Raw genomic sequence first — 55,431 nt, 5'->3', positions numbered from 1 at the left:
TCAAGGCCACGGATGTGCAGGTCGACCGGACGCGAACCGATGGCGCAACCGCCAGGCAGCGCCACTTCGGCTTCACCAAAACGGGCAACCATCGGGCCCAGTACCAGGATCGACGCACGCATGGTTTTCACCAATTCGTACGGAGCGATCAGGGTCTTGATAGTGCGCGGGTCGATTTCGACAGACAGCTTCTCGTCGATCACCGGCTCAATGCCCATGCGACCGAACAGTTCGATCATGGTGGTGATGTCGTGCAGGTGCGGCAGGTTGGCCACAGTCACCGGGCCATCGCACAGCAGGGTCGCTGCCAGGATCGGCAAGGCGGAGTTTTTCGCACCGGAAATGCGGATCTCGCCATCAAGGCGGACACCGCCGGTAATAATCAATTTATCCATAAGAATCTCGACGCCTTGGGGGCTCAGGTGCGCTCGGCCCAGGCCGCGCGGCTGAAAAATTTCATAGTGACCGCGTGGATGCTGCCATCGGTGATCCACGGGTTCAAATGGGCATAGATCTGCTGTTGACGCTTGACCGGGCTCAGTGCCGCCAGTTCATCGCTAATCACATTCAGCTGGAAGTTGCAGCCTTCGCCTTCAACTTCAACCTGCACTTGTGAAGGAAGGCTATTCGACAGCTTTTCTTCAAGGAAGCTCTTAACTTCGTAGGCCTGCATGCTCAACCTCTATCGGCGCCAAGTGCGCACGGGTCGCACATCATACAAAAAAGCCCCGCGCCTGCGAACCCCGCATAGCAGGACTCTGACGGGGGGCCTCTTTAATAATGTGTATTAAGGATGCGCCAACAGTTCGGTAATACCGGAAACCTCGGCAATTTCGCGCATGTGCTCGGGCAACGCACGGATGCTGAACGGCTTCTTGACCGCTTCAGCATCGCGCATGAAACACAGCAACAACGACAGACCGACGCTGCTGGACTTGGTCACCGCCGAGCAATCAAGCACCAACGCAGGCGCGTTGCTGCTGTTGATCAGCGCCTGGCCCTGCTTGCGCAGGTCAGGCCCGGAGCGGTAATCGAGCACGCCACTGAGAAACAACTCACCGGCGTCGCCAAGACGAACAGCCGACTCTGTCATTGCGCAGGCTTCCCAGCTTGTTTGTCGGTTTCTTCCTTGGCCTTGGCGACTTCACCGGCCCAACCATTGATGGTTTTGTCCAGGTTGTTGCCATTGCGCTGCATCGCGTCAGCGAACTGATCGCGGAACAGCTTGCCAATGTTGATGCCGTTGATGATCACGTTACGCAGTTTCCACTCGCCGCTGATCTTCTCCAGTGTGTACTGCACAGGATAAACTGCGCCGTTGGTGCCCTTAACGGTCATGTTAACGCTGGTGCGGTCACCCGACTCATCCCCGGCCGGAGCAACGGTAATACCCTGGTTGTTGTACTCCAGCAGGGCGTTGCCATAGAACTGGAACAGGCCCTTCTTGAAGTTTTCCTGGAATGTTTGCATCTGCGCAGGCGTAGCTTTGCGTGAATACTTGACCGTCATGATGCTGCGGGAAATGCCTTCGGCATCGACCACTGGGCCCACAATGGTATTCAGCGCATCGTAGAACTTCGTTGGGTCTTGCTTGTACTGCTCTTTGTTGGCAGTCAGGTCAGCCAACATTTTGTTGGTCGTGTCCTGCACCAGATCGTGCGCAGAACCCGCCGCGTTGGCCATCATCGGCAGTGCTGCAAGCAGCACCAGCAGGCCACGTCGCAAGGTAGAGATCATGAACAGATTCCTCATTTGGCGTCTTTATTGACCGTATTGAGCAGGAATTTACCGATCAAGTCTTCAAGCACCAACGACGACTGTGTGTCGTGGATTGTCGAACCATCCTTGAGCAAGGCTGTTTCCCCGCCCACGCTGATACCGATGTACTTCTCGCCCAGCAAACCAGCAGTGAGGATAGATGCAGTGGAGTCAGTCGGCAGATTATCTACCTTCTTATCGACTTGCATGGTCACTCGGCCGGTGAAGCTGTCGCGATCCAGATCGATTGCCGTGACCTTGCCGACGGTTACACCGGCCATGGTCACTTTGGCTCTGACAGTCAAACCGGCGATATTATCGAAGTACGCGTAAAGTTTATAAGTATCGGCGGTGGGGCTGGCCGACAGGCCGCTGACTCGCAGGGCCAACAACAGTAAAGCCAGGATGCCAGCCAGCAAGAAAAGGCCGACACCGATTTCCACAGTGCGGTTTTGCATCAGAAATCTCCAAACATCAAGGCGGTCAAAATGAAGTCAAGGCCCAGTACCGCCAGCGAGGCGTACACAACGGTCTTGGTGGTGGCGCGACTGATCCCTTCTGAAGTGGGCTCACAGTCATAGCCTTGGAATACGGCGATCCAGGTCACTACAAAGGCGAAGACGATGCTCTTTATGATGCCGTTGAGCACGTCGCCGCTGAAAGTCACGCTGTTTTGCATGTTGCCCCAGTACGAGCCGTCATAGACGCCCAACCAGTCAACCGCCACCCACGAGCCGCCCCAGATACCGACCACGCTGAAGATCATCGCCAGCAGAGGCAGGGAAATGAAGCCGGCCCACAGGCGCGGGGCAACAATGTATTTGAGCGGGTCCACGCCGATCATTTCCAGGCTGGACAACTGCTCGGTGGACTTCATGTTGCCGATCTCGGCGGTCAATGCAGACCCTGCGCGCCCGGCAAACAGCAAGGCGGTGACAACCGGGCCAAGTTCACGCAACAGCGTCAGGGCGACCATCTGCCCCACCGCCTGCTCCGAACCGTAGCTGGAGAGGATATTGAACCCCTGCAAGGCCAGCACCATGCCGATGAAAATCCCGGACACCACGATAATGACCAGGGACATCACGCCGATCGAGTGCAATTGCTTGAGCAGCAGGCCAAAACCGCCGCCGATGCCGCCGCGACCGAGCAGTGCGTGAAACAGAAAAATGGTCGAACGCCCCAGCACTTCGACCAGATCGATGCCGGAGCGACCGAAAAGGCGAACCTTCTCGAGTAAAGATGTCTTGCGCATCAGCGCTTCCCCAGAAGATCTGAGCGGTAGTCCGCTGCCGGAAAATGAAAAGGCACCGGGCCATCGGGATCGCCGGTCATGAATTGGCGAATACGCGGGTTATCAGCGTTCATCAGTTCTTCAGGCGTGCCCTGCCCCAGCACCTGACCATCGCCTACTACATAGAGGTAGTCGGCAATGCTCGCGGTTTCGGCCAGGTCGTGGGACACCACGATACTGGTAATCCCCAACGCGTCGTTGAGCAGGCGGATCAGGCGTACCAGCACGCCCATGGCGATCGGGTCCTGGCCTACAAAAGGCTCGTCATACATGAGGATTTGCGGATCCAGCGCGATGGCACGCGCCAACGCGACACGACGCTTCATGCCGCCGGACAATTCGTCAGGCATCAGGTCGATGGCGCCGCGAAGGCCGACGGCCTGCAGCTTCAGCAACACAATGTCACGAATCATCTCATCGGACAGTTGCGTGTGCACCCGCAGCGGAAACGCCACGTTTTCGAACACATCGAGGTCAGTGAACAGCGCGCCACTCTGGAACAGCACGCCCATATGCTTGCGCGCATCGAACAGATCGCTGCGCGACAGGGTCGGCAGGTTCTGGCCGTTGACCCACACTTCGCCGGCGCTAGGGCGCAATTGCATACCCATCAGGCGCAACAGGGTGGTCTTGCCGCAACCGGAAGGCCCCATGATGCCCGTGACTTTTCCGCGGGGAATGCGAATATCGACGTTATTGAAGATGCTGCGCGTCCCGCGCTTGAAGGTAAGGCCCTTCAGCTCGACCGCGTAGGCGTTATCGGCACTCATCTAATCTCCTTGGGATGCAGCCTTTCACTCAGACACCATGTTTGCGACATTCGTTTGCGACAGATGCGCAATAAATAGTTAGCCACATGGGTTGGGCGGACCGAACTGGCGGCGAACTATATCACTGCTGGTACAGCGCCCCCAAGGCCGGAACAGCGCTCGTTCAGATTCGGGACAGGGAAAAAACGTTGCTGTGCACTAATCTTAGGTACTTGCAGAATAAACCCTGACGAACTTGCGTGAGGGAATTGATCATTACCGCTATAATCGCCGACTTTTCGTCAGGCTATACGATTTCAGACATGAGCCAATCCAGCGACCTTATTCAATCCGCACAACGCACCATCCGCCTCGAGCTTGAAGCCGTAGAAGGTTTGCTGGCCCATATCGACGCGGATTTCGTACGCGCCTGCGAAATGATTCTGGCCAGCAAGGGCCGCGTTGTCGTGGTCGGCATGGGCAAATCAGGCCATGTCGGCAACAAAATCGCCGCCACCTTGGCAAGCACCGGGACCACGGCTTTTTTCGTGCACCCGGCCGAGGCCAGCCACGGCGACATGGGCATGATCACCAAGGATGACATTATCCTGGCGCTGTCGAACTCCGGCAGCACTAATGAAATCGTGACCCTGCTGCCACTGATCAAACGCCTGGGCATCCAGATGATCAGCATTACCGGCAACCCGGACTCGACGCTGGCCAAGGCCGCCGAGGTCAACCTGAATGTTCACGTGGACCACGAAGCCTGCCCGCTGAACCTGGCACCGACCTCCTCCACCACCGCAGCGCTGGTGATGGGCGATGCCTTGGCAGTGGCGCTGCTGGAGTCACGCGGGTTTACCGCCGAGGATTTCGCATTTTCCCACCCGGGTGGCGCCTTGGGCCGCCGCCTGCTGCTGAAAGTCGAAAACGTCATGCACTCCGGTGATGAATTGCCTCACGTCCCGCGCGGTACCCTGCTTAAGGACGCCCTGATGGAAATGACCCTCAAGCGCCTGGGCATGACAGTCATCCTGGAATCCGATGGCCGCCTGGCCGGGGTGTTCACTGACGGCGACTTGCGCCGTACCCTGGACCGTAACCTCGACATTCAAACGGCTACGATCGACGAAGTCATGACCCCACGCGGCAAGACCGCACGCCCTGAAATGCTGGCGGCCGAAGCGCTGAAGATCATGGAAGACCACAAGATTCTTGCGCTGGTGGTCGTCGACGGTGACGATCACGCGGTCGGCGCCCTGAACATGCACGACTTGCTGCGTGCGGGAGTGATGTAAATGTCCAGCGACCTGTTGCAACGCGGTAAAAACATCAAACTGGCGATTTTCGACGTCGACGGCGTACTGACCGATGGCCGCCTGTACTTTCTCGAAGACGGCAGCGAGTTCAAGACGTTCAATACCCTCGATGGCCAAGGCATCAAGATGTTGATGGCTGCGGGCGTGCAAACGGCGATTATCAGCGGTCGAAAAACACCGGTTGTGGAACGCCGCGCACAAAACCTGGGGATTCCTTACCTGTATCAGGGCCGCGAGGATAAACTGGTGGTTCTGGACGAGCTTCTTGGACAGCTCAACCTAAGCTATGAGCAGGTCGCCTACCTGGGCGATGATCTGCCTGACCTGCCGGTCATTCGCCGGGTGGGCCTGGGCATGGCCGTCGCGAACGCCGCGGCATTTGTGCGCGAACACGCCCATGGCATCACTACCGCACGTGGCGGTGAAGGTGCTGCCCGCGAGTTCTGCGAGTTGATCCTGCGTGCCCAGGGCAGTCTTGAAGCGGCCCACGCCGCCTACCTATAGAGCTTTTTATGCTGAGCAAAAAGATTCGCAAATTTCTGTTATTCGGGGTGATCGCCGCGCTGTTCCTGGCGGTGGGCTACTGGAATATCAGCCCGGAGCGCTTTCTCGACAAGCCTGTAGTGGCCGTCGACGAGAGCGCTATCGCCTATTACGCCATCAACGCCCACACCATACAGTTCCTGCCTGACGGCAAGGTTCAGTACGAAATGACCGCCGATAAAGTCGAAAACCTCAAGGCCACGGACGTCAGCCTACTGACCAACCCCGACCTGAACCTCTACCGCGGTACCGAGTTCCCATGGCATGTCACCAGCAAGCGCGGTGAGGTGAACAAGGGTGGCACCCAGGTAGAACTGATCGACTCGGTCCGCGTTGCACGCACCGACGATAAGAACCGCGACACCATCATTACCAGCAGTCGCATGACCGTTTTCCCACAACAGCAATATGCGCAGACCGAGCAAGACGTTAGAATCGACGGCGCTGGCGGTGTATCGACTGGCAAGGGAATGAAAGCGTATTTGAAAGAAAGCAGGATACACCTGCTATCGAACGTAAGAGGACAGTATGAGGCTCGTTAAAACCCTCCCTATTTTGCTCGGTCTGGGCGCAGCACTGGGAAGCGTGAGCGCCTGGGCTCTGCCGAACGATAGCCAGCAACCGATCCACATTCAGGCTGACGATGCGCAGCTGGATGACAAACAAGGTGTGGCCACCTACACCGGCGGCGTGATCATCACCCAAGGCTCGATGAAAATCACCGGCAACACGGTGACGCTCACGCGTACCCCGGCCGGCGATATTGACGTGGTGACGTCGGTGGGCAACCTGGCCTATTTCGAACAGAAGCAGGCGCCCGCCGATACCGCCCCGATGAAGGGCTACGGCAAGACCATCCAGTACCACGCCCAGCAGAACCGCATTGTCCTGATCGATCAGGCCAAAGTGGTCAGCACCGATGGCAACACCACGGAAGGTGAAAAAATCACCTATGACACCGTGAAGCAGATCGCTCAGGCCGGCCGCGCCAATGGCAGCAAGGTCACCGCACCTCGCCCGCGTATCGACATGGTTATCCAGCCGAAGCAGAAAGCTGACGCGAAGAAGGCGAACTAACGAATGGCAACCCTGAAAGCCCAGCATCTGGCCAAGGCCTATAAAAGCCGTCAGGTCGTACGCGACGTGAGCCTTTCGATCGACAGTGGCCAGATCGTCGGCTTGCTTGGCCCGAACGGTGCCGGCAAGACCACATGCTTCTATATGATCGTCGGGCTGGTTCAGGCGGATCAAGGGCGCGTACTGATCGACGACTTGGACGTCAGCCATCAGCCCATGCACGGTCGTGCACGTGCAGGTATCGGCTATCTTCCCCAGGAAGCGTCGATCTTCCGCAAACTGTCAGTGGCCGACAACATCATGGCGATCCTTGAGACCCGCAAGGAACTCGACCGTGATGGCCGCCGCAAGGAGCTGGAAAGCCTGCTGCAGGAGTTCCATATCAACCACATTCGCGACAACCTCGGCATGAGCTTGTCCGGTGGTGAGCGTCGCCGTGTGGAAATCGCCCGCGCCCTGGCCACTGCGCCTAAGTTCATCCTGCTGGACGAACCGTTTGCCGGCGTCGACCCGATCTCGGTCGGCGACATCAAACAGATCATCTATCACCTCAAGGCCAAGGGTATCGGCGTATTGATCACCGACCACAACGTCCGTGAGACCCTCGATATCTGTGAAACAGCTTATATCGTCAACGATGGCCAGCTGATCGCCGAAGGCGATTCAGCCACTATCCTGGCCAACGAACTGGTCAAGGAAGTGTACCTGGGCCATGAGTTCCGCCTGTAAGCACTGTGGTGTCTGGCCATTCGCCAAGGCGCGCGGGAGTCAATAAAAACCTCGTTTTTTTTATTGCTACCGCGCTCTAGGCAAAGCCCCCGATATCAGGCATATAATTTGCTTATGTTTGGCGCTCACGCGCCCTGTCGTGGATGGCGCATTGCGCCGGCGAATAAGGTGTTAAGCCCCTGCCATGAAACCATCGCTAGTCCTGAGAATGGGCCAGCAGCTGACGATGACACCGCAGCTGCAACAGGCCATCCGCCTGCTCCAATTGTCGACCCTGGACCTGCAACAGGAAATCCAGGAGGCCCTGGAGTCCAATCCGATGCTCGAACGCCAGGAAGAAGGCGACGACTTCGATAATGCAGACCCGCTGGCCGACAACATCGAGCAAAAACCCAACGCCGACGTGCAGGAACCCTCTTATCAGGAAACCGCCCCGACGGTGGATAACCTTGAGGAAGGCGAATGGAACGAGCGCATTCCCAACGAGCTTCCCGTGGACACCGCGTGGGAAGACGTCTACCAGACCAGCGCCAGCAGCCTGCCGAGCAATGATGATGACGAGTGGGATTTCACCACCCGTACGTCCGTCGGCGAGAGCCTGCAAAGCCATTTGTTGTGGCAACTGAACCTCGCGCCGATGTCGGACACCGATCGCCTGATCGCCGTCACCCTGATCGACTGCATCAATAACCAGGGCTACCTGGACGAAACCCTTGATGAAATCCTCGAGGCCTTCGACCCGGAACTGGACATTGAACTGGACGAAATCGAAGCCGTCCTGCACCGCATCCAACAATTCGAGCCCGCCGGTATCGGCGCTCGCACGCTCAGCGAGTGCCTGCTGCTGCAACTGCGCCAACTGCCGGCCAAGACCCCTTGGCTCGCTGAGGCCCAGCGCCTGGTCACCGACTACATCGACCTGCTGGGCAGCCGCGACTACAGCCAGCTGATGCGCCGCATGAAGCTCAAGGAAGACGACCTGCGCCAGGTCATTGAGCTGGTACAGAGCCTCAACCCTCGCCCGGGCTCGCAGATCGAGTCCAGCGAAGCCGAATACGTGGTTCCCGACGTGATCGTGCGCAAGGACAACGAGCGCTGGCTGGTGGAATTGAACCAGGAATCGGTGCCGCGCCTGCGCGTCAACCCGCAATACGCAGGCTTTGTGCGCCGCGCCGACACCAGCGCCGACAACACCTTCATGCGCAACCAGTTGCAGGAAGCGCGCTGGTTCATCAAGAGCCTGCAGAGCCGCAACGAAACCCTGATGAAAGTGGCCACCCAGATCGTCGAGCACCAGCGCGGCTTCCTGGAATATGGCGACGAGGCCATGAAACCGCTGGTGCTGCACGACATCGCCGAAGCGGTGGGCATGCACGAATCGACGATTTCCCGGGTGACCACGCAAAAATTCATGCATACCCCACGGGGTATTTATGAGTTGAAATACTTTTTCTCCAGCCACGTCAGCACCTCCGAAGGCGGCGAATGCTCGTCCACGGCGATCCGCGCGATCATCAAAAAACTGGTTGCCGCGGAAAATCAGAAAAAGCCGTTGAGTGACAGCAAGATCGCTGGTTTACTGGAGGCACAAGGCATTCAGGTCGCCCGTCGAACCGTCGCCAAGTACCGCGAGTCCCTCGGGATCGCGCCTTCCAGCGAGCGTAAGCGTTTGATGTGACGGGCGGGCCATAGCGTTCCAGTGGCGGGTATTCCTACCCGCCGCTTTATGCACTGGCAACGAAGGAGAAGCTGTATGCAAGTCAATATCAGTGGACACCAACTGGAAGTGACCGAACCGCTGCGCGCCTACATAGGCGAAAAGCTCAAAAGAATTGAGGGGCATTTCGACAAGATCACCAATGTGCAAGTCATCATGACTGTCGAAAAGCTGAAGCAGAAAATCGAAGCCACCTTGCGTATACCCGGCGGGGAAGTCGTCGCCAATGCTGAGCATTCAGATATGTATGCCGCCATTGACGACCTGACCGACAAGCTGGATCGCCAAATCAAAAAGCATAAGGAAAAGCAGCAGAGCCTTCTTCAGGGCACAGGCCGCTAACACTCCCCACCCATGATCCGACTTGAAACCATCCTGACCCCCGGCCGTTCTCTCGTGAACGTGCCGGGCGGCAGTAAAAAGCGCGCCCTAGAACAAATTGCCAACCTGATCGGCCGCGAAGTGCCCGAACTGGATACGCAAGCTGTGTATGAGGCACTTATCGCCCGTGAAAAACTCGGTTCAACCGGTTTTGGCAACGGTATCGCGATTCCTCACTGCCGCCTGCAAGGCTGTGAAGCCCCAGTGAGCGCCCTGTTGCACCTCGATGCACCAATTGATTTCGACGCCATCGACGGCGCACCGGTCGACCTTCTGTTCGTTCTGCTGGTCCCGCAAGCCGCCACCGATGCACACCTGGAACTGCTCCGGCAGATCGCCAGCATGCTCGACCGCAAGGAAGTACGCGACAAACTGCGCAGTGCCAGCACCAACGAGGCGCTCTATCAGGTTGTCCTGGATGAACAAAGCGGGCAGTAATCATGCGTTTGATCATCGTCAGCGGCCGTTCCGGCTCGGGTAAAAGCACTGCCCTCAACGTTCTTGAGGACAACGGCTTCTATTGCATCGACAACCTGCCTGCGGGCCTGCTGCCTGAACTGGCAGAGCGCGCGCTGATCCACACTGAATTGGCACAACCCCTGGTTGCCGTTTCGATTGACGCCCGCAACCTGCCCAGCCACCTTGAGCGATTCCCGCAATTGCTCGAGGAAGTGCGCGCCAAGCACATTCATTGCGATGTGCTCTACTTGGATGCGGACGAAGAAACGCTGCTCAAGCGCTTTTCCGAGACCCGCCGACGCCACCCCCTCAGCAGCCCGCATCGCTCCCTGGCCGAAGCCATTGAGGACGAGACCACGCTGCTCGGCCCGATCATTGACCTCGCCGACCTCAAGATCAACACCACCAGCCTGAACCTGTATCAATTGCGGGATGCCATCAAGCTGCGCCTGCTGAACCAGCCAGAGCCCGGTACCGCTTTTCTGGTCGAGTCGTTTGGCTTCAAGCGCGGCATGCCGGTGGACGCCGACCTGGTCTTTGATGTGCGTTGCCTGCCTAACCCTTATTGGAAGCCAGAACTGCGCGAACAGTCGGGGCTGGATCAGCCTGTGGCCGAATACCTGGCCGCGCAGCCGGATGTAGAGGAGATGTTCCAAGACATCTCCAGCTACCTGCTCAAATGGTTGCCGCGCTTTGCTGCGAGCAATCGGGCCTATGTCACCATTGCCATTGGCTGTACCGGCGGCCACCATCGCTCCGTCTACCTGACCGAACGCCTGGGCCAGGTGCTGCAGCAAACCCTCAAGAACGTCCAGGTTCGCCACCGCGACCTTAGCTGAAAGGACCACCCCGCGATGCCCGCTCTGGAAATTGAAATCATCAACAAGCTGGGCCTGCACGCTCGCGCTTCCGCTAAATTCGTCGGCGTTGCCGGACAATTTCCTTGCGAGATCTACGCCGGGCGCACGCCGGAGTCCATGGTCAACGGCAAGAGCATCATGTCGATGATGATGCTGGCCGCCGGCAAGGGCACCAAGATTCACCTGAAGACGCAAGGCGAGCAGGAACAGGAAGCGATGGATGCCTTGGTGGCGCTGATCAATAACTACTTCGACGAAGGTGAGTAAACCCACCCTTTGAGAGGGATGTGAGGCTGCAACAGCCTCACCCCAGAGCTGTATCCATCACCATCATTAAACAGAACCCGATGCACAACCCCAAGCTGGCAAGCTTTTCGTGACCATTGCGGCGCGATTCGGGGATCACTTCGTGAGTCACCACCAGCAACATCGCACCAGCCGCAAGCGCGAGGCCCAGCGGCAACAAAACTTCCGCCAGGCTCACCAGCCACGCGCACAACACAGCGAACACCGGCTCTACCAACCCTGACGCGGCGCCGATCAGGAACGCTTTGACCCGCGACATCCCGGCCCCGGCCAAGACCAGCGCAATCACCAAACCTTCCGGCACGTCCTGCAGGGCAATGCCCATGGCCAGGCTATCGGCATCCGGCATGCCGCCACCTGCGGAGACACCCACCGCCATGCCTTCCGGAATGTTGTGGGCAATGATGGCGAACACAAACAGCCAGATGCGGGGTGGGATCACCGGTTTATCCGGCGTGCCCACCAGCATTTCCGGGCTGGCGCCGGAGACCTTGCGGTCGACCAGGTACAGCCCGAACGCTCCCAGCATGATCCCAAAGCTGATCAAGCCGCTGGCGCCCCAGGGCGAAAGCCCCAGGCCTTCAGCGGCAGTGATACCCGGCACGATCAGCGAAAAGGCAGTTGCTGCCAACATCACTCCAGCACCAAAGCCCAACAATGTATCGCTGAGCGCTACCGGCATCCGACGAATCACCAGCACCGGCACCGCGCCCAGCGCCGTGCCGAGCGCGCAGATCGACCCGCCCTGCAAGGCACGCAGGATGCGCGGTTCAAGGTCCAGCCAGGCCAGCCCGTGGGCCACCAGCAATGCAGTACCTGCCAATAGCAGCAGTGAGCCAAACGCATAACGAAACATTCGTCCGCTGCTGATCGCCAGTATTTCAGTGCCCATAGTCGGCCTTAGGTCGTGTTATAGGGTCAATATCAGGCCAAGGCGGCCTGGTAGCGTGCGGCGACTTCCGGCCAATTAATCACGCTGTAGAAGGCGTTGATGTATTCCGGACGACGGTTCTGGTAGAGCAGGTAGTAGGCGTGCTCCCAGACGTCCAGACCGAGGATCGGCGTATTGCCGTTCATCAGCGGGCTGTCCTGGTTGCCGCTGCTTTCGACCACCAGGGTCTTTTGTGGGGTAACGCTCAGCCAGGCCCAACCACTGCCGAAACGCGTCAGGGCAGCCTTGGTGAAGGCTTCCTTGAAACTGTCGAAACCACCCAACTGTTCCTCGATCGCTTTGCCCAGCACGCCCTCAGGTTTACCGCCGCCTTTGGGCGACATCACCGCCCAGAACAGCGAGTGGTTAGCGTGGCCGCCACCTTGGTTGATCACTGCGGCACGCAGTTTTTCCGGCAACTGCTGGGCGCTGGACACCAACTTCTCAACCGGCCAGCCCGCAAACTCAGTGCCCTCAACCGCCGCATTCAGGTTGTTGATGTAGGTCTGGTGATGCTTGGTGTAGTGGATTTCCATGGTTTGCGCATCGATATGCGGCTCCAGGGCATCGTAGGCGTAAGGCAGGGCAGGCAAGGTGTAGGACATATCAATGTGCTCCGTAATAAGGACTGTTGCGGATCGACGCATCCGTTTGCACCGCAGCGCCACCCAACAAGCGATGGGTTCGCGGGTACTCGCCGTGATCGCTGATGAAGTTCAACAGTTCGACGTAGGTCTTGCTGCTCTGGCGCAGCGCCGCCTCGCGCAATTGCCGGCTCAGGCGCGGGTCCTGCAGGGTCTGCAGCAGGCGCTGATGGATAGCACACAGGTACTCCGCGCTTTCCTCAGGCTGGTTCAGGCGCAGGTGCAGGTCCGCCAGGTTGTGATGGGAAATGACGCAAGCCGCCACTGCTTCGTCGGCATCCGCCCAACGCTCGAATAACACTTGAGCCAGGGCCAGGGCTTGCAAATAGGCCTCGCGAGCGTCGACCAGTTCGCCCTGCATAAAGCAGCGATTGGCCCGTTCGATCGTGCGTTTCCAGTGCTCCATGGTGAGCCTCCAAAGCAGAGTCGGTGATTACACGCCGCCCGCCGTAAGCTTTTCCGGATCCAGCAGGATCTCCAGTTGGCTACGTGACAAGTCAGTGTGCTCGAGAGCGACATCAATTACCGGACGGCCTTGCTGATAGGCCTTCTTGGCGATTTCAGCGGCTTTTTGGTAACCAATGATCGGGTTGAGTGCGGTGACCAGGATTGGGTTGCGCGACAGCGCTTCCTTGAGCTTGGCTTCGTTGACCTTGAAGCTGGCGATGGCCTTGTCGGCCAGCAAGCGGCTCGAATTGGCCAGCAGTTCAAGGCTGCTGAGCAGGTTTTGGGCGATGATCGGCAGCATCACGTTCAGCTCGAAGTTGCCGGATTGCCCCGCGACAGTAATCACCGTGTCATTGCCGATCACTTGGGCCGCGACCATGGCAGTGGCTTCCGGGATCACCGGGTTGACCTTGCCCGGCATGATCGAAGAGCCCGGTTGCAGGCCTTCCAGCTCGATTTCACCCAGGCCTGCGAGCGGTCCGGAGTTCATCCAGCGCAGGTCATTGGCGATTTTCATCAGCGAGACGGCGGTGGCTTTCAACTGGCCGGACACGGCAACGGCTGTGTCCTGGGAGCCGATCAATGCGAACAGGTTCCTGCCCGGGATGAATTTCACGCCAGTCAGGTTGCTCAGTTGCTGGCTGAAACGCGCGGCGAATTCCGGGTGTGCGTTGATCCCGGTGCCGACCGCCGTGCCGCCCTGAGCCAGGGCCTGCAAGCTCGGCAGCAAGTCCTGCAAGTGACCGATATTGGCCTTGAGCTGCTGCGCCCAGCCGTTGAGCACCTGGCTCATGCGCACCGGCATGGCGTCCATCAAGTGGGTGCGGCCGGTCTTGATGAACGGATGCACTTGCTCGGCCTTTTGCTCGATCACCTGCACCAAGTGCAACAGCGCCGGCAGCGTTTGCTCATGCAGCACCAAGGCGGCACTGACGTGGATGGTGGTGGGAATGATGTCGTTGCTGCTTTGGCCGCAGTTCACGTGGTCGTTAGGGTTGACCGCCTCGCCCAACAAACGTGTGGCCAGGGTCGCAATCACTTCGTTGGCGTTCATGTTGGAGCTGGTGCCGGAGCCGGTCTGGAAGATATCCACCGGGAAGTGCGGCATGTAATCGCCCTCCAGCAAGCCCTGGGCGGCATCGACAATGGCTTTGCCCTGCCCTTCGCTGATCTGCTTTAGGTCGACGTTGGCCTTGGCCGCAGCGGCTTTGGCCAGGATCAGGGCGCGGATGAATTGCGCCGGCATGCGCTGGTTGCTGATCGGAAAGTTGTTCACCGCGCGCTGGGTTTGTGCGCCATACAAGGCCTCGGCCGGTACTTGCAGTTCGCCCATGCTGTCGCGTTCGATACGGGTGTTACTCATCGGAAGATCCTTGCACCAGGTCAGAAACAGAAATGGAAGGCAGCAATTCGCAGGTCGCCAATTGCCAGGCAAAGGCCTGCCAGCGCTTAAGGCGGCAGGCACAGTGGGAGAGGTTTTCCAGGTCGCGCAGCGGGCGCCACGCCTGGTCCAGGCACATGGAGCGCCAATGCCAGGGCAAGGCGATATCGCGGGCGGTGTCGATCAGCAGGCGCAATGAGGTTTCGGCGATCGTCCACGGATGGGTCGCGGTGCAACACGCCAGGTACCGACCCTCATTGAGGTAATGTTCGATCAGGCGAGGTTCATTGGGATCGAGGCCGCAGCGAATCTGACGACTCATCCAGCGCCAGCTTTCCAGGTACGGATCCTCATGCAGGACAGAACTCATGATCCACACTCATTCGATAATGATATTTATTATTAAATGATATTGAGAATCAAAACAAGTGCAGCACATTAATCCACCTGTGACTCGGCCATAAAAAAAGGCACGCCATCTGTACGATGGCGTGCCTTTTTTTGAGCGCGAGAGTGATTAGCTGCCGGCGACAGTCATCCGCTCGATCAACACCGAACCGGTGCGAATGTTGCTGCGCAGTTCCAGGTCGTTACCCACGGCAACGATCTGCTTGAACATGTCGCGCATGTTGCCGGCGATGGTGACTTCCTGCACGGCGAATTGAATTTCGCCGTTTTCTACCCAGAAACCCGCCGCGCCGCGGGAATAATCACCGGTGACCATATTCAGGCCACTGCCCATCAGTTCGGTCACCAGCAGGCCACGGCCCATACGACGCAGCAACGCCGCCTGGTCTTCGTCGCCATGGGTCACGAACAGGTTGTGCACGCCACCGGCGTTGGCGGTGCTTGGCAGGCCAAGCTTGCGGCCAGCGTAAGTACCGAGAACGTAGGAGACCAACTCGCCCTTTTCGACAAACGGTTTGGCATAAGTGGCCAGGCCATCACCGTCGAACGCCGAACTGCCCATGGCGCGCATCAGGTGCGGGCGCTCATCAATGGTCAGCCACTCAGGAAACAGTTTCTGGCCGATTGCGCCCTCAAGGAACGAAGACTTGCGGTAGAGGTTGCCGCCGGAAATCGCGCCCAGGAAGCTGCCGAACAACCCGCCGGCCAGCTCTGCCGAAAACAGCACCGGCACTTCACAGGTCGGTACCGGGCGCGCGCCCAGGCGGCTCGCCGCACGCTGGGCTGCGCGCTGGCCAATGCTGACCGGGTCAGCCAGCAATTCGCCTTGGCGGCTCACGTCATACCAGTAATCACGCTGCATCTGGCCATCGGCCTCGGCAATCATCACACAGCTCAAGCTATGGCGAGTGGAGGCGTAACCACCGATAAACCCGTGGCTGTTGCCATACACGCGGCAGCCCTGATGGGTACTCAAGGTGGTGCCGTCAGCATTCTTGATGCGAGGATCAGCATCAAACGCTGCCGCTTCGCAGATCAGCGCCTGCTCGATAGCCTGTTCAGGCGTGATGTCCCAAGTGTGAAACAGATCGAAATCCTTCAAGTCCTTGGCCATCAGTGCCTTGTCAGCCAAGCCTGAGCTTTCATCTTCGGAGGTGTGCTTGGCAATCGCCAACGCAGCGGCGACCGTCTCGCGAATCGCTTCGGGCCCGCTGGCCGACGTACTCGCCGAGCCCTTGCGCTGCCCTACATACAAGGTGATACCAAAACCCTGGTCGCGATTGAATTCGACGGTTTCCACTTCCCGCTGGCGCACCGACGTCGACAGCCCCTGCTCCAGCGACACCGCCACTTCACAGGCGCTGGCCCCCTGGCGCTTGGCCTCGGCAAGGATCTGCTCGACTTGTTCCTGCAGTGCCGGTAACGCTTGCGGACCGACGCTTTGGGCTGCACTCATGGTTTTCTCCACTCAAATTCTGCTTTCGGTTAAGGCCATCGAGCGACCGGGCCGGACAAGCGGCCCCCGACTGGTTATCATGGCGGCGTTTCTTTGCGGACTGCCACCATGGTTGATTCTTACGACGACTCCCTCGATGGGGAGAAAAGCAAAACCCAGGTCAAACGCGAGCTGCATGCTCTGGTTGACCTTGGCGAGCGCCTTACAACGCTCAAGCCTGACTTGGTTGCAAAACTGCCACTGACCGACGAAATGCGCCGGGCCCTGGCTGATGCACCTAAGCACACCGCGAATATCGCGCGTAAACGGCACATCATGTTTATCGGCAAACTGATGCGCGATCAGGACACTGACGCCATTCTGACCCTGCTCGATCAACTCGATGCCTCCACTCGCCAATACAACGAACGTTTCCACAACCTGGAACGTTGGCGTGACCGCCTGATTTCGGGCGATGACGCTGTATTGGAGAAGTTCGTGTTGGACTACCCGGACGCGGACCGCCAGCAACTGCGCTCCCTGATCCGTCAGGCCCAGCACGAACTGGCGCAAAACAAGGCTCCGGCCACCAGCCGTAAAATTTTCAAGTACATCCGTGAGCTGGACGAGACTCAACGCGGCCTGCGCTGATCCTCTTCCCCGGGTGGCGTTCTGCGCCACCCGAAGCTCCACCTTTTACGACCCCGTGCCACCCACGGTGATCGCATCAATCTTCAAGGTTGGCTGACCAACGCCGACCGGCACCGACTGCCCATCTTTACCGCACGTGCCCACGCCGCTGTCCAGCGACAGGTCGTTACCGACCATCGACACCTTGCTCATGGCTTCTGGCCCGTTACCAATCAACGTTGCCCCTTTGACCGGCGCGGTAATCTTGCCGTCTTCGATCAGGTACGCCTCGCTGGTGGAGAACACAAATTTGCCGCTGGTGATGTCCACTTGGCCGCCGCCGAGGTTGGCGCAGTAGATCCCGCGTTTTACCGAGGCAATGATTTCCGCCGGGTCGCTTTCGCCACCGAGCATGTAGGTGTTGGTCATACGCGGCATCGGCAGGTGCGCGTAGGACTCGCGGCGGCCGTTACCAGTACGCGCCACGCCCATCAGGCGGGCGTTGAGCTTGTCTTGCATGTAACCCTTGAGCACACCGTTTTCAATCAGCGTGGTGCACTCGGTCGGCGTGCCTTCGTCGTCGATGCTCAGCGAACCACGTCGACCGGCCAGGGTGCCGTCATCGACAATGGTGCACAGCTTGGACGCGACCATCTCGCCCATGCGCCCGCTGTAGGCGGAACTGCCCTTGCGGTTGAAGTCGCCTTCCAGGCCGTGGCCCACCGCTTCGTGCAGCAAAACCCCAGACCAGCCCGAGCCCAGTACCACCGGCAAGGTACCGGCTGGCGCCGGAATGGCTTCAAGGTTGACCAGTGCCTGGCGCAGCGCTTCGCGGGCGTAGCCCATGGCGCGGTCTTCAGTGAGGAAATAACGGTAGTCGGTGCGCCCGCCGCCGCCATGGCCACCGCGCTCGCGGCGACCGTTCTGCTCGACGATCACACTGACATTGAACCGCACCAGCGGCCGTACATCCGCCGCCAACCCGCCGTCGGTGGACGCCACAAGAATGCGCTCCCACACACCGGCCATGCTCACGGTGACTTGCTGGATACGCGGGTCGAGGGCACGGGTGGCCGCATCGATACGCTTGAGCAAGTCGACCTTTTCCGCACGGCTGATCACTTCCAGAGGGTTATCCGGCGCGTACAACTGAGCCACATCCTGGGTGCTGAATGCCTGCACCGTGCCGTTCTGGCCGGCGCGAGAGATTAAGCGTGCCGCACGCGCCGCCAGGCCCAGGGCTTCAAGGGTAATGGCGTTGCTGTAGGCAAACCCGGTCTTCTCACCAGATTGCGCGCGCACGCCCACACCTTGATCAAGGTTGAAGCTGCCTTCCTTGACAATGCCGTCTTCGAGGGCCCAAGACTCGGAAATCTGCCCTTGGAAATACAGGTCGGCCGCGTCGATACCTGGCCCGGCCAGATCGCCGAGCACGGTTTGCAAGCTTTCGATGGTCACGCCACCGGGTGCCAGGAGGTGTTCACTGACTGAGGACAACAACTCGCTCATAGGTTTGGCCTTAAATTCATCGTTCCGAAGCAGGCCGCTGCGCGCCCTGCGAGAAAAAGCGCCGATGGTTGACCACCGGCATGCGCGCCCGTATCGACGCCTGTTCACTGCTATCGCGTTCGGCCAACAACACCGCTTCGCCTTGATCCTGTTGTGTCAGCACGCGCCCCCAAGGGTCGACAATTGCTGCGTGGCCAAAGGTTTCCCGTGGGCCTGGGTGTACGCCGCCTTGGGCGGCTGCCAGCAGGTAGCACTGGGTTTCGATGGCTCGCGCACGAATCAGCACATCCCAATGTGCAGCGCCGGTCACCGCCGTAAAGGCCGAGGGCGCGGTAATCAATTCAGCCCCCGCCGCACGCAATTCGCTGTACAACTCGGGGAACCGCAAGTCGTAGCATACCGTCAGGCCCAAGCGCCCCACCGGCGTGTCCGCCACGACAACATTGCCACCGAAAGCATAGTCGTCGGATTCGCGATAACGACCTCGAGCATCCGCCACGTCGACATCGAACAGGTGCAGTTTGTCGTAACGGGCGACGATTTCACCCCGATCATCGATCAAGAGCGAGCAGGCGTTGGATTTGGCGTTCGGTTGGTCCTTAGGCGGCAACGGCAATGTGCCGGCCACTATCCATAAGGTGAGGTCGCGGGCGGCCTGTTTCAACCACGGCAGGATCGGGCCTTCGCCCAAGGCTTCGGCGCGACCAATGTCGGCGACGTCACGACGGCCCATGGCGGCGAAGTTTTCCGGCAGTACCGCCAGCTTCGCACCGCCCGCCGCCGCTTGCTCCAGCAAGCGCCGGGCCTGAGCCAGGTTGGCCAGGACGTCACTCTGGCTGACCATTTGAATTACCGCAAAGGACATAGGCCAACACTCCGTAAAGGGCATGCGGCCATGCTACTCCACAGGCTCTCAGTTTGGTTTTTCAAATGGCTTGTCGAAGGTGATTTTTGGATCCTTCCATGGACCTTGCACCTTGTATTGCACACTGGCGAAGCGCGACACACGGTCGCCGATCAACTTGTCGATCAGGAACAGCGCGCCACCAATGGCCGGCGCACCGACAATCAATGCGGCAATCGGCAGGTTGTTGGTCACCGGCAATGTGACCAGCAACTTGGCGTCGACCCGGTCGGCCACCAGGTCCAGCGTGCCATTGAGCTCAAGGTTAGTGGATGGCCCGGTCATGGTGATCGGCTCACGGGTCACGAACACGCCATTACTGGCCGCCAGCAAGCCTTTGACCCGGTCATAGCTCAAACCTTTGCCGAGCAAGTCCGAGAAGTCCAGGCGCAAACGGCGACCGATGGAGTTGAAGTTGAGCAAACCAAATACCCGCAGGGCCTGGGCGCCGCCTTCCACTTCAACGAACTGGCCTTTGCGGAATGCAGCGTCCAGGCTACCGGAGAAACGCTTGGGCCCGACCCAGGCTGGCGAACCCGGCCAGCGACCGTCCACGTCCAGATGGAAGTCTTCACTCGTCACGGTCGGCGCAAAGCCCCAGCCCTTGAGCACATCGGCGATGTTCTTGCCATCCAGGCGGCCTTTGTACCAACTGCTGCTGTCACCCGGCGCGCCTTCCCAACCACCGGCACCCTTGAGCTGCATGCCTTTGAGGCCCAGGTCCAGGTTGTTGAAGGCCAGGCCCTTGGCGGTTGGGCGGATCTTCAGCGACCAGGCACCTATCAGATCAGGCCCCTGGAACAATTGATCGATGGCGATATCCAGTGCCGGAATGTCTTTGGGATCAATATCAGCCAACGGGTCCGGCGCGTTCTCATTCGCCTGCACCGTCGGGTCCACCGCCGGCAATTTCACGTACTGCAAGTTGATCGCAATAGGCGCACCCTTGGCATCCGGCAGGTTCACCGCGCCTTTGGCTTGCTGGCTGTCAAACTGCAAACCCCACGCAGCCGGCTTGCGACCCAGTTGCAAGTTGACCCGATCAAACTGGGTACCGAAGCCAGTCAACTTGCCCACCTTGAAATCAGCGCCACTGAGCAGTTGCTTGGCACTGCCGCCCGGATCATTGCCGGCGTAGCGGTTTACCAGTTTTTTCCACGGGTCGATGTCCAGCTCCGACAGCACGCCGCGAATACGTAGGCCTTTGCTAGCTGGCAACAGGGCAGCGCCATCGCCAAGGAACAATTCCCCACGACCGTCATTGAAGTTGTCTGGAGGCGAGGCAAAGGTAAAGCTCGCCAGCTCGCCGTAATCAAACCAGTAGCGCCGCTCGGCGCCCTGCAAGGTCATACGGAACACGCTGTCACGGCCCTGACTGGCAGGCATGCCAAACGGTGCCGGCAGATCCACTGCTACGCCCTTCATGGTGGAGCTGACCATCAGTTGGCTGTCGGCGCCGTCCAGGGTCAGTTGCAATTGGTAAGGGATATCACCGGACACCGGCAGCGGCTGGCTGACTTTTAACCAATCCGTCAGGCGCTTGACCGTGACCTGGCCCTTGGCGCTGACGCGCGTACTGATTTTGCCCGGTTTGCCATCGGCAAAAATCTGCGCAGTGATCGGCCGGTCGAACGCCTGGGCCGAGATGTTCTGGCCACTCAGGCCTTTGGCGCTGTCGAAGCGGAAATTGCCTTTGAGCTGGGTCAGGTCCAGGGTCGGCTCGGCCAATTGCAGGCGGGACTTGTCGGTCTGGAAGTCCACCACGATCTTCGGATCGGCGCCTTTGACCAGCGCAATGTCCAGGTCCAGTTTGCCTTGCAGGTCGCCCTCGCCCTTCCAACCGGCGAAGGTCGAACCGGTGCCTATCGGCGCTTCCTGGAGGATCTTCAAGCCATCGCCCAAGCCGCCAGCAAACCCACCGGTAATCAGCAGGTGGCTGTCTTGGCCGGAAGGCGCATGAGGAATATTGACGTAGATGTCCTTGACCTTGGTGTCGAGTAACTGGCCCTTGCTCGCCAGGATACGCACACCGCTCTCCTCGACAAACACTTCGCCATTGACCTTACTTACGTGCGGCCAACCCGGCTGGAACGCCAGTTCGGCATCATGCACCTTGAAGAACAAGCTGATATTGCGTGCAGCCGGCAGCGCGTCGTGGTTCAGCGAGCCTTGGTACTGGAAGAAACCTTCGTCAACCGCGCCTTTGAGAATCGCCGTGCGCAGCCACTCATCCAAGGACGGGCTTAACACGGCCGGCAAATACTTGGCCGTGAAGCGCCCGTCGCCATCGACCATGCCGACCCGCAGGTCCATGTAGTCTTCCTGGCTGTGGTCGAAATGCAGGCGAATCAGGAAGTCCGCAGCGACCTTGCCCTCTTCGCCCAGCACTTTGATGTACGGTGCGATCAGGGTGAAACCTTCCTTATCCAGCTTCCATGTCAGGCGCGCATTGGCCTGGATGTACTGCCATGGCTTGGCGAAGATCGGGTCCAAGTGCAAGGAAAAGTCCTTGCTGTCCATGCGCAACTCGCCGTGGCCCAGGTCGCCGCTGATGCTGCCGGACACGTTCCGCGCAGCCGGTGCGCCGAAGTAGGCATTAAAGCCGATACGCTCAAGGTTGGCGGCAAAGCTGACCTTTTGGTCAGTGGTGTCCTGGGGACGCAAATCCACCAGCACGTTACGCAGCACGCCAGTGGCCTTCAGGTGTTCAATGGTCTTGGCAACGCCTTCCGGCAAGGGCGCCAAAGCATTCAGCAGCGGCGTGATCGGGGTCAGGTCGAGGCGGTCGGCCTGCAGCTTCCAGACTTCCAGAGCGGTATCGGTGGCCAGGCTCTGTTGCAATTGCAGGCGTGATTCCCAGCGCGTCTCACCGATGTTCATCGCCAGCGAATCAAACAGCACTTTAAGGCCGGTATCACTGCGTTGCAGGTAAGCCGTGAGGGCAAGGTTTTCGATATGCACCGGTTTGCGGTCAGCGTAGCTGCCCTTCACCTGAGGCGAGTTGAGGCGCACCACGGCATTTTGCACGGTACCCTTGGCCCAGTCGAGCCAGAACTCACCGCCCGCCTTGAATTGCGAAAGCTTCCATTGCTGGGTCAGCTTGGCCGGGATCCATTTGGCCCAGTCGCTCTGGGGAAGGCTCAGGTAGGCCTGGACTTGCGCGTCTTTCCATTCGCTCGCGCGGATACGCGTGCGCAGGCTCACGGCCAGTGGCTGGCCGTCCGGCAAGGTCAGGCGGGCGTCGAGGCGTTGGCGCGTGGCGCCGGTGTGCAGGCTAAGGCCCACGTATGTCAGGGTCAGCGGCGCCTGAGCGAACGGTTGCAGCGTGACCTGGCTATCGAGCACCGACACGCGCTTGACCATCTGCATGCGTGTCAGCAACTGCTCCGGGTCCAGCGGCTGATCATCTTGTACCGGCAGGCCTTGCAGCGCCCAGTGGCCGTCCTTGTCTTCCTTGACGCTCAACTGCAACCCGCTGACTTCCAGGTGGGCAATGCGCACCTCGCGCGCCATCAGGCTGGCCCAGATAGCCGGTACCACTTCAACCTGGTCCAGGCGCAAGGCACTGCTGCCCTCGCCGACCATCACATCGTGGGCCAGCAATATCGGTGCGAAACCGCTCCAGCGCCCTTCCAGGCTACCGATGCGCACAGGCATATCCACCGCGGCCTGGGTCTTGGCTTCGATTTCGGCGCGGTATTCGGCCACCAACGGGGTGAGTTCACGACCCAGGCTCACGTACACCGCCGCCAGTACCAGCAACAAGGCGCACAAGCCCAGGCCCCAGCGGGTCAAAGCGGCAAAAAAGCGTTTCAGACGCTCCATGTCAGGCGACCCTCAAGGCAATTAGCGGACGGCAGATCAAGGTCTGCCGGTCTCGAAGAAAGAAAGCGATTGGGGATCAGAGCAGCACCACGTCGTATTGTTCCTGTGAATACATGGTTTCGACCTGGAAGCGAATGGTGCGCCCGATAAAACCTTCCAATTCGGCGACGTTACCAGACTCCTCGTCCAGCAACCGATCGACCACTTTCTGGTTGGCGAGCACTCTATAACCTTCGGCCTGATAGGCACGCGCCTCCCGTAAGATTTCGCGGAAAATCTCGTAGCAAACCGTTTCCGGGGTCTTCAACTTGCCCCGCCCCTGGCAGCTGCTGCAAGGCTCGCAGAGCACTTGTTCGAGGCTTTCGCGGGTACGCTTGCGGGTCATCTGCACCAGGCCAAGCTCGGTGATGCCGATGATATTGGTCTTGGCGTGATCGCGCTCCAGCTGCTTCTCGAGGGTACGCAGCACCTGACGCTGATGCTCTTCGTCTTCCATGTCGATGAAGTCGATGATGATGATGCCGCCCAGGTTGCGCAGGCGCATCTGGCGGGCAATCGCGGTAGCCGCTTCGAGGTTGGTCTTGAAGATGGTCTCTTCAAGGTTGCGATGCCCCACGAACGCACCGGTGTTGACGTCGATGGTGGTCATGGCTTCCGCCGGGTCCACCACCAGATAGCCGCCGGACTTGAGCGGCACCTTGCGTTCCAAGGCTTTCTGGATTTCGTCTTCGACGCCATACAGGTCAAAAATCGGCCGTTCACCAGGGTAATGTTCCAGGCGATCGGCAATTTCAGGCATCAGTTCGGCGACAAACTGCGTGGTGCGCTGGAAGGTTTCCCGCGAGTCGATGCGAATTTTCTCGATCTTCGGGCTGACCAGATCGCGCAGGGTGCGCAGGGCCAGGCCCAAGTCTTCATAGATGACGCTGGGTGCGCCGATGGTTTTGATCTGCGCGCCGATCTGATCCCAGAGGCGTCGCAGGTAACGGATGTCCATAAGGATTTCATCGGCGCCGGCGCCTTCTGCGGCGGTGCGCAGGATGAAGCCACCCGCTTCCTTGATGCCCTCGGCAGCCACGCAGTCGCTGACCACCTTTTTCAGGCGCTCGCGCTCGGCTTCGTCTTCGATCTTCAAGGAAATGCCGACGTGAGCAGTACGCGGCATGTACACCAGGTAACGCGAAGGAATCGACAACTGAGTCGTCAACCGCGCGCCCTTGGAACCGATGGGGTCCTTGGTGACTTGCACCACCAGGCTCTGCCCTTCGTGCACCAACGCACTGATGCTTTCGACCGCAGGGCCTTCGCGCAGGGAGATTTCCGAAGCATGGATGAACGCGGCGCGGTCCAGGCCGATATCGACGAATGCAGCCTGCATCCCCGGCAACACGCGCACCACTTTGCCTTTATAAATATTGCCGACAATGCCGCGCTTCTGCGTGCGCTCGACGTGCACTTCTTGCAGAACACCGTTCTCTACCACCGCCACGCGCGATTCCATCGGCGTGATATTGATCAGAATCTCTTCACTCATGGCTGGGTCTCGTTCAGGCGTTTTCACAATAGTGACCGATCGCTTAAGGCTTGGCGCGCAAGTAAGGCGTTCAGCGCGCGGTAAGGTTTTGCCAACAGGGTATGCCGAATTGCTCGAGCAGTTGCGCGGTTTCGCACACCGGCAGGCCAACCACGGCGGAGTAACTGCCATTGAGCCCGGCGACAAACACCGACCCGAGCCCTTGGATAGCATAGCCGCCAGCTTTGTCCTGAGGTTCGCCACTGTGCCAGTAGGTCGTAGCCTCCTCGACAGAAATCCCGCGAAACAGTACGCGACTGCTTACACATCGGGTTTCGCAGCGCTCGCCGTCGGTGAGCGCAATGGCCGTGAGCACTTCATGTTCACGCCCTGCCAAAGCCATCAACATGGCCAAGGCATCCGCTTGATCCATCGGTTTGCCGAGGATATGACCCTCCACGATCACAGCCGTGTCGGCGCCTAAAACGCAGGCGCCCGCCGTTTTTTCAAGCGCAGCAAAACCCGCCGTGGCCTTGCCGCGCGCAAGGCGCTCGACGTAGGCAACAGCAGATTCGTTTGTAAGAGGCGTTTCATCAATGGCGGCGCTGACCACGGTGAAGGGCACACCGATCTGGGTCAGCAGTTCACGCCGCCTTGGGGAACCCGAGGCCAGATAAAGCAAATTCATTGCAGACTCTCCCTGTAGGGTTCGATAACCAGGCAGAGCCTCGCAATCCATTCAATTGATTTTATAGCGACGAAGTAACCCACGCAGACCAAAACTGACCCATGGCCACAGCAATGCACTGACCAGCGCAGGCAGCACCAACGCCAGGGTTGGCTGGCGGTTACCGGTCAAGGCGCTGAGCCACAGTTGCACCAACTGCGCCAGGCCGAAGATCACCAGGATCACCAGGCACTGCTGCCACATCGGGAACATGCGCAAGCGCTGCTGCAACGACAGCACCAGAAAAGTAATCAGGGTCAGGATCAACGCATTCTGACCGAGCAAAGTGCCATAGAGCACGTCTTCCGCCAAGCCCAGGCACATTGCGGTGACCATTCCGACTTTATGCGGCAAGGTCAGCGACCAGAACGCCAGCAGCAGGGCCAGCCATAAAGGACGCAGGACTTCCATGAATTGCGGTAACGGCGAAACGCTGAGCAGCAGGCCGACGGCGAAGGTCAGCCAGACGATCCAGCCATTGTGCGAATGAGTACCGGCCATTATTCCTCCCTCTGCCGTGTGGTGGCCGGGGCTGCGGCCGCTGGCCGGGCTGCCGGGGTGGTAGCAGCAGGCGGTTTAACCGCCGGAGTTGCAGCAGTTGGCGTCGTCGCGGGTGGCTTGGCCGCAGCCGGTTTGGCCGGGCGAGCGTTGTGGGCCGCAGGTTTGACTGGCGTTGCCACTGGCGCTGCCGGGGCGGCCACAGGGGCTGGTGGCCCCACGAACGCAGGTTTTGGCACCGTGGCAGGAATGGTCGGCGCAGCGCCGTTCTGCTTGTCTTCCGCTTCCTGCGCCTGAGCGGCGTCGTTGGCACGCTCTTCCGGCGTGCGGTTGTCGCTGAAGACCAGCAGCAGGTAACGGCTGCGGTTCAAGGCGGCAGTCGGCACGGCACGTACAATGGCGAAGGGCTGGCCGGAATCGTGGATCACTTCCTTGACCGTCGCCACTGGGTAACCCGCCGGGAAGCGCTGGCCCAAGCCGGAGCTGACCAGCAGGTCGCCTTCCTTGATGTCGGCAGTGTCCGCCACATGACGCAACTCCAGACGCTCCGGGTTACCGGTGCCGCTGGCAATGGCGCGCAAGCCGTTACGGTTCACCTGCACGGGGATGCTGTGAGTCGTGTCCGTCAACAACAATACACGCGAGGTGTAGGGCATCAACTCGACCACCTGCCCCATCAGGCCACGGGCATCAAGCACCGGCTGGCCGAGGACCACACCGTCGCGCTCACCTTTGTTGATGATGATGCGGTGGGTAAACGGGTTAGGGTCCATGCCGATCAACTCGGCCACTTCCACCTTCTCGTTGACCAGTGCGGAGGAATTGAGCAACTCACGCAGCCGAACGTTCTGCTCGGTGAGGGCCGCCAGCTTTTGCATGCGCCCCTGCAACAGCAGGTTTTCAGTCTTGAGTTTTTCGTTCTCGGCGACCAGCTCAGTGCGGCTGCCGAATTGGCTGGCCACGCCCTGGTAGAGACGTTGCGGCAGGTCGGTGATCCAGTAAGTCTGCATCAACACCAGCGACATCTGGCTGCGCACGGGCTTGAGCAGTGCAAAGCGGGCATCGACCACCATCAGCGCGACCGAAAGCACGACCAGCACCAATAAGCGCACGCCCAATGAGGGGCCTTTGGCGAAAAGCGGTTTAATAATCCGCTCCTCCCAGGCAAATGTTCTCTTTATTCATACGGCATCAAACCGGCCTGGATGCAGATTGAAGAAGATAAACGCCAACAGGCAGCACTGCAAAGTGCTGCCTGCGGGCGAAGCATGAACCATCCAAGCGATCTTATTCGCTGGAGAGCAGGTCCATGGTGTGTTTATCCATCATTTCCAGTGCACGGCCACCGCCACGGGCGACGCAGGTCAGCGGGTCTTCGGCGACGATCACCGGCAGACCGGTTTCCTGAGCCAGCAGCTTGTCGAGGTCGCGCAGCAAGGCGCCACCACCGGTCAGCACCAGGCCACGCTCGGCGATATCGGAAGCCAGTTCCGGAGGCGATTGCTCCAGTGCGCTCTTCACGGCCTGAACGATGGTGGCCAGGGACTCTTGCAGAGCTTCCAGCACTTCATTGGAGTTCAGGGTGAAAGCACGTGGAACGCCTTCGGCCAGGTTGCGACCGCGAACATCAACCTCGCGAACTTCGCCGCCCGGGTAAGCGGTGCCGATTTCCTGCTTGATGCGCTCGGCGGTGGATTCGCCGATCAGGCTGCCGTAGTTACGACGTACATAAGTGATGATCGCTTCGTCGAAGCGGTCGCCGCCTACACGCACGGATTCGGCATACACCACACCGTTCAGGGAGATCAGGGCGATTTCAGTGGTACCACCACCGATATCCACCACCATCGAACCGCGCGCTTCTTCAACCGGCAGGCCAGCACCGATCGCAGCAGCCATTGGCTCTTCGATCAGGAACACTTCACGGGCACCGGCGCCAAGGGCCGATTCACGGATGGCACGACGCTCAACCTGGGTGGACTTGCACGGAACGCAGATCAGCACACGAGGGCTGGGCTGCAGAAAGCTGTTTTCGTGAACCTTATTGATGAAGTACTGCAGCATCTTCTCGCAGACGCTGAAGTCGGCGATCACGCCATCTTTCATCGGACGAATGGCAGCAATATTGCCTGGTGTTCGGCCGAGCATACGCTTGGCCTCGGTGCCAACGGCAACGACACTTTTCTGATTACCATGGGTCCGAATGGCCACAACCGATGGCTCATTCAGAACGATACCGCGCTCGCGCACGTAAATAAGGGTGTTGGCAGTGCCCAGGTCAATGGAAAGATCGCTGGAAAACATGCCACGCAGTTTCTTGAACATGGGGAAAGGACCCTAGGCAACGCGTGGGTAAAAAAGTGCGGCAAACTCTAACAACGACAGGGATTTTGGGCAAGGCGCCAATGTGCTAAATTGGCCGACTTTCTGTGCACCAACCCCCACAATCGCGGCCTTATGACCGTAGAAATGCGGTAGTGTTCCGACAATCTAACACACGGACGCCCTCCGTTCTGTTTTCCACTGGAGAATCCCATGGCGCTTGAACGCTCCGACGTGGAAAAAATCGCTCACCTGGCCCACTTGGACCTGGTTGAAGCCGATCTTCCACAGACCACCGCAGCCCTGAACAGCATTCTCGGGCTGGTCGACCAAATGCAGGCCGTCAATACCGACGGCATCGAGCCCCTGGCTCACCCACTGGAAGCCAGCCAGCGCCTGCGCGCAGACGTTGTGACCGAGCGTAATAATCGCGAGGCCTACCAGTCCATCGCGCCAGCGGTCGAAAACGGCCTGTACCTGGTTCCGAAAGTCATCGACTAAAGGGAAAGAGCCTGCAATGCATCACATGACTCTGGCCGAGATCGCCCGCGGTCTCGCCGACAAAAAGTTTTCTTCCGAAGAGCTGACCAAGACCCTGCTTGCGCGCATCGCCGAGCACGATCCCAAGGTCAACAGCTTCATCAGCCTCACCGAAGAACTGGCCCTGAGCCAGGCCAAGGCCGCCGATGTGCGTCGCGCCAATGGTGAGAATGGCGCACTGCTGGGCGCACCGATCGCCCACAAAGACCTGTTCTGCACCCAGGGCATTCGCACCAGCTGCGGCTCGAAGATGCTCGACAACTTTAAAGCGCCCTACGACGCCACCGTGGTGTCCAAGCTGGCTGCCGCCGGGGCCGTGACCCTGGGCAAGACCAACATGGACGAGTTCGCCATGGGTTCGGCCAACGAGTCGAGCTACTACGGCGCGGTGAAAAACCCGTGGAACTTGGAACACGTGCCAGGCGGCTCGTCGGGTGGTTCGGCGGCGGCCGTTGCCGCGCGCTTCCTGCCGGCGGCTACCGCGACCGACACCGGTGGCTCGATCCGCCAGCCCGCCGCGTTCACCAACCTCACTGGTTTGAAGCCGACCTACGGTCGCGTTTCCCGTTGGGGCATGATCGCCTACGCCTCCAGCCTCGATCAGGGCGGCCCATTGGCACGCACTGCCGAAGACTGCGCAATATTGTTACAAGGTATGGCAGGGTTCGATAAACAGGACTCCACCAGCATCGATGAGCCCGTGCCGGACTACAGCGCCAGCCTGAATACGTCGATCAAAGGCCTGCGCATCGGCGTGCCGAAAGAGTATTTCAGCGCCGGCCTCGACCCGCGTATCGCCGAGCTGGTCCACAACAGCGTCAAGGAACTGGAAAAGCTCGGCGCCGTGATCAAGGAAATCAGCCTGCCGAACAACCAGCACGCGATTCCTGCGTACTACGTGATCGCCCCGGCTGAAGCCTCCTCGAACCTGTCGCGTTTCGACGGCGTACGTTTCGGCTATCGCTGCGAAAACCCGAAAGACCTCACCGACCTGTACAAACGCTCGCGTGGCGAAGGCTTCGGCAGCGAAGTACAACGCCGGATCATGGTCGGTGCCTACGCCCTGTCGGCCGGCTACTACGACGCGTACTACCTCAAGGCGCAAAAAATCCGTCGCCTGATCAAGAACGACTTCATGGCGGCCTTTGAAGAAGTCGATGTGATCCTCGGCCCAACCACGCCAAACCCGGCCTGGAAGATCGGCGCCAAGACCGGCGACCCGATCGCCGAGTACCTGGAAGACCTGTACACCATTACCGCCAACCTCGCGGGCTTGCCGGGCTTGTCCATGCCCGCCGGCTTCGTCGATGGCCTGCCGGTCGGCGTGCAATTGCTCGCCCCGTATTTCCAGGAAGGCCGCCTGCTCAATGTGGCGCACCAGTACCAGTTGAACACCGACTGGCACACTCGCACCCCTACCGGCTTCTGAGGAGAACACTATGCAATGGGAAGTTGTGATCGGGCTGGAGATTCATACCCAGCTCGCCACCCAATCGAAGATTTTCTCCGGTAGCGCCACCACGTTCGGTGCAGAACCCAACACCCAGGCCAGCCTGGTTGACCTGGGCATGCCCGGCGTATTGCCGGTGCTGAACCAGGAAGCGGTGCGCATGGCGGTGATGTTCGGCCTGGCGATTGACGCCGAGATCGGCCAGCACAACGTGTTCGCGCGCAAGAACTACTTCTACCCGGACCTGCCCAAGGGCTACCAGATCAGCCAGATGGAGCTGCCGATCGTCGGCAAGGGCTACCTGGACATACCGCTGGAAGACGGCACCATCAAACGTGTCGGCGTGACCCGCGCGCACTTGGAAGAAGACGCCGGCAAGAGCCTGCACGAAGAATTCCCAGGTGCCACCGGTATCGACCTGAACCGCGCCGGCACGCCGTTGCTGGAAATCGTGTCCGAGCCGGACATGCGCAGCACCAAGGAAGCCGTGGCCTACGTCAAGACGATCCACGCGCTGGTGCGCTACCTGGGCATCTGCGATGGCAACATGGCCGAAGGCTCGCTGCGTTGCGACTGCAACGTGTCGATCCGGCCAAAAGGCCAGGTCGAGTTCGGCACCCGCTGCGAGATCAAGAACGTCAACTCGTTCCGCTTCATCGAAAAGGCGATCAACAGCGAAGTGCGTCGCCAGATCGAGCTGATCGAAGACGGCGGCAGGGTGATCCAGCAAACGCGCCTGTACGATCCGAACAAAGACGAAACCCGCGCCATGCGCAGCAAAGAGGAAGCCAACGACTACCGTTACTTCCCCGACCCGGACCTGTTGCCGGTGGTGCTTGAGGACTCGTTCCTCAATGACATCCGCGCCACCCTGCCGGAATTGCCGCAGCAGAAACGCGAGCGCTTCCAGGCGCAGTTCGGCTTGTCGGTCTACGATGCCAGCGTGTTGGCGTCCAGCCGTGAGCAAGCCAACTACTTCGAAAAAGTCGTGAGCATCGCCGGCGACGCCAAACTGGCGGCCAACTGGGTAATGGTTGAGCTGGGCAGCCTGTTGAACAAACAGGGCCTGGAAATCGACGATGCGCCTGTTACCGCCGAGCAACTGGGCGGCATGCTGCTGCGCATCAAGGACAACACCATCTCCGGCAAAATCGCCAAGACCGTGTTTGAAGCGATGGCCAGCGGCGAAGACAGTGCGGACGAAATCATCGAGAAGCGCGGCCTCAAGCAAGTCACCGACAGCGGCGCGATTTCGGCCGTACTCGATGAGATGCTGGCGGCCAACGCCGAACAGGTCGAGCAATACCGTGCGGCAGACGAAGCCAAGCGCGGCAAGATGTTCGGCTTCTTTGTCGGCCAGGCGATGAAAGCCTCCAAAGGCAAGGCCAACCCGCAACAAGTGAACGAACTGCTGAAAAGCAAGCTCGAAGGCTGATCGCGGTGAAATGGTCCGGGTGGGCTTTCATGCCCAACTCGGACCCCTTGTGGGAGCGGGCTTGTGTGGGAGCTGGCTTGCCTGCGATAGCATCGCCTCGGTGCAACTGAAATACCGAGGTGCCTGTATCGCAGGCAAGCCAGCTCCCACATTTAATTGGGGATTTCCTAAAAATGAAGCGTCTACTCGGCCTCCTGGCCCTGTTCTCTCTGTTGGCCGGTTGCGCCAGCGGCCTCATCGACCCCAACGGCTACGACGAAACCGGCACCGCCTCGTATTACGGCGCCAAGCACCATGGCAACAGAACCGCCAGTGGTGAACCCTTCAACCAGAACGCCCTGACCGCCGCCCATCGGCGCCTGCCCTTCGGCACTCAGGTCAAGGTGACCAACCTCGACAACGACAGGTCCGTGGTGCTGCGCATCAACGACCGCGGCCCGCATACCCGTGGGCGCCTGATCGACGTTTCACGCAAGGCTGCCGAACAACTCGGTATGCTGAGCAGCGGCACTGCACGGGTTCGCGTGCAAGCCATGAGCAACTAAATCAAGGGAGCTTTGGCCATTTCCGCATTAACTGCCCTCTCGCCCTGGAGCCTGATCGAACTGATCAGCGGCCTGGTGCTGCTGATCGTCGGCGCCGAAATCCTGGTGCGCGCCGCCGTGCGCCTGGCAGCCAGCCTCAAGGTGCGGCCGTTGATTATCGGCTTGAGCATCGTCGCCTTCGGCAGTAGCGCGCCGCAGATGACCGTGAGCCTGCAAGCCACCTTGGCCGGCAATACCGATATCGCTGTGGGCAGCGTGATCGGCAGCAGTATCTTCAACATCCTCGTCACCCTGGGCCTGGCTGCGTTGATCATTCCGCTGCGGGTCTCGCGGCAACTGGTGCGCCTGGACATCCCCGTAATGATTTTCGCCGGCTTGCTGGTGTTTACCCTGGCGGCCAATGAAACACTGACACCGTTCGACGGCCTGTTGCTGCTGCTTGCTTTGGTTGCCTACCTCGGCGTGCTGCACTACCAGACCCGCCATTCGCGCCGCCCACGCACGCTGGATACGGTGGCCAGGGCGCCCTGGCTGAGCAGCGCGTTGCTGATGCTCGGCGGGCTGTTGATCCTGGTACTGGCCGGGCATTTGCTGCTGGGTGCGGCAGTGGATGTAGCCAGCGATCTGGGCCTGTCGGAGCGCATCATCGGCCTGACGCTGATCGGTGTCGGCACTTCGCTGCCGTGCCTGGCGACCTCGCTGATTGCCGCGCTGCGCGGCGAGCGGGAGATTGCCGTGGGCAACGTGATCGGCAGCAACCTGTTCAATCTGCTTGGAGTGCTTGGGTTTACCGCGCTGGTGGCCCCCTCGCCACTGTCGGTGTCACCCAACGCCCTCGACTTCGACCTGCCGGTGATGCTCGGCGTGATTGTGTTGTGCCTGCCAGTGTTTTATACCGGCTACCGGGTCACCCGTGCCGAAGGCCTGGTGTTCCTGGGCCTGTACCTGGTGTATGGGCTGCATGTGGTGTCGTTCACCTTTGGCATGCCGCTGGCCACCCAGCTTGAACAATTGATGCTGTATTACGTCCTGCCAGCGCTGGTGGCCTTCCTGTTGTTCACCTCGCTGCAAGCCTGGCGCCGCCAACACAAGAGGGAACCGCAATGACCGATCAGAAAAAAACCGGGGTTGAAATGCGCCGCCAGGTCATGGGCGATGTGTTCGTCGACCGCGCCTTGGGCAACGCCACCGCGTTCACCCAGCCGCTGCAGGATTTCGTCAACGACCACGCATGGGGCAGCGTGTGGAACCGCGAAGGCCTGCCGCTGAAGACGCGCAGCCTGATCACGCTCGCCGCCCTTACCGCCCTCAAGTGCCCGCAGGAACTCAAGGGCCACGTGCGTGGCGCGCTGAACAATGGGTGTACGGTGGAGGAGATTCGCGAAGCGCTGCTGCATTGCGCGGTGTACGCGGGCGTGCCGGCGGCGATTGATGCGTTTCGGGCGGCTCAGGAAGTGATTGAGGCGTATCAGGCAGATAAGCAGTGACTGTTAGATAGCTATCGCAGCGGCGCGGCGACCCGACAAGCCAGCTCCCACACTTGACCGAGTTGCAGCATGAGCATGCGGTCGAATGTGGGAGCTGGCTTGCCTGCGATTGGCCTTCAACCCCACCACAACCTTCAGATCCAACCACCCGCCTGCAACACAAAAATCCCGATATTGGTGGTCACCGCCGCCATCAAGGTAGTAATCACAATAATCGCCGCCGCCAGCTCATGATTACCCTCGGCCGCGCGGGCCATGACAAAACTCGCTGCCGCCGTCGGCGCGCCAAAATACAGAAACAAAATCCCCAGTTCCGGCCCCCGAAAGCCCAGCAGCCATGCGCCCAGCGTCGCGAAGAGCGGCAGGCCGATCATCTTCACCAGGCTGGCACTCAACGCCATGCTCCCGCTTTTGCGCAAGGCCGCCAACGACAAAGTGCCGCCGATGCAGATCAACGCCAGCGGCAAGGTCATGTCCGCCAGGTACTGGCCGGACGACTCCAGCCACCCCGGCAGACCGATCTTGAAGATCGCGAACGGTGCGGCGGCAATCACGCTGATGATCAGCGGGTTGGCCACCACACTTTTGAAGATGCTCCACGGGTCGGACTTGATCACCGGGCTGTACACCGCCAGCACGATGGTCGACAGCGTGTTGTAGAACAGGATCACCAGCGCGGCGAGGATCGCGCCGAGGGAAATGCCATAGTCGCCGTACATGCTGGCCGCCAGGGCCAGGCCGATCACGCCGTTATTGCCGCGAAACGCGCCCTGGGTGTAGATGCCGCGGTCTTCACGCGGGCAACGATAAAGCGCCCAACCCCAGGCCAGGGCAAAGCTGAGCAACGTGGCAACGGCGAAATAGATCAGCAGCCCCGGCTTGAGCGCCGAGTGCAGGTCGGCATGCAGGATGCCCAGAAACAGCAGCGCCGGCATGGTGACGTTAAACACCAGTGACGACGCGGTGTGGATAAAGTTGTCGTTGATCCAGTTGATGCGCTTGAGCAGCACACCGAGGAACAGCATGGCAAACACCGGCGCGGTGATGGTAAGGGTGGTGAGGAAGATAGCCAGCATGCCGGGGAGAACCTTGGTGGGTGTCGTCAGGTGGCTAATGATAAGCCATGCGGCCCGGTTCGTCCGGGCAACACCGATCAAATGTGGGAGCTGGCTTGCCTGCTCCCACAACGTCCGGGTAGGTCTCAGGTAATGGGCGCCGGGTTGAACAAGGTGATGTCGTTATGCAGCTTATGCTGCTCCGCCCACGTCTGCTTCCTGCCGCTGGCCACATCCAGGTAGAAGTGGAACAACTCCCAGCCCAATGCCTCAATGCTCGCACGCCCGGTGGCGATGCGTCCGGCGTCGATATCGATCAGGTCCGGCCAGCGCTGCGCCAATTCCGTACGCGTGGAAACCTTCACCACCGGCGCCATCGCCAGCCCGTACGGCGTGCCACGCCCGGTGGTGAACACATGCAGGTTCATCCCAGCCGCCAATTGCAAGGTGCCGCACACAAAGTCACTGGCCGGCGTGGCGCAAAAGATCAGGCCTTTGCGCTTGAAACGCTCGCCCGGGCCGAGCACGCCATTGATCGCGCTGCTGCCGGATTTGACGATGGAGCCCAGAGACTTCTCGACAATATTCGACAACCCGCCCTTCTTGTTACCCGGCGTGGTGTTGGCGCTGCGATCCGCCTCGCCTTTGGCCAGGTAACGGTCGTACCAGTCCATTTCTCTTACAAGGGCTAGGGCAACTTCTTTGCTTTCAGCGCGCGACGTCAGCAGGTAAATCGCATCACGCACTTCAGTGACTTCGGAAAACATTACCGTAGCCCCAGCCCGCAGCAGCAGGTCCGAGGCGTAGCCCAGCGCGGGGTTGGCGGTGATGCCGGAAAACGCATCACTGCCACCGCACTGCATGCCCAGGATCAACTCCGACGCTGGCACGGTTTCGCGGCGGCGCTGGTCGAGTTTCTTCAAGCGCACCTCGGCCAGCGCCATGATCTGCTCGATCATCTCGGTAAACCCATGGCTGGAATCCTGCAGCCGATACAGCCACGGCTCGCTCAGGTCGACGGAGCTGTCGTTGTCGTGCATCACCTGCCCGGCCTGCAGTTTCTCGCAGCCCAAGCTGATCACCAGCGCTTCGCCGCCCAGGTTAGGGTTGCGCGCCAGGTTGCGCACGGTGCGGATCGGGATATACGCATCCGTCGCAGTGATCGCCACGCCGCAGCCGTAGCTATGGGTCAGCGCCACCACGTCATCGACGTTCGGGTACTTGGGCAGCAACTCCTCCTTGATGCGTTTGACCGCATGGTCCAGCACGCCGGTGACGCACTGCACCGTGGTGGTGATGCCCAGGATATTGCGCGTGCCCACGGTGCCGTCGGCGTTGCGGTAACCCTCAAACGTGAAGCCTTCCAACGGCGCCTGGGCTTGCGGCACTTCCGTGGACAGCGGCAGGCTGTCCAACGGTGGCGCGGTGGGCATGCGCAGTTGGTCTTCCTGCACCCAACTGCCGCGTGGAATCGGCGCCAGGGCGTAACCAATGGTCTGGCCGTAGCGAATAATCTGACCGCCTTCGGGGATGTCTTCCAGGGTCACCTTGTGGCTCTGTGGGATGAAATCCACGGTCACCAGGCCGTCCGGGAACTCGGTGCCCGCCGGTACGCCCTGGTCGTTGACCACGATCACCACGTTGTCGCGCGCGTGCAAACGGATCGAGCGCGGCGAGTCGGCATGTTCAATCAACTGCATTACATCGCCCCTCAGGAATGCGCTTCGGTAAGTTGGGTCAGCTCTGGCCCTTTGCTGGGCGGCTCTTTGAGCACCACACGCTTGATCGGGCCGACGATCACCAGGTAGCTGAATACCGCCAGCAGCGCGTTAGCGCCGACGAACACCAAGGCCCACTTGAACGAGCCGGTGGTGGCGATGATGTAACCAATCACGATCGGCGTGCTGATCGACGCCAGGTTGCCAAACATATTGAACAGGCCGCCACTGAGCCCGGCGATTTGTTTCGGCGAGGTGTCAGACACCACCGCCCAACCGAGTGCGCCAACGCCTTTACCGAAGAAGGCCAAGGCCATGAAGCCCACCACCATCCATTCGATATCCACGTAGTTGCACGCCACGATGCTGGACGACACCAGCAACCCACCAATGATCGGCGCCTTGCGCGCGAACGTCAGGGAATGGCCCTTGCGCAGCAGGTAATCGGAAATCAACCCACCCAATACCCCGCCGATAAACCCGCAGACCGCCGGCAGCGAAGCAATGAAGCCGGCCTTGAGAATGGTCATGCCACGCTCCTGCACCAGGTACACCGGGAACCGGGTCAGGAAGAAATAGGTGATGCCGTTGATGCAGTACTGGCCCAGGTACACGCCGAGCATCATGCGATTGGTCAGCAACTGGCGGATGTAATCCCACTTCGGGCCGTCGATTTTCTGGCCCTTGGCCTTGTCTTGATCCATGTCGACCATCGCACCGTTCTCAGCGATGTACTTGAGTTCGGCCGCGTTGATCATCGGGTGCTGGCGCGGGCTGTGGATAAGTTTCAGCCAGATCAGCGAGAACAGGATGCCGATGCTGCCCATCACGATAAACACGTGCTGCCAGCCGAAGGTATAGACGATCCAGCCCATCAGCGGTGCAAACAGCACCGTAGCGAAGTACTGCGCCGAGTTGAAAATTGCCGAGGCCGTGCCGCGTTCAGCCGTAGGAAACCACGCCGCAACAATGCGGGCATTTCCAGGAAACGACGGCGCCTCAGCCAGGCCCACCAAAAAGCGCAGCATGAACAACGCGACGATGGCGGTGGAGACCCCGAATTCACCCACATAGCCTTGCAGCACGGTGAACAGCGACCAGGTGAAGATGCTCAGGGCATAGATTTTTTTCGAGCCGAACCGGTCCAGCAGCCAGCCACCGGGAATTTGCCCGGCCACGTAGGCCCAACCGAATGCGGAGAAGATGTAACCGAGGGTGACCGCGTCGATGCCGAGGTCTTTTTGCAGGCTGGAACCGGCGATGGCGATAGTTGCCCGGTCGGCGTAGTTGATCGTGGTCACCACAAACAGCATGAGCAGGATCAAATAGCGGACGCGGGTCGGCTTGGTCGCTTGCATGAAGAAGTACTCCCACTAATTATTTTTTTTGCGGGTAATCATTTCTGTTTTAACTGCAGGAGCCGCTTTCTGTGGAAGCTGGCTTGCCTGCGATAGCATCGCCTCGGTCTCATTGAAGCACCAAGGTGACTGCATCGCAGGCAAGCCAGCGCCCACACAAGCCGGTGCCTACCGGGGCGTTTCCTACGAACCGATGTAGCTGGTCTTCACCACGGTGTAGAACTCTTGCGCATAGCGACCCTGCTCGCGCGAACCATAAGACGAGCCCTTACGGCCACCGAACGGCACGTGGTAGTCCACCCCGGCGGTCGGCAGGTTGACCATCACCATCCCGGCCTGGGAGTGGCGCTTGAAGTGGTTGGCGTACTTCAGCGAGGTGGTGGCAATGCCCGCCGACAGGCCGAACTCGGTGTCGTTGGCCATGGCCAGCGCCGCCTCGTAATCCGCTACGCGCACCACGTTGGCCACTGGGCCGAAGATCTCTTCACGGCTGATGCGCATGGCGGCTTCGCTGTCGGCAAACAACGTCGGCGCCAAGTAGTAACCTTCGGTGTCGCAGGTCACCAAGCCACCACCGCTGACCAGTCGCGCGCCTTCGCTTTGGCCGATGTCGATGTACTTCATGTCCTGGTCCAACTGGGCCTGGGAAACCACCGGGCCGATGTCGGTGCCGCTTTTCAGCGCGTGGCCAACTTTGATCGACTTCATGCGCTCGGCCATGGCCGCGACGAACTGGTCGTGGATACCGGCAGTAACAATCAAACGGCTTGAGGCGGTGCAACGCTGACCGGTGGAGTAGAACGCGCTCTGTACCGAGAGCTCGACGGCCTGCTTGAGGTCGGCGTCATCGAGGATGACCTGTGGGTTTTTGCCGCCCATTTCCAACTGCACTTTGGCCTGGCGCGATACGCAACTGACGGCGATCTGACGCCCCACGCCGACCGAGCCGGTAAAGCTGATGCCGTCGACTTTCGGGCTGTTGACCAGCACGTCACCCACCACACGGCCGCTGCCCATCACCAGGTTGAACACACCGGCGGGGAAGCCGGCGCGGGAGATGATTTCGGCCAGGGCCCAGGCGCAGCCGGGCACCCATTCGGCCGGCTTGATCACTACGCAGTTGCCGTAGGCCAGGGCCGGAGCGATTTTCCAGGCGGGGATTGCAATCGGGAAGTTCCACGGGGTGATCAAGCCGACCACACCCAAGGCTTCGCGGGTCACTTCAACGTTGACGCCCGGGCGCACCGACGGCACGTAGTCACCAGACAGGCGCAGGCATTCACCGGCGAAGAACTTGAAGATGTTACCGGCGCGGGTCACTTCGCCGATGGCTTCGGGCAGGGTCTTGCCCTCTTCCCGGGCCAGCAGGGTGCCGAGTTCTTCACGGCGGGCAAGGATTTCGCTGCCGACTTTATCCAGGGCATCGTGGCGAGCCTGGATGCCGGAGGTCGACCAAGCCGGGAAAGCGGCACGGGCGGCGTCGATGGCAGCGTTGACTTGGGCTACGTCAGCCTTGGCGTATTCGCCAATAACATCGGACAACTCCGACGGGTTGATGTTGTTGCAGTAGTCGGCACCGGCCACCCACTCGCCGTTGATGTAGTTTTCAAAACGTTTGGCTTGGGACACACATCTTCTCCTGACGCAAAAGGCCGCTGATCTCTCAGCGGCCTTGTTGATAAGTTACTGCGGACCTTGCTTGTCGATCAGCGCGGCCAGGGCTTCATATTCTTCCGGCAGCAGGTCCGTCAGCGGCGTGCGCACCGGGCCTGCGTCGTAGCCGGCGATTTTTGCACCGGCCTTGACGATGCTCACGGCATACCCGGCCTTACGGTTGCGGATATCGAGGTAAGGCAGAAAGAAGTTGTCGATGATCTTGCCGACGGTGGCGTGATCGTCTTTGGCAATCGCGTGGTAGAAGTCCATCGCGGTTTTCGGGATGAAGTTAAACACCGCCGAGGAGTACACCGGCACGCCCAAGGCCTTGTAGGCAGCGGCGTAAACCTCTGCAGTCGGCAGGCCGCCGAGGTAGCTGAAACGGTCGCCAAGACGACGGCGGATCGACACCATCAACTCGATGTCACCCAGGCCGTCTTTGTAGCCGATCAGGTTAGGGCAGCGCTCAGCCAGGCGTTCCAACAAAGGCGCGGTCAGGCGGCAGACGTTGCGGTTGTAGACCACCACACCGATCTTGACCGATTTGCACACCGCTTCTACGTGAGCGGCAACCCCGTCCTGGCTGGCTTCGGTCAGGTAATGCGGCAGCAGCAGCAAGCCTTTGGCGCCCAGGCGCTCGGCTTCCTGGGCGTACTCGATGGCTTGGCGGGTCGAACCACCGACGCCGGCAAGGATCGGCACGCTGGTGGCGCAGGTATCAACAGCGGTCTTCACCACTTGGGAATATTCGCTGGCAGCCAGGGAGAAAAACTCACCGGTGCCGCCGGCGGCGAACAAGGCGGTGGCGCCGTAAGGGGCCAGCCATTCCAGACGCTTGATGTAGCCAGCCTGGTGGAAGTCACCCTGCGCATTGAAATCGGTCACGGGGAAAGACAACAGACCGTGGGAGAGGATGGACTTCAGTTCTTGTGGATTCATTATTCGAACACCCTGGGCGAAGACTTTCTGTCGAAAGGTTGTTGTTGGTTGTGGCGATGTCGTACGTCATCGTACAACTATAAAACTATTCGTCAACTGCAATTCATCGGGCCTCATCTGCGGCTAAGTGTTTAAACGTGGCTTCTTGACGTAGGACTTTTTTCCTCTATGCTCGACACAACTGTATATACATACAGTTATTAAGGAAGATTCCTACGACATAGCAAGGAGCTAACATGTCAGATCTTGAACTCGCAGCACCCGAAAAAATCCCACCGGCCCTGCGCTTCGAAGGCGGTGAACACACTGCTATCGGCGATGAAACCCTGCTGCGTTTCGTCAAGGACGCCCCGGCGATTCCAGCGCACCAAGTCGAGCTGCACTTGCCCAACGGGCTGGCACTGACCTACGGCCAGGTGATCGCCCTGGGCGGTGACTTCTATGGCATTCCCGGCCAGCCCATCAGCGATGGCGCCTCCCCCGCCGAGCGTGTGCAACGCTTTAGCGCTGCGTTCAATTCGTTGGCTGTGCTGCCAGCCTCACGGGCAGAAGCCGGGAAAATCCTCGCGGTGATGCAAAAGGAGATCAACGCGGTCAAGCAGGCGATCAAGGACGGCAAACAACCCCATGAAGCGTATGACGCGCTGGGTGATACGTTGTCCGAGGAATGGAACCGCATCACCGGCGGTGGCAGTGCGGTGTCGGCCTTGATTCCGCTGGGGCGCTATCTGAAATTGGCGGCAGACAACGCCGACCACTTTGGCGAGTGGGCACTGTCAGCCTATCTGGCCGGCCATACGGCGGCGCTGCAACAGACGGTGGTGGCGCATCAAACCGGCACCGACCAGGCACTGGAATTGGCCTATGCCATGAACAGCTTTGCTGATCATTTTTTGACCGACCTGTTTTCCGCCGGCCACCTGCGCGTGCCGCGTAAACAATTGGCGGCCGTGGTGACGCCAGGGGAACTGGGCTCGCTGATCAGCCGCTTCATGCACGATGAAGACAGCAAGTTTGGGCTCAAGGTGCGCAACGCCAAGGGTGATCAATGGCATGCCTATGGGGATAAACGCTACTTCGATGCCATCGACGCGGACAATCGGGCGATGGTCAAACGTGCGGTGCAGGCGTCGGCAGATGAAATCTTCGAGACCTTTATCAGCGGTGTCGCGCCCTCCCCGGCCAACTTCAAGGCGCCGCTGTATGTGCCGGATTTGAACGCGGCGCAGAACCCGGCGAATAACTTTTCGCCGCTGTTCAAGATGGAAGGCAACAAGGTGCTGCGCCGCAAGGACGTGAATGACCTGAACGACAAGCACTGGACCAATGATTGGTGGGGTTGGAGTACGTACCTGCTGCTCAAGGACTACAAGCCAAACCAACCTGCGAGCTAAGTAGGTTTGATCATTCCCACGCTCTGCGTGGGAATGATCACTGTGGAAGCTGGCTTGCCTGCGATGCGGGCGACTCGACCTGTCAGACAGACCGAAGTGATGCTATCGCAGGCAAGCCAGCTCCCACACTAGATCAGCGCTGCGCTTGTGCCTCTTCATGGGCATGGCGCAGCCGTTCGCGGCTGTTAGTCAGATGCAGGCGCATGGCCGCGCGTGCCGCGTCCGAATCCTGGCGAGCAATCGCCTCATAAATCTCTTCGTGTTCGCGGCTCAGGCGGCCCATGTAGTGCTGCTGGTCATCATGGGCCAGGCGCGCTGAATTCAAGCGGGTACGCGGAATGATGCTGGTGCCCAGGTGAGTCATGATGTCGGTGAAGTAGCGATTGCCAGTGGACAGCGCAATTTCCAGGTGGAACGCGAAGTCTGACGCGACAGCATCGCCAGCGTGGGCGGCGCTTTCATTCAAGGCGTCGAGGGCAGCACGCATGGCGGCCAGCTGTTCGTCGCTACGACGTAAGGCCGCGAGGCCGGCGGACTCCACTTCCAGGCTGATACGCAGCTCCAGAATCGCCAGCACATCACGCAGCGTCACCACCGTGGCCGGGTCAATCCGGAAGCCGCTGGGGCTTGGCGTGTCCAATACAAAAGTGCCGATACCGTGGCGGGTTTCCACCTGCCCCGCCGCCTGCAAACGCGAGATGGCTTCACGCACCACGGTGCGGCTGACCCCATGGGCTTCCATGATTGCGGATTCGGTAGGCAACTTGTCGCCGCGTTTGAGTTGGCCGTCGCGAATCTGCTCGGACAACACCGTGACCAATTCCTGGGCAAGGCTGCGGCGCTTGCGGGGAAGACGAGGGGCGGTGTTGGCATTTTCCATGATGAATCCATCTTTCTCGGCGAACTTGAGCCCGCATCATAGCCCATGGCGGTTGTACGATCACCGTCCGGTCGCGACTTTCACCCACATCCTTCGCGCAAAAAAATGCCCCGACACAAGTCGAGGCATTTTTCAGGCTCACCCTAGGGTGAAAGCCGCTTACTTCACCACTTTCAGGCTCGGCCGGCCGCTTGGACGCGGAGGCTCGGAGTCTGGTGGTGGCACATCATCACCGCCTTCGCCTTCGATCGCTTCGTCGTCCTCGAAAGGCGACTCCAGATCGAACACCATGCCCTGGCCATTTTCCCGGGCATAGATCCCGAGGATGGCACCAATCGGCACGAACAGCGTATGCGGCACACCGCCGAAACGCCCTTCGAAGCTGACAGCTTCATTGTCCATATGCAGGTGGCGCACAGCACTGGGTGATACGTTCAGCACGATCTGCCCATCACTGGCGAAACCCTGCGGCACATCAACCTTGGGGAATTCAGAGTTGACCAACATGTGCGGGGTGCAATCGTTGTCCACAATCCACTCATAGAGCGCGCGGACCAAGTAGGGTCGACTGGAGTTCATCAGCGGCTCCTTAAGCCTTAGCGCATATCGCGTTCGACGCCAGACAGACTCGCCTGGAAAGCCTCACGCGCAAACTGGCGCTCCATGTAATCAAGCAACGGCTTGGCCGGCCGTGGCAGTTCAATGCCCAGGATCGGCAAGCGCCAGAGTATGGGTAATAGGCAGCAATCCACCAAGCTTTGTTCCTCGCTGAGGAAAAAAGGTTTGTCGGCGAACAGCGGCGAAACACCGGTCAGGCTCTCACGCAATTCCTTGCGCGCCTGCACTCGAGCGGCTTCTTTACTGCGTGTATCCAGAATCAAATCCACCAGCCCGCACCAGTCACGCTGAATCCGATGGATCAGCAGGCGGCTGTTGGCACGCGCCACCGGGTAGACCGGCAGCAAAGGTGGATGCGGGTAACGCTCATCCAGGTATTCCATCACCACGGTTGACTCCCACAACGCCAGGTCACGATCGACCAGGGTGGGCAAGCTGCCGTAAGGGTTCACTTCGATCAGTTTCGGCGGATGACGACCCACCTCCACACTGATGATCTCGGCGCTGACACCCTTCTCTGCGAGCACGATGCGTACTCGGTGGGAATAGTGGTCGGCGGGGTCGGAGTAACAGGCCAACCGGTTGGTCACGCCCATGGCGGTCCTCCTCGCTTGTTGAAATTATCGAAAGCTCAAAAACGAGCGCGCCCAGAGAGCATCTCTGCAGTGCCTGGTTCAACCAGAGCGCTACGTGTTCAGAGATGCCGCTGGGCGCGCAAGATTAACAGCAATTGCTTACAGTTGGATCAATGCACATCCTTCCAGTATTCGCGTTTGAGCAGATAGGCGAAAACAAAGAAGAAAGCCAGGTACAGCAATACATAGGTACCGATGCGCTGATGTTCCAGTTTGACCGGGTTGGCCGAGTAGGCCAGGAAGGTCACCAGATTCTTGACCTTCTCGTCAAACTGCTCTTCGTTCAGCGCGCCAGTCTTGGGCACGATGGTCAGTTGATCGCACGCTTCATGAGTCAAAGGCGTACCGGTCAACGGATCATATTGCTTCTTGCCGTCTTCGACGACCTGAACCTGCTTGCATCCTACCACTTGGCGACCCTGCAGGCCGACCAGAACGTTAGGCATACCGACGTTCGGGAAGACTTTGTTGTTGACGCCATAAGGGCGCGCCGGGTCTTCGTAGAAGGATTTCAGGTAACCATAGAGCCAATCGGTGCCGCGAACACGGGCCACCAGGGTCAGGTCGGGCGGTGCAGCCCCGAACCAGGCCTTGGCATCAGCCGGTTGCATGCCGATGCTCATGTGGTCGCCGATCTTCGCGCCGGTGAACACCGCGTGGCTGAGCATCACGTCATGGGGGATGCCCAGGTCATCGGCGACACGCTCGTAGCGCTGAAACTTGGCGCTGTGGCAGCCCATGCAGTAGTTGCTGAAGGTACGCAGCCCGTCCTGCATGGCGGCCTTGTCAGACACGTCGATATCGACTTTTTCCAGCTCGGGGCCATGCTCGGCCGCGAAGGACAGTAGCGGCAGTGCCGCAAGCATCAAAGCAACAAATAACTTTTTCATCAGCCAGTCACCCTTTCCGGAACCGGTTTGGTCTTCTCGAGCCGGGTGTAGAACGGCATCAGAATGAAGTAGGCGAAGTACAGGAAGGTGCAGACCTGCGACAGCAACGTTAATTGCGGCGTCGGCGCCTTGACGCCCGTCCAACCCAGCAGCACGAAGCAGATGCAGAACACCCACAGCCAGATCTTGCTCAACCAGCCCTTGTAGCGCATGGACTTGACCGGGCTACGGTCGAGCCAAGGCAGTACAAACAACAGAGCAATCGAAGCACCCATGGCAACTACGCCCATTAGCTTGTCTGGAATCGCCCGCAAGATGGCGTAGAACGGTGTGAAGTACCAAACCGGGGCGATGTGCTCAGGCGTCTTGAAGGCGTTGGCCTGTTCGAAGTTAGGCTTTTCGAGGAAGTAACCGCCCATCTCCGGGAAAAAGAACACGATCGAGCAGAAGATGAACAGGAACACGACCACGCCGACAATATCTTTCACGGTGTAGTACGGGTGGAACGGAATACCATCCAGCGGGATACCGTTTTCGTCTTTGTGTTTCTTGATATCCACGCCATCCGGGTTGTTCGAACCCACTTCGTGCAGCGCCAGAATGTGCAGCACCACCAAGCCCAGAATCACGATCGGCAAGGCCACCACGTGCAAGGCGAAGAAGCGGTTCAGGGTGATGCCGGAGATCAGGTAGTCACCGCGGATCCACTGGGTCAGGTCGTTACCGATGACCGGGATCGCACCAAACAGCGAGATGATCACCTGGGCGCCCCAGTACGACATCTGGCCCCACGGCAGCAGGTAGCCCATGAAGGCTTCGGCCATCAGCGCCAGGTAGATCAGCATGCCAAACACCCACACCAGCTCGCGTGGCTTCTGGTACGAACCGTAGAGCAAGCCACGGAACATGTGCATGTAGACCACGATAAAGAACGCTGAAGCGCCGGTGGAGTGCAATAGACGCAAGATCGAGCCGTACTCGACATCGCGCATGATCCCTTCAACGGACGCAAAGGCCTCTTCTGCCGACGGCGTGTAGCTCATCGTCAGCCAGACGCCGGTGACGAGTTGGTTGACCAACACCAACAGCGCCAGGGAGCCGAAGAAGTAGAAGAAGTTGAAGTTTTTTGGCGCGTAATATTTGCTGAGATGGTCTTCCCACATTTTGGTAGCGGGGAAGCGCGCATCCACCCAATCCATGAACTTGCTCATCAGGCTTTCTCCCCCTCGTCGACGCCAATGACAATGACACTGTCAGTCTCGTAATGATGCGGCGGAACTGGCAGGTTCAGTGGTGCGGGTTGTGACTTGTAGACGCGGCCAGCGAGGTCGTAGTGGGAGCCGTGGCAAGGGCAGAAATAGCCCCCAACCCAGTCTTTTCCCAGGTCTGCTGGAGCAACTTCGGGGCGGAAAGTAGGCGAGCAACCCAAGTGGGTGCAGATACCGATCAGCAGCAGGATCTCTGGCTTGATCGAACGAATTTCCTTATCGACGTAGGCGGGTTGGTCGGAATTCTTCGAGTCGGGGTCAGACAGCTGACCTTCGATTTTCTTCAAATTCCCCAAGATTTCCTCAGTACGACGAACGATGAAGACCGGCTGACCGCGCCACTCAGCAATCATCTGCTGGCCTGGGTCGATCTTGCTGACATTCACCCTCACCGGTGCACCAGCGGCTTTCGCCTTGGCACTGGGAAACCATGACCCCACGAACGGGACCGCAGCCCCCACCGCTCCTGCAGCACCCACCACGGATGTGGCTGCTACTAAGAAGCGACGCCGGCCTGCATTCACGCCGTCATTGCTCATTCAGTCCTCTCCCATCAGCTTTTTGGCCTGTTAAATCAGGCGTCTACTAAGTGTTGAATCTTTACTTATAAAAATTTTGCCGAATGGTAATGAAAAGCCCCACGTATGACAAGGGAATTGCCCAAGGCTCCCTCCCCAGGCCTTGTAGTATAGGGGGTCTACGGATGTGGCAAGTTGTCACGGCGAAATTTATGCATAAATCGTAGGCAATAAAAAACGCCCAGCTCCGTAAGGAGTTGGGCGTTTTTGTGGAACGTAAAGCGAATTAACGCTTCGAGTACTGCGGACGCTTACGCGCTTTACGCAGACCGACTTTCTTACGTTCAACTTCACGAGCATCGCGAGTTACGAAGCCAGCTTTGCGCAGAGCGCCACGCAGGGTTTCGTCGTACTGCATCAGAGCGCGAGTGATACCGTGGCGGATTGCGCCAGCTTGACCACTTACACCGCCACCGATAACGGTGACGTAGATGTCGAACTTTTCAACTGTCTCGGTCAATTCCAGCGGCTGACGAACTACCATGCGGGCAGTTTCGCGACCGAAGAAGTTTTCCAGAGTGCGGTTGTTGATCGAGATGTTACCAGTGCCCGGACGCAGGAAAACGCGTGCGGTTGCGGTTTTGCGACGGCCAGTGCCGTAATTTTGAGTCGCCGACATAATGAACTATTCCGTTAAAACTTCAGTTCTTGGGGCTGCTGAGCAGCATGAGGGTGTACAGCGCCCGCATAGACTTTCAGCTTGCGAAACATATCGCGACCCAGTGGGCCCTTCGGCAGCATGCCTTTGACCGCGATTTCGATCGGGGCTTCAGGCTTCTTGGAAATCAGGCCTTCAAAGTTGGAAGACTTGATACCGCCTGGGAAACCGGAGTGACGGTAGTACATTTTGTCTTGCGCTTTGTTGCCGGTAACACGTACCTGCTCAGCGTTGATGATCACGATGTAGTCACCGGTGTCAACGTGAGGGGTGTACTCAGGCTTGTGCTTGCCACGCAGACGGCTGGCGACTTCAGTGGCCAGACGACCCAGGGTCTGACCAGCGGCGTCGACGACAAACCAGTCGCGCTGAACTGTTTCCGGTTTTGCAGTAAAAGTTGTCATTCTTTAATAGCCTCAGGGGCCGCCCTGTAAATTAGACGGCGGATCTTACTGAATAGTGCGTACTTTGACAAGTCAAAGGCAGCCGGATACAGACGCTATCGGGGGCTCGGGTCGGCGCGTCCGTTCAACGGCAAGATTCTTCGGCAGGCGGCGCATCACTTCCACTGCAGAAAGAGGTGGGCAATTATGCAGATTGCGAAAAAAAATTCAACCTGCTTTTATGATTGTTTTCCCCGAAGGAGTACCGGATGGATTATCGACAGCTGGGCCGCACCGATCTGAACGTAAGCGCGATAGCCTTGGGCACCATGACCTGGGGCGAGCAGAACAGCGAGGCAGAGGCCTTCGCGCAGATCGAACGGGCCAAGGCCGCGGGGATCAACTTCCTCGACACGGCAGAAATGTACCCGGTGCCGCCCAAGGCCGACACCTATGCCACCACCGAGCGCTACATCGGTAATTACTTCAAAAGCCGCGGCGACCGTGCCGACTGGATCCTCGCCAGTAAAATCGCCGGCCCCGGCAACACCATCGACTACATCCGCAACGGCCACCTGCGCCACAACCGCAAACACATCGTCGACGCCCTGGATGCCAGCCTCAAACGCCTGCAAACCGACTGGATCGACCTCTACCAGCTGCACTGGCCGGAACGCAGCACCAACTTCTTCGGCCAACTGAGCTACAAGCACAAAGACGAAGACGACCTGACCCCGCTGGAAGAAACCCTCGAAGCGCTGGACGAACAAGTCAAGGCCGGCAAGATCCGCCACATCGGCCTGTCCAACGAAACCCCGTGGGGCACTATGAAATTCCTGGCCCTGGCCGAAGCCCGTGGCTGGACACGCGCGGTGTCGATCCAGAACCCCTACAACCTGCTCAACCGCAGCTTTGAAGTGGGCCTGGCGGAAGTCGCCATGCGTGAGCAGTGCGGCCTACTGGCCTACTCGCCGCTGGCGTTCGGCATGCTCAGCGGTAAGTACGAAGGTGGCGCACGCCCGGCAAAGGCTCGCCTGACCGAATACAGCCGCTTCAGCCGTTACTTCAACCCGCAGTCGGAAGCGGCATGCAGCCGTTATGTGGCGCTGGCGCGGGAACAGGGTCTGGACCCGGCACAGATGGCCCTGGCCTTTGTGACGCAACAGCCGTTTGTGACCAGCAACATTATTGGTGCCACGACACTGGAACAGCTGGACAGCAACATTGCCAGTGCTGACCTGAAGCTGTCGAAGGAAGTGCTCGAAGGGATTGAGGCGATTCAGAAGGATCATCCGAACCCCGCGCCTTGATTGATCCCTAAACCCCATCGCGGGCAAGCCCGGCTCCCACATTTTGAACTGTGAACACAGTCAAATGTGGGCGCTGGCTTGCCTGCGATAGAGCCTTACGCAGCACTACAAAACCTTCAAAGCGCCCGCGCGATAATCTCCTTCATGATCTCATTGGTCCCCGCATAAATCCGCTGCACCCGCGCATCCGCCCAGGCCCGCGCAATCGGGTATTCCCACATGTAGCCGCAGCCGCCGTGCAACTGCACGCACTCATCGAGCACCTTGCACTGCAGGTCCGTGGCCCAATACTTGGCCATCGCCGCCGTAGGCACGTCCAGCTTGCCCTCCAGGTGCAACGCCATGCACCTGTCGACGAACACACGGCCAATCTGAATCTCAGTCGCCATCTCCGCGAGCTTGAACCGGGTGTTCTGGAAATCGGCAATCGCCTTGCCGAACGCCTTGCGCTCGCGGGTGTATTCCAAGGTCCACTGCAGCGCCGCCTCGGCCGACGACAGCGCGCCAATCGCCACGGTCAGACGCTCCTGGGGCAACTCCTGCATCAAATACGCGAAGCCCATGCCCGCCTGACCCAACAGATTTTCCTTGGGCACGCGCACGTCCTGGAAGAACAACTCCGACGTGTCCTGAGCCTTCATGCCTACCTTCTCCAGGCGCTTGCCCTTGTCGAAGCCCGGCGTATCGGCTTCCACCAGAAACAGGCTGGTGCCCTTCGCACCGGCCTTGGGATCGGTCTTGGCCACCACGATCACCAACTCGGCGAGAAAGCCGTTGGTGATAAAGGTCTTGGAGCCGTTGATCACGTACTCATCGCCCTCCAACACGGCGGTGGTCTTAACGCCCTGCAAGTCGGAACCGGCCCCCGGCTCGGTCATGGCGATGGCCGTGACCATCTCGCCAGAGATCAATTTGGGCAGGTATTTGTGTTTCAGCGCTTCACTGCCGTAATGCAGGATGTACGGCGCGACGATGTCCGAATGCAGCGAGAAACCGATGCCGGTCAAACCAAGGCGGCTGATCTCCTCGATCACTACCGCGCTGTAGAGAAAGTCCGCGCCCAGGCCGCCATATTCCTCCGGCAAGTGGGAGCAGAGCATGCCCGCCTCCCCTGCCTTGCTCCACAGATCACGGTCGATGTAGCCCTGTTTCTCCCATTGCCCATGGAACGGCGCAGCGTGTTTTTCGAGGAAGGTGCGCACGCTCTCGCGGAAGAGTTCGTGCTCCGAGCTGAACAAGGTTCTGGGGATCATGGGTCACCTGTGGGGATTGTCGGACAAAGACCAGACCACAGAGACTAAGCCGCGAAGGCGTCACGGGACACTGGACACATGCGACAAAAAATAAGACGATCCAGCCGTCTGGTGACCACTTTCCCCTATAAGAATAAATGAAATTATGTCTAACCAAATCTCCACGCCCCTGCGGCGCGTCAGCATTTTGGCCATTGATCGGGTATTCGCTTCAACCCTCATGCAAGCCAAGGATTTCTTCCATCTCGCCAGCCTGCGGTATGGCAAGCAACAAGGCCTGGGCCTGACCCCAGCGTTTGAAACGCGCCTGGTCAGCCCCGACGGGCAATCGGTGCGCAGCTTCAGTGATGTGATCATGCCGGTGGACGGCGGCCTGGAAGACGCCGACATCATCGTCTTACCGGCCTTCTGGGATGACTTCGACGCGCTGTGCACGCGCTACCCGCAAGTGATGCCTTGGCTGCGCCAGCAACACGCCCGTGGCGCCGTGCTCTGCGGCGAAGCCACCGGGGTGTTCTGGCTCGCTGAAGCCGGGCTGTTGGATGGCAAGGAGGCGACCACTTACTGGCGCTTCTTCAATGCCTTCAGCGAACGCTTCCCCAAGGTGCAGCTCAACCAGGACAAGCACCTGACCGACGCCGACAACCTGTATTGCGCCGGTGGCACCACCTCGGCGTGCGACCTCTACATCTACTTGATCGAACGTTTCTGCGGCGCCAACATCGCCCAAGCCGTGGCCCGCGATATTCTTTACGAAGTGCAGCGCAGCTACGCGCCGGGGCGCATCGGGTTTGGTGGGCAGAAGCTGCACCAAGACGTGATCATCCTGCAGATCCAGCACTGGCTCGAAGAGCATTTTGCCGACAAGTTCCGCTTCGAAGACGTCGCCCGGGAACACGGTATGAGCATTCGCAACTTTATGCGCCGCTTCCAGACAGCGACGGGTGACAAGCCGCTGCATTACCTGCAACGCCTGCGCATCGAGACCGCCAAGGGCTTGCTTTCGGGCAGCCGCAAGAGCATCAAGACCATCAGTTATGAGGTGGGTTACGACGATGCGAGCTTCTTTGCGCGGTTGTTCCGCCAGCACACGGAGTTGTCGCCAAACCAGTACCGGCAGCAATTTCAGCAAGCCGCGTAGATACAGCCCCTGACGATGCAAACGACCCTGCCATACCGCAATGGTGCAGGGTCGAACTGAAAACCCCATGCAGCCTTAACCAAGGCCTTAAGCAATACCTGCCTGCAAGACCTCCAATTCCTACAGCTAGACAGGACGAAGACGAACCCGCAACGCCCAGGACCTCTGGCATTTTAAGCGAGGACAAAGTCGCCTATTTCTGCCGAACTGCGCTGCGGATCACGAAGGGCTTTTTCTAAATTCACTTGGCTCAAACTAGGACGGAGACTCAATCATGTCATCCATAGGAAGCAGCTCTTTCAGGTCGGCTGTACAGCCGAACGAGACAGGCGCAATTACATCCAAGGAAAATGAGACTGAACAGTTAAAAAAGGATCGAAAAAAGAAGGAAGAGGAAGCGGCGCCCGAATTTGTTAAGGGGGCGGACGGCGCGATCTACAAGGTGGAGGGTGACATAAAGACGCTCGTAAAACCGGCGCCGCCCACTGAAGACCAGATCACTTTTTAACCAACACCCAAAATAAAAAGGCCCGCAATCGCTGCGGGCCTTTTATATCAATCACACCGCTTACGGCTTATGCCCACGCGACAGGAACTCGTGGGACTGCATTTCCAACAAGCGGCTCAACGTGCGCTGGAATTCAAAGTTCAAGCGACCGCCGGTGTAGAGGTCCTTGAGTTCGACTTCCGCCGAGATGATCAGCTTGACGTTGCGGTCGTAAAACTCGTCGACCATGTTGATAAACCGGCGCGCGATGTCGTCGGTGGTGACGCTCATCTGCTCCACGCCGCTCAAAATCACCGCGTGAAAGATCTTGCCCAGTTCGATGTAGTCGTTCTGGCTGCGCGGGCCGTCGCACAGTTGGCGGAATTCGAACCAGGCCACGTCATCGCAGGTGCGCAGCGCGATGATTTCGCGGTTCTCGATCATCAACTTGTCGTTTTCCACCGCCTGGGTGCATTCCGGCGTGAGCGCACGGAAGCTTTTTTTCAGGCTTTCGTGCGCCGCTTCGTTCAGCGGGAAGTGGAACAGCTCGGCCTGCTCAAGGTGACGCAGGCGGTAGTCGACGCCGCTGTCGACGTTGACGATCTCGGTGTTCTGCTTGATCAGCGCGATGGCCGGCAGGAAGCGCGCGCGTTGCAGGCCGTCCTTGTACAAGCCGTCGGGCACGATGTTCGAGGTGGCAACCAAGGTCACGCCGTTCTTGAACAGCTCTTCCATCAGGGTGCCGAGGATCATGGCATCGGTGATGTCGGAGACGAAGAACTCATCGAAGCAGATCACCCGCGCTTCGTCGGAGAAGCGCTTGGCGATGATGGTCAGCGGGTTTTTCTCGCCCGGCAAGGTCTTCATTTCTTCGTGCACGCGCTTCATGAAGCGGTGGAAGTGCGTACGTACCTTTTCCTTGAACGGCAGCGCTTCAAAGAAGGTGTCGACCAGGTAAGTCTTGCCGCGGCCCACGCCACCCCAGAAGTACAAGCCCTTGACCGGCGTGTGGTCTTTCTTGCCAAACAGCTTGCTGAACATCCCTGGCTTGCTTTGCGAGGCCGCGACCAGGTCGTCGTACAGGCGCTGCAAATGACGCACCGCAGTTTCCTGGGCAGCGTCATGGAAGAATTCAGGACGTTTCAGATCAGCTTGATATCGTTCTAGGGGCGTCATAATTTCGTTAGCAAGGCAACAAAAACGGGCCGTCACTGTAACGACGGCCCTGAAGAATGGCAATCAACCCTTGGTCGGGTTAATCCTCGATGGGGGTCAACGCGACGCGCAGGGCTTCGATGGCAGCATCACGCGATGCCATATCGGCGAAGGTCGCACTGTCGGCCACAGCAGCGCCGTCCAGCCACACGCTGAAGCTCAGCACTTCAGTTCGCACGTCCAGCGCGTCACCACTTTGCAATTGCTTGGTTACCGCACCGGCCGCTTTGCCGTCGGCAAAGTTGCGCGACAGCAGCAGTTGCTCGCCATCGGCCGCCAGCAAGCGGAAGCGGAAACTGCCGTCGTCTTCGCGAAAGCTCACAAAGCGCGCGGTTTTGGCGGTTTTCTTCTTGGTCGCCACCGGCGCCGCAGCCTCATTGACGAATGAACGCAGGCCCACCGCCTCACGCAGCTCGGCCAGGAACGGCGCCGCTACGGCACGGGCCTTCTTGGCGCCGATCAGCAGCAGGTCTTCCATGTCCGAAGGGCGCGACATCAACTGGTGATAACGCTCGCGCGCCTCACCCAGTTGGCTGTCGAGCAGTTGGAACAGACGGCTCTTCGCCTCGCCCCAGCCCAAACCTTGCAACAACTCAGCGCGGAACTCTTCTTCCTGGGCCTTGGTGGCAAACGCCTGGAACAGGGTGAACAGGTGCGAGTTGTCCGGGTCTTTGGCTTCGCCGGGCGCGCGGGAATCGGTGACGATCCGCGAGATGGCGTCTTTCATGTCCTTGGCGCTGGTGAACAACGGGATGGTGTTGTCGTAGCTTTTCGACATCTTGCGGCCATCCAGGCCCGGCAAGGTGGCGACGCTTTCTTCGATCAACGCCTCGGGCATGGTGAAGAATTCTTTACCGTTGCCAAACAGGTGGTTGAAACGCTGGCCGATGTCGCGGGCCATTTCCACGTGCTGGATCTGGTCGCGACCGACCGGCACTTTGTGTGCGTTGAACATCAGGATGTCCGCCGCCATCAGTACCGGGTAGCTGTACAGGCCCATGGTGATGCCCGCGTCCGGGTCTTCACCGGTTTCCACGTTCTTGTCCACCGAGGCCTTGTAGGCATGGGCGCGGTTGAGCAGGCCCTTGGCGGCGACGCAGGTCAGCAGCCAGGTCAGCTCGGGAATTTCCGGGATGTCGGACTGGCGATAGAAAGTCACCCGGTTCACATCCAGGCCACCGGCCAGCCAGGTCGCGGCGATTTCCATACGCGAGCGCTGGATGCGCTGCGGGTCATCGCACTTGATCAAGGCGTGGTAGTCGGCCAGGAAGTAGAAGGAGTCGGCATTCGCGTCTTGGCTGGCAAGGATCGCCGGGCGGATCGCGCCAGCGTAGTTGCCCAGGTGCGGCGTGCCGGTGGTGGTGATGCCGGTGAGGATACGGGTACGAGTCGTCATGGGTAATCGCTTATCAGACTGCTATCAATTCGAGAGGCGCGGCAGCACCAGATCCTTGAGATCGGTCAGCTTGCCATGAAAAAAGTGACCGCATTCTGCCACTTTCAGCAGCTCATGGGGGCGTTTCAAGGCGCCAGACCAGTCGTAGACCAGCTGCGGGTCGACCACTTCGTCGGTTTCCGGCTGGATCAGGGTCAATGGGCAGCCTTGGGGCAGCAGGTCGGTATCGCGCAGGCGCATCACGGCGGCGGCAACCATGAACAGGTTTGCGAGCTTTTCACCCTTGGCTTCCAAACGGCCGCCGAGGCTGGCGGCCACGTAACCGCCAAAGGAAAAACCGAGCAGGGTGATCGGCAGGTCGGGGTGTTTTTCCCGCAGCCAGGTGGCAGCCGCTTCGGCATCGTCCACTTCACCGGCGGCCATATCGTGTGTACCGGCGCTGGCACCGACGCCACGGTAATTGAAACGTAAAGTAATCAAACCGGCATCGCGGGCGGTGCGTTGCAGGGTCGAGACAACTTTATTGAGCATGGTCCCGCCCTGCACCGGGTTAGGGTGGCAGATCAGCGCCAGGCCACGTGGCTCGGGGTGATCAAGGTACAGGGCTTCCAATTGGCCAACCGGGCCATCGATCAAAACGGGGGTTTCACGCATGAGCAAGGAATGAACTCCGTGACCTCTCAAAGGGTCGACTCGTCTAGCTAAAAGTCTGTGCATGGCATCATTGCGAGCTTAATCGCGGTATACAGCGCAGGTTTGAGCCGTTAACGTAAAGC

Annotated in this window: 59 protein-coding genes (1 of these 59 cut by a window edge); 21 read left to right on the top strand and 38 right to left on the bottom strand. The window is 59.5% G+C overall.

The features are described from left to right. The 7 genes from murA to ACI77I_RS09280 all read right to left on the bottom strand — a co-directional run. Nucleotides 1-395, bottom strand: the 5' portion of a protein-coding gene (gene murA, locus ACI77I_RS09310; RefSeq protein WP_094950440.1) for a UDP-N-acetylglucosamine 1-carboxyvinyltransferase. 871 nt of this gene lie to the left of the window's left edge; 395 of the gene's 1,266 nt are visible here — the first part of the coding sequence; its start codon is at nt 393-395; the stop codon falls past the left edge of the window. Between the two features lie 23 nt (nt 396-418). Next, a complete protein-coding gene (locus ACI77I_RS09305; RefSeq protein ID WP_094950439.1) occupies nt 419-673 on the bottom strand; it encodes a BolA family protein in 255 nt (84 codons plus the stop codon). A gap of 114 nt (nt 674-787) precedes the next feature. Further along, nucleotides 788-1,093: a lipid asymmetry maintenance protein MlaB gene (locus tag ACI77I_RS09300; RefSeq protein ID WP_094950438.1), complete on the bottom strand. Its 306-nt coding sequence runs from the start codon at nt 1,091-1,093 to the stop codon at nt 788-790. Continuing rightward, on the bottom strand, nt 1,090-1,737 hold the full coding sequence (locus ACI77I_RS09295) for a phospholipid-binding protein MlaC (RefSeq protein WP_094950437.1): 648 nt from the start codon (nt 1,735-1,737) through the stop codon (nt 1,090-1,092). The genes ACI77I_RS09300 and ACI77I_RS09295 overlap by 4 nt, the downstream gene beginning before the upstream one ends. A gap of 11 nt (nt 1,738-1,748) precedes the next feature. Further along, entirely contained in the window at nt 1,749-2,216 is a 468-nt protein-coding gene (gene mlaD, locus ACI77I_RS09290) for an outer membrane lipid asymmetry maintenance protein MlaD (protein ID WP_094950436.1), read from the bottom strand. After that, entirely contained in the window at nt 2,216-3,013 is a 798-nt protein-coding gene (mlaE, locus tag ACI77I_RS09285) for a lipid asymmetry maintenance ABC transporter permease subunit MlaE (protein WP_094950435.1), read from the bottom strand. The genes mlaD and mlaE overlap by 1 nt, the downstream gene beginning before the upstream one ends. Further along, entirely contained in the window at nt 3,013-3,822 is an 810-nt protein-coding gene (locus tag ACI77I_RS09280; RefSeq protein WP_003171811.1) for an ATP-binding cassette domain-containing protein, read from the bottom strand. The genes mlaE and ACI77I_RS09280 overlap by 1 nt, the downstream gene beginning before the upstream one ends. 302 nt (nt 3,823-4,124) lie before the next feature. Between ACI77I_RS09280 and ACI77I_RS09275 the strand changes: the two genes are divergently transcribed. The 10 genes from ACI77I_RS09275 (at nt 4,125) to ACI77I_RS09230 (ending at nt 11,153) form a co-directional block, all read left to right on the top strand. Further along, nucleotides 4,125-5,099: a KpsF/GutQ family sugar-phosphate isomerase gene (locus ACI77I_RS09275; protein WP_094950434.1), complete on the top strand. Its 975-nt coding sequence runs from the start codon at nt 4,125-4,127 to the stop codon at nt 5,097-5,099. Beyond that, entirely contained in the window at nt 5,100-5,624 is a 525-nt protein-coding gene (locus ACI77I_RS09270) for an HAD family hydrolase (protein ID WP_094950433.1), read from the top strand. It begins immediately after the preceding gene. A gap of 8 nt (nt 5,625-5,632) precedes the next feature. Then, complete coding sequence (gene lptC / locus ACI77I_RS09265; RefSeq protein ID WP_242154477.1) at nt 5,633-6,205, top strand: LPS export ABC transporter periplasmic protein LptC; 573 nt, start codon at nt 5,633-5,635, stop codon at nt 6,203-6,205. Continuing rightward, a complete protein-coding gene (lptA, locus tag ACI77I_RS09260) occupies nt 6,192-6,740 on the top strand; it encodes a lipopolysaccharide transport periplasmic protein LptA (protein ID WP_094950431.1) in 549 nt (182 codons plus the stop codon). The genes lptC and lptA overlap by 14 nt, the downstream gene beginning before the upstream one ends. Nucleotides 6,741-6,743: 3 nt before the next feature. Further along, a complete protein-coding gene (lptB, locus tag ACI77I_RS09255; RefSeq protein WP_094950430.1) occupies nt 6,744-7,469 on the top strand; it encodes an LPS export ABC transporter ATP-binding protein in 726 nt (241 codons plus the stop codon). Between the two features lie 184 nt (nt 7,470-7,653). Beyond that, complete coding sequence (locus ACI77I_RS09250; protein WP_094950429.1) at nt 7,654-9,147, top strand: RNA polymerase factor sigma-54; 1,494 nt, start codon at nt 7,654-7,656, stop codon at nt 9,145-9,147. A gap of 75 nt (nt 9,148-9,222) precedes the next feature. Further along, the gene (gene hpf / locus ACI77I_RS09245; RefSeq protein ID WP_010170586.1) at nt 9,223-9,528 is read left to right on the top strand and encodes a ribosome hibernation-promoting factor, HPF/YfiA family; all 306 of its coding nucleotides are present in this window, start codon (nt 9,223-9,225) and stop codon (nt 9,526-9,528) included. Nucleotides 9,529-9,540: 12 nt separating this feature from the next. Further along, nucleotides 9,541-10,005: a PTS IIA-like nitrogen regulatory protein PtsN gene (ptsN, locus tag ACI77I_RS09240; protein WP_094950428.1), complete on the top strand. Its 465-nt coding sequence runs from the start codon at nt 9,541-9,543 to the stop codon at nt 10,003-10,005. 2 nt (nt 10,006-10,007) lie between these two features. After that, a complete protein-coding gene (rapZ, locus tag ACI77I_RS09235) occupies nt 10,008-10,865 on the top strand; it encodes an RNase adapter RapZ (RefSeq protein ID WP_083360130.1) in 858 nt (285 codons plus the stop codon). Between the two features lie 15 nt (nt 10,866-10,880). Next, the gene (locus ACI77I_RS09230) at nt 10,881-11,153 is read left to right on the top strand and encodes an HPr family phosphocarrier protein (RefSeq protein ID WP_094950427.1); all 273 of its coding nucleotides are present in this window, start codon (nt 10,881-10,883) and stop codon (nt 11,151-11,153) included. Between the two features lie 37 nt (nt 11,154-11,190). On the opposite strand, the gene ACI77I_RS09225 is transcribed toward ACI77I_RS09230, so the two are convergent. From ACI77I_RS09225 to pmbA, 6 genes are all read right to left on the bottom strand, one after another. Then, nucleotides 11,191-12,084: a ZIP family metal transporter gene (locus tag ACI77I_RS09225; RefSeq protein ID WP_242154475.1), complete on the bottom strand. Its 894-nt coding sequence runs from the start codon at nt 12,082-12,084 to the stop codon at nt 11,191-11,193. A gap of 32 nt (nt 12,085-12,116) precedes the next feature. Then, entirely contained in the window at nt 12,117-12,728 is a 612-nt protein-coding gene (locus ACI77I_RS09220; protein ID WP_406997364.1) for a superoxide dismutase, read from the bottom strand. 1 nt (nt 12,729) lies between these two features. Then, complete coding sequence (locus ACI77I_RS09215; RefSeq protein WP_094950424.1) at nt 12,730-13,173, bottom strand: hypothetical protein; 444 nt, start codon at nt 13,171-13,173, stop codon at nt 12,730-12,732. A 27-nt stretch (nt 13,174-13,200) separates the two neighbouring features. Beyond that, nucleotides 13,201-14,577 (bottom strand): class II fumarate hydratase, encoded by a 1,377-nt coding sequence (locus ACI77I_RS09210; RefSeq protein ID WP_406997363.1) that lies wholly within the window; start codon nt 14,575-14,577, stop codon nt 13,201-13,203. After that, the gene (locus tag ACI77I_RS09205; RefSeq protein ID WP_242154471.1) at nt 14,570-14,965 is read right to left on the bottom strand and encodes a FagA protein; all 396 of its coding nucleotides are present in this window, start codon (nt 14,963-14,965) and stop codon (nt 14,570-14,572) included. Before ACI77I_RS09205 ends, ACI77I_RS09210 begins: the two co-directional genes overlap by 8 nt. Before the next feature lie 147 nt (nt 14,966-15,112). After that, entirely contained in the window at nt 15,113-16,459 is a 1,347-nt protein-coding gene (pmbA, locus tag ACI77I_RS09200; RefSeq protein ID WP_094950421.1) for a metalloprotease PmbA, read from the bottom strand. A gap of 108 nt (nt 16,460-16,567) precedes the next feature. Here pmbA and yjgA point away from each other — a divergent pair, with 108 nt between their 5' ends. Next, nucleotides 16,568-17,089, top strand: a complete 522-nt coding sequence (yjgA, locus tag ACI77I_RS09195) for a ribosome biogenesis factor YjgA (protein ID WP_064450713.1) — start codon at nt 16,568-16,570, stop codon at nt 17,087-17,089. 45 nt (nt 17,090-17,134) lie between these two features. On the opposite strand, the gene tldD is transcribed toward yjgA, so the two are convergent. The 8 genes from tldD to mreB form a co-directional block, all read right to left on the bottom strand. Continuing rightward, complete coding sequence (gene tldD, locus ACI77I_RS09190; RefSeq protein WP_406997362.1) at nt 17,135-18,577, bottom strand: metalloprotease TldD; 1,443 nt, start codon at nt 18,575-18,577, stop codon at nt 17,135-17,137. Nucleotides 18,578-18,593: 16 nt separating this feature from the next. Next, on the bottom strand, nt 18,594-19,442 hold the full coding sequence (locus tag ACI77I_RS09185; RefSeq protein WP_094950419.1) for a carbon-nitrogen hydrolase family protein: 849 nt from the start codon (nt 19,440-19,442) through the stop codon (nt 18,594-18,596). A 48-nt stretch (nt 19,443-19,490) separates the two neighbouring features. After that, nucleotides 19,491-23,306 carry a YhdP family protein gene (locus tag ACI77I_RS09180; protein ID WP_406997361.1) on the bottom strand — a complete coding sequence of 1,272 codons (3,816 nt, stop codon included), beginning with the start codon at nt 23,304-23,306 and terminating at the stop codon, nt 19,491-19,493. Between the two features lie 76 nt (nt 23,307-23,382). Next, a complete protein-coding gene (gene rng / locus ACI77I_RS09175) occupies nt 23,383-24,840 on the bottom strand; it encodes a ribonuclease G (RefSeq protein ID WP_053254407.1) in 1,458 nt (485 codons plus the stop codon). Nucleotides 24,841-24,910: 70 nt separating this feature from the next. Continuing rightward, nucleotides 24,911-25,507, bottom strand: a complete 597-nt coding sequence (locus ACI77I_RS09170) for a nucleoside triphosphate pyrophosphatase (RefSeq protein ID WP_094950417.1) — start codon at nt 25,505-25,507, stop codon at nt 24,911-24,913. A 51-nt stretch (nt 25,508-25,558) separates the two neighbouring features. After that, on the bottom strand, nt 25,559-26,047 hold the full coding sequence (gene mreD, locus ACI77I_RS09165) for a rod shape-determining protein MreD (RefSeq protein WP_094950416.1): 489 nt from the start codon (nt 26,045-26,047) through the stop codon (nt 25,559-25,561). Continuing rightward, on the bottom strand, nt 26,047-27,192 hold the full coding sequence (gene mreC, locus ACI77I_RS09160) for a rod shape-determining protein MreC (RefSeq protein WP_263275084.1): 1,146 nt from the start codon (nt 27,190-27,192) through the stop codon (nt 26,047-26,049). The genes mreD and mreC overlap by 1 nt, the downstream gene beginning before the upstream one ends. A 139-nt stretch (nt 27,193-27,331) precedes the next feature. Further along, entirely contained in the window at nt 27,332-28,369 is a 1,038-nt protein-coding gene (gene mreB, locus ACI77I_RS09155) for a rod shape-determining protein MreB (protein WP_002555108.1), read from the bottom strand. A gap of 210 nt (nt 28,370-28,579) precedes the next feature. Between mreB and gatC the strand changes: the two genes are divergently transcribed. The 6 genes from gatC (at nt 28,580) to ACI77I_RS09125 (ending at nt 33,823) form a co-directional block, all read left to right on the top strand. After that, nucleotides 28,580-28,867 carry an Asp-tRNA(Asn)/Glu-tRNA(Gln) amidotransferase subunit GatC gene (gene gatC, locus ACI77I_RS09150; RefSeq protein ID WP_083360145.1) on the top strand — a complete coding sequence of 96 codons (288 nt, stop codon included), beginning with the start codon at nt 28,580-28,582 and terminating at the stop codon, nt 28,865-28,867. A 16-nt stretch (nt 28,868-28,883) separates the two neighbouring features. Further along, the gene (gene gatA / locus ACI77I_RS09145) at nt 28,884-30,335 is read left to right on the top strand and encodes an Asp-tRNA(Asn)/Glu-tRNA(Gln) amidotransferase subunit GatA (RefSeq protein WP_263274514.1); all 1,452 of its coding nucleotides are present in this window, start codon (nt 28,884-28,886) and stop codon (nt 30,333-30,335) included. Between the two features lie 10 nt (nt 30,336-30,345). After that, nucleotides 30,346-31,791, top strand: coding sequence for an Asp-tRNA(Asn)/Glu-tRNA(Gln) amidotransferase subunit GatB (gene gatB, locus ACI77I_RS09140; RefSeq protein ID WP_406997360.1), 1,446 nt, complete (start codon nt 30,346-30,348; stop codon nt 31,789-31,791). 173 nt (nt 31,792-31,964) lie between these two features. Then, nucleotides 31,965-32,336 carry a septal ring lytic transglycosylase RlpA family protein gene (locus tag ACI77I_RS09135; RefSeq protein ID WP_406997359.1) on the top strand — a complete coding sequence of 124 codons (372 nt, stop codon included), beginning with the start codon at nt 31,965-31,967 and terminating at the stop codon, nt 32,334-32,336. 60 nt (nt 32,337-32,396) lie between these two features. Then, nucleotides 32,397-33,443 (top strand): calcium/sodium antiporter, encoded by a 1,047-nt coding sequence (locus tag ACI77I_RS09130; protein ID WP_406997372.1) that lies wholly within the window; start codon nt 32,397-32,399, stop codon nt 33,441-33,443. Continuing rightward, nucleotides 33,440-33,823, top strand: a complete 384-nt coding sequence (locus ACI77I_RS09125) for a carboxymuconolactone decarboxylase family protein (RefSeq protein ID WP_094950411.1) — start codon at nt 33,440-33,442, stop codon at nt 33,821-33,823. Before ACI77I_RS09130 ends, ACI77I_RS09125 begins: the two co-directional genes overlap by 4 nt. A 134-nt stretch (nt 33,824-33,957) precedes the next feature. Here ACI77I_RS09125 and ACI77I_RS09120 read toward each other — a convergent pair whose 3' ends face one another. The 5 genes from ACI77I_RS09120 to kdgD form a co-directional block, all read right to left on the bottom strand. Further along, nucleotides 33,958-34,899, bottom strand: coding sequence for an AEC family transporter (locus ACI77I_RS09120; RefSeq protein ID WP_094950410.1), 942 nt, complete (start codon nt 34,897-34,899; stop codon nt 33,958-33,960). Between the two features lie 125 nt (nt 34,900-35,024). Next, complete coding sequence (gene garD / locus ACI77I_RS09115) at nt 35,025-36,578, bottom strand: galactarate dehydratase (RefSeq protein ID WP_406997358.1); 1,554 nt, start codon at nt 36,576-36,578, stop codon at nt 35,025-35,027. An 11-nt stretch (nt 36,579-36,589) separates the two neighbouring features. Then, a complete protein-coding gene (locus tag ACI77I_RS09110; protein WP_406997357.1) occupies nt 36,590-37,954 on the bottom strand; it encodes an MFS transporter in 1,365 nt (454 codons plus the stop codon). A gap of 183 nt (nt 37,955-38,137) precedes the next feature. Next, nucleotides 38,138-39,583 carry an aldehyde dehydrogenase family protein gene (locus ACI77I_RS09105; RefSeq protein WP_242154461.1) on the bottom strand — a complete coding sequence of 482 codons (1,446 nt, stop codon included), beginning with the start codon at nt 39,581-39,583 and terminating at the stop codon, nt 38,138-38,140. A gap of 54 nt (nt 39,584-39,637) precedes the next feature. Continuing rightward, entirely contained in the window at nt 39,638-40,549 is a 912-nt protein-coding gene (kdgD, locus tag ACI77I_RS09100) for a 5-dehydro-4-deoxyglucarate dehydratase (RefSeq protein WP_064450699.1), read from the bottom strand. Nucleotides 40,550-40,785: 236 nt separating this feature from the next. Here kdgD and ACI77I_RS09095 point away from each other — a divergent pair, with 236 nt between their 5' ends. Next, nucleotides 40,786-41,943 carry a phospholipase gene (locus ACI77I_RS09095; RefSeq protein WP_406997356.1) on the top strand — a complete coding sequence of 386 codons (1,158 nt, stop codon included), beginning with the start codon at nt 40,786-40,788 and terminating at the stop codon, nt 41,941-41,943. Nucleotides 41,944-42,076: 133 nt separating this feature from the next. Here ACI77I_RS09095 and ACI77I_RS09090 read toward each other — a convergent pair whose 3' ends face one another. The 8 genes from ACI77I_RS09090 to rplM form a co-directional block, all read right to left on the bottom strand. Then, nucleotides 42,077-42,823, bottom strand: coding sequence for a FadR/GntR family transcriptional regulator (locus ACI77I_RS09090; RefSeq protein WP_083360156.1), 747 nt, complete (start codon nt 42,821-42,823; stop codon nt 42,077-42,079). A gap of 159 nt (nt 42,824-42,982) precedes the next feature. Beyond that, entirely contained in the window at nt 42,983-43,402 is a 420-nt protein-coding gene (locus tag ACI77I_RS09085) for a ClpXP protease specificity-enhancing factor (RefSeq protein WP_094950405.1), read from the bottom strand. Nucleotides 43,403-43,419: 17 nt separating this feature from the next. Further along, the gene (locus tag ACI77I_RS09080; RefSeq protein ID WP_027604841.1) at nt 43,420-44,037 is read right to left on the bottom strand and encodes a glutathione S-transferase N-terminal domain-containing protein; all 618 of its coding nucleotides are present in this window, start codon (nt 44,035-44,037) and stop codon (nt 43,420-43,422) included. Nucleotides 44,038-44,186: 149 nt separating this feature from the next. Beyond that, the gene (locus ACI77I_RS09075; RefSeq protein ID WP_094950404.1) at nt 44,187-44,966 is read right to left on the bottom strand and encodes a cytochrome c1; all 780 of its coding nucleotides are present in this window, start codon (nt 44,964-44,966) and stop codon (nt 44,187-44,189) included. Then, a complete protein-coding gene (locus ACI77I_RS09070) occupies nt 44,966-46,177 on the bottom strand; it encodes a cytochrome bc complex cytochrome b subunit (protein ID WP_094950403.1) in 1,212 nt (403 codons plus the stop codon). Before ACI77I_RS09070 ends, ACI77I_RS09075 begins: the two co-directional genes overlap by 1 nt. Continuing rightward, nucleotides 46,177-46,773, bottom strand: coding sequence for a ubiquinol-cytochrome c reductase iron-sulfur subunit (petA, locus tag ACI77I_RS09065; protein WP_094950402.1), 597 nt, complete (start codon nt 46,771-46,773; stop codon nt 46,177-46,179). Before petA ends, ACI77I_RS09070 begins: the two co-directional genes overlap by 1 nt. A 265-nt stretch (nt 46,774-47,038) precedes the next feature. Next, entirely contained in the window at nt 47,039-47,431 is a 393-nt protein-coding gene (gene rpsI / locus ACI77I_RS09060; protein ID WP_003216038.1) for a 30S ribosomal protein S9, read from the bottom strand. Between the two features lie 14 nt (nt 47,432-47,445). Then, nucleotides 47,446-47,874: a 50S ribosomal protein L13 gene (gene rplM / locus ACI77I_RS09055; RefSeq protein WP_003171742.1), complete on the bottom strand. Its 429-nt coding sequence runs from the start codon at nt 47,872-47,874 to the stop codon at nt 47,446-47,448. 248 nt (nt 47,875-48,122) lie between these two features. Between rplM and ACI77I_RS09050 the strand changes: the two genes are divergently transcribed. Continuing rightward, nucleotides 48,123-49,163, top strand: coding sequence for an NADP(H)-dependent aldo-keto reductase (locus tag ACI77I_RS09050; RefSeq protein ID WP_406997355.1), 1,041 nt, complete (start codon nt 48,123-48,125; stop codon nt 49,161-49,163). Between the two features lie 116 nt (nt 49,164-49,279). Here the strand turns inward: ACI77I_RS09050 and ACI77I_RS09045 are convergent, their stop codons facing one another. After that, complete coding sequence (locus tag ACI77I_RS09045) at nt 49,280-50,416, bottom strand: acyl-CoA dehydrogenase family protein (protein ID WP_406997354.1); 1,137 nt, start codon at nt 50,414-50,416, stop codon at nt 49,280-49,282. A 220-nt stretch (nt 50,417-50,636) separates the two neighbouring features. Between ACI77I_RS09045 and ACI77I_RS09040 the strand changes: the two genes are divergently transcribed. Both ACI77I_RS09040 and ACI77I_RS09035 read left to right on the top strand, forming a co-directional pair. After that, the gene (locus ACI77I_RS09040; protein WP_176462922.1) at nt 50,637-51,557 is read left to right on the top strand and encodes a GlxA family transcriptional regulator; all 921 of its coding nucleotides are present in this window, start codon (nt 50,637-50,639) and stop codon (nt 51,555-51,557) included. Nucleotides 51,558-51,831: 274 nt separating this feature from the next. Then, complete coding sequence (locus ACI77I_RS09035; RefSeq protein ID WP_094950398.1) at nt 51,832-52,065, top strand: hypothetical protein; 234 nt, start codon at nt 51,832-51,834, stop codon at nt 52,063-52,065. Between the two features lie 60 nt (nt 52,066-52,125). Here ACI77I_RS09035 and zapE read toward each other — a convergent pair whose 3' ends face one another. The 3 genes from zapE to ACI77I_RS09020 all read right to left on the bottom strand — a co-directional run bounded on the left by zapE (nt 52,126) and on the right by ACI77I_RS09020 (nt 55,309). Continuing rightward, entirely contained in the window at nt 52,126-53,220 is a 1,095-nt protein-coding gene (gene zapE, locus ACI77I_RS09030; protein ID WP_012722199.1) for a cell division protein ZapE, read from the bottom strand. A 79-nt stretch (nt 53,221-53,299) separates the two neighbouring features. Then, nucleotides 53,300-54,655 (bottom strand): tryptophan--tRNA ligase, encoded by a 1,356-nt coding sequence (locus tag ACI77I_RS09025; protein ID WP_406997353.1) that lies wholly within the window; start codon nt 54,653-54,655, stop codon nt 53,300-53,302. 24 nt (nt 54,656-54,679) lie between these two features. Next, entirely contained in the window at nt 54,680-55,309 is a 630-nt protein-coding gene (locus ACI77I_RS09020) for an alpha/beta hydrolase (RefSeq protein ID WP_406997352.1), read from the bottom strand. Nucleotides 55,310-55,431 lie beyond the last annotated feature (122 nt).

Source organism: Pseudomonas sp. D47, assembly GCF_045447305.1.
Taxonomy (GTDB): Bacteria; Pseudomonadota; Gammaproteobacteria; order Pseudomonadales; family Pseudomonadaceae; genus Aquipseudomonas.
This window is presented reverse-complemented; position numbering and strand designations above follow the sequence as displayed.

Bases quoted from the DNA above. Each gene is read 5' to 3' on its own strand.
- ACI77I_RS09230 (WP_094950427.1), top strand. From the start codon at position 10,881: ATGCCCGCTCTGGAAATTGAAATCATCAACAAGCTGGGCCTGCACGCT.
- ACI77I_RS09295 (WP_094950437.1), bottom strand. From the start codon at position 1,737: ATGATCTCTACCTTGCGACGTGGCCTGCTGGTGCTGCTTGCAGCACTG.
- ACI77I_RS09210 (WP_406997363.1), bottom strand. From the start codon at position 14,577: ATGAGTAACACCCGTATCGAACGCGACAGCATGGGCGAACTGCAAGTA.
- ACI77I_RS09085 (WP_094950405.1), bottom strand. From the start codon at position 43,402: ATGAACTCCAGTCGACCCTACTTGGTCCGCGCGCTCTATGAGTGGATT.
- hpf (WP_010170586.1), top strand. From the start codon at position 9,223: ATGCAAGTCAATATCAGTGGACACCAACTGGAAGTGACCGAACCGCTG.
- gatB (WP_406997360.1), top strand. From the start codon at position 30,346: ATGCAATGGGAAGTTGTGATCGGGCTGGAGATTCATACCCAGCTCGCC.
- ACI77I_RS09275 (WP_094950434.1), top strand. From the start codon at position 4,125: ATGAGCCAATCCAGCGACCTTATTCAATCCGCACAACGCACCATCCGC.
- ACI77I_RS09110 (WP_406997357.1), bottom strand. From the start codon at position 37,954: ATGCAAGCGACCAAGCCGACCCGCGTCCGCTATTTGATCCTGCTCATG.
- ACI77I_RS09215 (WP_094950424.1), bottom strand. From the start codon at position 13,173: ATGGAGCACTGGAAACGCACGATCGAACGGGCCAATCGCTGCTTTATG.
- rapZ (WP_083360130.1), top strand. From the start codon at position 10,008: ATGCGTTTGATCATCGTCAGCGGCCGTTCCGGCTCGGGTAAAAGCACT.
- tldD (WP_406997362.1), bottom strand. From the start codon at position 18,577: ATGAGCGAGTTGTTGTCCTCAGTCAGTGAACACCTCCTGGCACCCGGT.
- ACI77I_RS09300 (WP_094950438.1), bottom strand. From the start codon at position 1,093: ATGACAGAGTCGGCTGTTCGTCTTGGCGACGCCGGTGAGTTGTTTCTC.
- ACI77I_RS09075 (WP_094950404.1), bottom strand. From the start codon at position 44,966: ATGAAAAAGTTATTTGTTGCTTTGATGCTTGCGGCACTGCCGCTACTG.
- ACI77I_RS09220 (WP_406997364.1), bottom strand. From the start codon at position 12,728: ATGTCCTACACCTTGCCTGCCCTGCCTTACGCCTACGATGCCCTGGAG.
- lptB (WP_094950430.1), top strand. From the start codon at position 6,744: ATGGCAACCCTGAAAGCCCAGCATCTGGCCAAGGCCTATAAAAGCCGT.
- rpsI (WP_003216038.1), bottom strand. From the start codon at position 47,431: ATGTCGGCGACTCAAAATTACGGCACTGGCCGTCGCAAAACCGCAACC.
- petA (WP_094950402.1), bottom strand. From the start codon at position 46,773: ATGAGCAATGACGGCGTGAATGCAGGCCGGCGTCGCTTCTTAGTAGCA.
- ACI77I_RS09170 (WP_094950417.1), bottom strand. From the start codon at position 25,507: ATGAATTTGCTTTATCTGGCCTCGGGTTCCCCAAGGCGGCGTGAACTG.
- pmbA (WP_094950421.1), bottom strand. From the start codon at position 16,459: ATGAGTGCAGCCCAAAGCGTCGGTCCGCAAGCGTTACCGGCACTGCAG.
- ACI77I_RS09135 (WP_406997359.1), top strand. From the start codon at position 31,965: ATGAAGCGTCTACTCGGCCTCCTGGCCCTGTTCTCTCTGTTGGCCGGT.
- kdgD (WP_064450699.1), bottom strand. From the start codon at position 40,549: ATGAATCCACAAGAACTGAAGTCCATCCTCTCCCACGGTCTGTTGTCT.
- ACI77I_RS09205 (WP_242154471.1), bottom strand. From the start codon at position 14,965: ATGAGTTCTGTCCTGCATGAGGATCCGTACCTGGAAAGCTGGCGCTGG.
- ACI77I_RS09050 (WP_406997355.1), top strand. From the start codon at position 48,123: ATGGATTATCGACAGCTGGGCCGCACCGATCTGAACGTAAGCGCGATA.
- ACI77I_RS09040 (WP_176462922.1), top strand. From the start codon at position 50,637: ATGCAAGCCAAGGATTTCTTCCATCTCGCCAGCCTGCGGTATGGCAAG.
- zapE (WP_012722199.1), bottom strand. From the start codon at position 53,220: ATGACGCCCCTAGAACGATATCAAGCTGATCTGAAACGTCCTGAATTC.
- ACI77I_RS09225 (WP_242154475.1), bottom strand. From the start codon at position 12,084: ATGGGCACTGAAATACTGGCGATCAGCAGCGGACGAATGTTTCGTTAT.
- yjgA (WP_064450713.1), top strand. From the start codon at position 16,568: ATGGTTGATTCTTACGACGACTCCCTCGATGGGGAGAAAAGCAAAACC.
- ptsN (WP_094950428.1), top strand. From the start codon at position 9,541: ATGATCCGACTTGAAACCATCCTGACCCCCGGCCGTTCTCTCGTGAAC.
- lptA (WP_094950431.1), top strand. From the start codon at position 6,192: ATGAGGCTCGTTAAAACCCTCCCTATTTTGCTCGGTCTGGGCGCAGCA.
- gatA (WP_263274514.1), top strand. From the start codon at position 28,884: ATGCATCACATGACTCTGGCCGAGATCGCCCGCGGTCTCGCCGACAAA.
- ACI77I_RS09180 (WP_406997361.1), bottom strand. From the start codon at position 23,306: ATGGAGCGTCTGAAACGCTTTTTTGCCGCTTTGACCCGCTGGGGCCTG.
- mlaE (WP_094950435.1), bottom strand. From the start codon at position 3,013: ATGCGCAAGACATCTTTACTCGAGAAGGTTCGCCTTTTCGGTCGCTCC.
- ACI77I_RS09095 (WP_406997356.1), top strand. From the start codon at position 40,786: ATGTCAGATCTTGAACTCGCAGCACCCGAAAAAATCCCACCGGCCCTG.
- mreD (WP_094950416.1), bottom strand. From the start codon at position 26,047: ATGGCCGGTACTCATTCGCACAATGGCTGGATCGTCTGGCTGACCTTC.
- ACI77I_RS09020 (WP_406997352.1), bottom strand. From the start codon at position 55,309: ATGCGTGAAACCCCCGTTTTGATCGATGGCCCGGTTGGCCAATTGGAA.
- rplM (WP_003171742.1), bottom strand. From the start codon at position 47,874: ATGACAACTTTTACTGCAAAACCGGAAACAGTTCAGCGCGACTGGTTT.
- garD (WP_406997358.1), bottom strand. From the start codon at position 36,578: ATGCAGTTGATTGAACATGCCGACTCGCCGCGCTCGATCCGTTTGCAC.
- mlaD (WP_094950436.1), bottom strand. From the start codon at position 2,216: ATGCAAAACCGCACTGTGGAAATCGGTGTCGGCCTTTTCTTGCTGGCT.
- gatC (WP_083360145.1), top strand. From the start codon at position 28,580: ATGGCGCTTGAACGCTCCGACGTGGAAAAAATCGCTCACCTGGCCCAC.
- rng (WP_053254407.1), bottom strand. From the start codon at position 24,840: ATGAGTGAAGAGATTCTGATCAATATCACGCCGATGGAATCGCGCGTG.
- ACI77I_RS09080 (WP_027604841.1), bottom strand. From the start codon at position 44,037: ATGGGCGTGACCAACCGGTTGGCCTGTTACTCCGACCCCGCCGACCAC.
- ACI77I_RS09185 (WP_094950419.1), bottom strand. From the start codon at position 19,442: ATGTCCTTTGCGGTAATTCAAATGGTCAGCCAGAGTGACGTCCTGGCC.
- ACI77I_RS09090 (WP_083360156.1), bottom strand. From the start codon at position 42,823: ATGGAAAATGCCAACACCGCCCCTCGTCTTCCCCGCAAGCGCCGCAGC.
- ACI77I_RS09035 (WP_094950398.1), top strand. From the start codon at position 51,832: ATGTCATCCATAGGAAGCAGCTCTTTCAGGTCGGCTGTACAGCCGAAC.
- ACI77I_RS09025 (WP_406997353.1), bottom strand. From the start codon at position 54,655: ATGACGACTCGTACCCGTATCCTCACCGGCATCACCACCACCGGCACG.
- ACI77I_RS09045 (WP_406997354.1), bottom strand. From the start codon at position 50,416: ATGATCCCCAGAACCTTGTTCAGCTCGGAGCACGAACTCTTCCGCGAG.
- ACI77I_RS09120 (WP_094950410.1), bottom strand. From the start codon at position 34,899: ATGCTGGCTATCTTCCTCACCACCCTTACCATCACCGCGCCGGTGTTT.
- ACI77I_RS09125 (WP_094950411.1), top strand. From the start codon at position 33,440: ATGACCGATCAGAAAAAAACCGGGGTTGAAATGCGCCGCCAGGTCATG.
- ACI77I_RS09305 (WP_094950439.1), bottom strand. From the start codon at position 673: ATGCAGGCCTACGAAGTTAAGAGCTTCCTTGAAGAAAAGCTGTCGAAT.
- ACI77I_RS09280 (WP_003171811.1), bottom strand. From the start codon at position 3,822: ATGAGTGCCGATAACGCCTACGCGGTCGAGCTGAAGGGCCTTACCTTC.
- ACI77I_RS09070 (WP_094950403.1), bottom strand. From the start codon at position 46,177: ATGAGCAAGTTCATGGATTGGGTGGATGCGCGCTTCCCCGCTACCAAA.
- ACI77I_RS09270 (WP_094950433.1), top strand. From the start codon at position 5,100: ATGTCCAGCGACCTGTTGCAACGCGGTAAAAACATCAAACTGGCGATT.
- ACI77I_RS09250 (WP_094950429.1), top strand. From the start codon at position 7,654: ATGAAACCATCGCTAGTCCTGAGAATGGGCCAGCAGCTGACGATGACA.
- mreB (WP_002555108.1), bottom strand. From the start codon at position 28,369: ATGTTCAAGAAACTGCGTGGCATGTTTTCCAGCGATCTTTCCATTGAC.
- lptC (WP_242154477.1), top strand. From the start codon at position 5,633: ATGCTGAGCAAAAAGATTCGCAAATTTCTGTTATTCGGGGTGATCGCC.